The 50,164-nt window shown below is 39.8% G+C and carries 46 protein-coding genes; 25 read left to right on the top strand and 21 right to left on the bottom strand.

Features of this window, described 5'->3' with window-relative positions; genetic code table 11:
* Positions 1–15: 15 nt before the first annotated feature.
* Entirely contained in the window at positions 16–396 is a 381-nt protein-coding gene (locus tag OQ267_RS12785) for a hypothetical protein (RefSeq protein ID WP_265836206.1), read from the bottom strand.
* 99 nt (positions 397–495) lie between these two features.
* Here OQ267_RS12785 and OQ267_RS12780 point away from each other — a divergent pair, with 99 nt between their 5' ends.
* Positions 496–978, top strand: coding sequence for a GNAT family N-acetyltransferase (locus tag OQ267_RS12780; protein ID WP_265836205.1), 483 nt, complete (start codon positions 496–498; stop codon positions 976–978).
* Positions 979–1,022: 44 nt separating this feature from the next.
* On the opposite strand, the gene OQ267_RS12775 is transcribed toward OQ267_RS12780, so the two are convergent.
* On the bottom strand, positions 1,023–1,877 hold the full coding sequence (locus OQ267_RS12775; RefSeq protein WP_265836204.1) for a DUF5694 domain-containing protein: 855 nt from the start codon (positions 1,875–1,877) through the stop codon (positions 1,023–1,025).
* Positions 1,878–2,077: 200 nt separating this feature from the next.
* Between OQ267_RS12775 and OQ267_RS12770 the strand changes: the two genes are divergently transcribed.
* The 9 genes from OQ267_RS12770 to OQ267_RS12730 all read left to right on the top strand — a co-directional run bounded on the left by OQ267_RS12770 (position 2,078) and on the right by OQ267_RS12730 (position 15,558).
* A complete protein-coding gene (locus OQ267_RS12770) occupies positions 2,078–3,085 on the top strand; it encodes a sensor histidine kinase (RefSeq protein ID WP_265836203.1) in 1,008 nt (335 codons plus the stop codon).
* Positions 3,086–3,128: 43 nt separating this feature from the next.
* Complete coding sequence (locus tag OQ267_RS12765) at positions 3,129–3,845, top strand: LytR/AlgR family response regulator transcription factor (RefSeq protein WP_265818786.1); 717 nt, start codon at positions 3,129–3,131, stop codon at positions 3,843–3,845.
* Between the two features lie 93 nt (positions 3,846–3,938).
* Entirely contained in the window at positions 3,939–4,406 is a 468-nt protein-coding gene (locus OQ267_RS12760) for a nucleoside triphosphate pyrophosphohydrolase family protein (protein ID WP_265836202.1), read from the top strand.
* Positions 4,407–4,873: 467 nt separating this feature from the next.
* The gene (gene rhaT / locus OQ267_RS12755; protein WP_265836201.1) at positions 4,874–5,968 is read left to right on the top strand and encodes an L-rhamnose/proton symporter RhaT; all 1,095 of its coding nucleotides are present in this window, start codon (positions 4,874–4,876) and stop codon (positions 5,966–5,968) included.
* A 24-nt stretch (positions 5,969–5,992) separates the two neighbouring features.
* Positions 5,993–8,113 carry a bifunctional aldolase/short-chain dehydrogenase gene (locus OQ267_RS12750; protein ID WP_265836200.1) on the top strand — a complete coding sequence of 707 codons (2,121 nt, stop codon included), beginning with the start codon at positions 5,993–5,995 and terminating at the stop codon, positions 8,111–8,113.
* A gap of 227 nt (positions 8,114–8,340) precedes the next feature.
* Positions 8,341–9,621: a sugar isomerase gene (locus OQ267_RS12745; RefSeq protein ID WP_265836199.1), complete on the top strand. Its 1,281-nt coding sequence runs from the start codon at positions 8,341–8,343 to the stop codon at positions 9,619–9,621.
* Between the two features lie 17 nt (positions 9,622–9,638).
* Positions 9,639–11,018, top strand: coding sequence for an FGGY-family carbohydrate kinase (locus OQ267_RS12740; protein ID WP_265836198.1), 1,380 nt, complete (start codon positions 9,639–9,641; stop codon positions 11,016–11,018).
* Between the two features lie 60 nt (positions 11,019–11,078).
* Positions 11,079–12,110: a GntR family transcriptional regulator gene (locus OQ267_RS12735; RefSeq protein WP_088300371.1), complete on the top strand. Its 1,032-nt coding sequence runs from the start codon at positions 11,079–11,081 to the stop codon at positions 12,108–12,110.
* A 67-nt stretch (positions 12,111–12,177) separates the two neighbouring features.
* Positions 12,178–15,558, top strand: a complete 3,381-nt coding sequence (locus OQ267_RS12730; protein ID WP_265836197.1) for a DEAD/DEAH box helicase — start codon at positions 12,178–12,180, stop codon at positions 15,556–15,558.
* Between the two features lie 160 nt (positions 15,559–15,718).
* Here OQ267_RS12730 and OQ267_RS12725 read toward each other — a convergent pair whose 3' ends face one another.
* From OQ267_RS12725 to OQ267_RS12710, 4 genes are all read right to left on the bottom strand, one after another.
* Positions 15,719–16,540 (bottom strand): SDR family oxidoreductase, encoded by an 822-nt coding sequence (locus OQ267_RS12725; protein WP_265836196.1) that lies wholly within the window; start codon positions 16,538–16,540, stop codon positions 15,719–15,721.
* Between the two features lie 39 nt (positions 16,541–16,579).
* On the bottom strand, positions 16,580–17,515 hold the full coding sequence (locus OQ267_RS12720; protein WP_265836195.1) for an NAD-dependent epimerase/dehydratase family protein: 936 nt from the start codon (positions 17,513–17,515) through the stop codon (positions 16,580–16,582).
* 88 nt (positions 17,516–17,603) lie between these two features.
* Entirely contained in the window at positions 17,604–18,209 is a 606-nt protein-coding gene (locus OQ267_RS12715) for a Crp/Fnr family transcriptional regulator (RefSeq protein ID WP_088299990.1), read from the bottom strand.
* Positions 18,210–18,255: 46 nt separating this feature from the next.
* Positions 18,256–18,837, bottom strand: coding sequence for a thymidine kinase (locus OQ267_RS12710; RefSeq protein WP_088299989.1), 582 nt, complete (start codon positions 18,835–18,837; stop codon positions 18,256–18,258).
* A gap of 123 nt (positions 18,838–18,960) precedes the next feature.
* Here OQ267_RS12710 and OQ267_RS12705 point away from each other — a divergent pair, with 123 nt between their 5' ends.
* Positions 18,961–20,160: a hypothetical protein gene (locus OQ267_RS12705; RefSeq protein ID WP_088299988.1), complete on the top strand. Its 1,200-nt coding sequence runs from the start codon at positions 18,961–18,963 to the stop codon at positions 20,158–20,160.
* A gap of 196 nt (positions 20,161–20,356) precedes the next feature.
* Here OQ267_RS12705 and rodA read toward each other — a convergent pair whose 3' ends face one another.
* From rodA to purH, 6 genes are all read right to left on the bottom strand, one after another.
* On the bottom strand, positions 20,357–21,619 hold the full coding sequence (rodA, locus tag OQ267_RS12700) for a rod shape-determining protein RodA (protein WP_088299987.1): 1,263 nt from the start codon (positions 21,617–21,619) through the stop codon (positions 20,357–20,359).
* A 1-nt stretch (position 21,620) separates the two neighbouring features.
* Positions 21,621–23,627, bottom strand: coding sequence for a penicillin-binding protein 2 (gene mrdA / locus OQ267_RS12695; protein ID WP_088299986.1), 2,007 nt, complete (start codon positions 23,625–23,627; stop codon positions 21,621–21,623).
* On the bottom strand, positions 23,628–24,143 hold the full coding sequence (locus tag OQ267_RS12690; protein ID WP_088299985.1) for a rod shape-determining protein MreD: 516 nt from the start codon (positions 24,141–24,143) through the stop codon (positions 23,628–23,630).
* Complete coding sequence (gene mreC, locus OQ267_RS12685; RefSeq protein ID WP_088299984.1) at positions 24,136–24,975, bottom strand: rod shape-determining protein MreC; 840 nt, start codon at positions 24,973–24,975, stop codon at positions 24,136–24,138. Before mreC ends, OQ267_RS12690 begins: the two co-directional genes overlap by 8 nt.
* 73 nt (positions 24,976–25,048) lie before the next feature.
* Positions 25,049–26,071, bottom strand: a complete 1,023-nt coding sequence (locus OQ267_RS12680; protein ID WP_010601761.1) for a rod shape-determining protein — start codon at positions 26,069–26,071, stop codon at positions 25,049–25,051.
* A 185-nt stretch (positions 26,072–26,256) separates the two neighbouring features.
* A complete protein-coding gene (gene purH / locus OQ267_RS12675; RefSeq protein WP_265836194.1) occupies positions 26,257–27,783 on the bottom strand; it encodes a bifunctional phosphoribosylaminoimidazolecarboxamide formyltransferase/IMP cyclohydrolase in 1,527 nt (508 codons plus the stop codon).
* A 475-nt stretch (positions 27,784–28,258) separates the two neighbouring features.
* On the opposite strand from purH, the gene OQ267_RS12670 reads away from it, so the two are divergent.
* From OQ267_RS12670 to OQ267_RS12660, 3 genes are all read left to right on the top strand, one after another.
* Positions 28,259–29,113, top strand: coding sequence for a hypothetical protein (locus tag OQ267_RS12670; RefSeq protein ID WP_265836193.1), 855 nt, complete (start codon positions 28,259–28,261; stop codon positions 29,111–29,113).
* A gap of 60 nt (positions 29,114–29,173) precedes the next feature.
* Positions 29,174–29,641 carry a hypothetical protein gene (locus OQ267_RS12665; protein ID WP_265836192.1) on the top strand — a complete coding sequence of 156 codons (468 nt, stop codon included), beginning with the start codon at positions 29,174–29,176 and terminating at the stop codon, positions 29,639–29,641.
* 164 nt (positions 29,642–29,805) lie between these two features.
* Positions 29,806–30,765: an HNH endonuclease gene (locus OQ267_RS12660; protein ID WP_265836191.1), complete on the top strand. Its 960-nt coding sequence runs from the start codon at positions 29,806–29,808 to the stop codon at positions 30,763–30,765.
* A gap of 445 nt (positions 30,766–31,210) precedes the next feature.
* On the opposite strand, the gene OQ267_RS12655 is transcribed toward OQ267_RS12660, so the two are convergent.
* Together OQ267_RS12655 and OQ267_RS12650 are read right to left on the bottom strand one after the other, a co-directional pair.
* On the bottom strand, positions 31,211–31,486 hold the full coding sequence (locus OQ267_RS12655; protein ID WP_265836190.1) for a hypothetical protein: 276 nt from the start codon (positions 31,484–31,486) through the stop codon (positions 31,211–31,213).
* 300 nt (positions 31,487–31,786) lie between these two features.
* Positions 31,787–32,116 carry a helix-turn-helix domain-containing protein gene (locus OQ267_RS12650; protein ID WP_265836189.1) on the bottom strand — a complete coding sequence of 110 codons (330 nt, stop codon included), beginning with the start codon at positions 32,114–32,116 and terminating at the stop codon, positions 31,787–31,789.
* Between the two features lie 128 nt (positions 32,117–32,244).
* On the opposite strand from OQ267_RS12650, the gene OQ267_RS12645 reads away from it, so the two are divergent.
* On the top strand, positions 32,245–32,388 hold the full coding sequence (locus tag OQ267_RS12645) for a hypothetical protein (RefSeq protein ID WP_265836188.1): 144 nt from the start codon (positions 32,245–32,247) through the stop codon (positions 32,386–32,388).
* Here OQ267_RS12645 and OQ267_RS12640 read toward each other — a convergent pair.
* Positions 32,385–33,065 (bottom strand): rhomboid family intramembrane serine protease, encoded by a 681-nt coding sequence (locus OQ267_RS12640; RefSeq protein ID WP_265836187.1) that lies wholly within the window; start codon positions 33,063–33,065, stop codon positions 32,385–32,387. The two genes, OQ267_RS12645 and OQ267_RS12640, sit on opposite strands and share 4 nt — an antisense overlap.
* 222 nt (positions 33,066–33,287) lie before the next feature.
* On the opposite strand from OQ267_RS12640, the gene OQ267_RS12635 reads away from it, so the two are divergent.
* Positions 33,288–35,453: a peptidase domain-containing ABC transporter gene (locus tag OQ267_RS12635; protein ID WP_265836186.1), complete on the top strand. Its 2,166-nt coding sequence runs from the start codon at positions 33,288–33,290 to the stop codon at positions 35,451–35,453.
* A 429-nt stretch (positions 35,454–35,882) separates the two neighbouring features.
* Here OQ267_RS12635 and OQ267_RS12630 read toward each other — a convergent pair whose 3' ends face one another.
* The 5 genes from OQ267_RS12630 to OQ267_RS12610 all read right to left on the bottom strand — a co-directional run bounded on the left by OQ267_RS12630 (position 35,883) and on the right by OQ267_RS12610 (position 41,270).
* Positions 35,883–36,758: a DoxX family protein gene (locus OQ267_RS12630; RefSeq protein WP_265836185.1), complete on the bottom strand. Its 876-nt coding sequence runs from the start codon at positions 36,756–36,758 to the stop codon at positions 35,883–35,885.
* Positions 36,755–37,969, bottom strand: coding sequence for a carboxypeptidase-like regulatory domain-containing protein (locus OQ267_RS12625; RefSeq protein ID WP_265836184.1), 1,215 nt, complete (start codon positions 37,967–37,969; stop codon positions 36,755–36,757). The genes OQ267_RS12630 and OQ267_RS12625 overlap by 4 nt, the downstream gene beginning before the upstream one ends.
* Before the next feature lie 51 nt (positions 37,970–38,020).
* The gene (locus OQ267_RS12620) at positions 38,021–38,188 is read right to left on the bottom strand and encodes a hypothetical protein (protein WP_265818770.1); all 168 of its coding nucleotides are present in this window, start codon (positions 38,186–38,188) and stop codon (positions 38,021–38,023) included.
* A 77-nt stretch (positions 38,189–38,265) separates the two neighbouring features.
* Positions 38,266–39,453 (bottom strand): hypothetical protein, encoded by a 1,188-nt coding sequence (locus OQ267_RS12615; RefSeq protein ID WP_265836183.1) that lies wholly within the window; start codon positions 39,451–39,453, stop codon positions 38,266–38,268.
* The gene (locus OQ267_RS12610) at positions 39,453–41,270 is read right to left on the bottom strand and encodes a prenyltransferase/squalene oxidase repeat-containing protein (RefSeq protein ID WP_265836182.1); all 1,818 of its coding nucleotides are present in this window, start codon (positions 41,268–41,270) and stop codon (positions 39,453–39,455) included. Before OQ267_RS12610 ends, OQ267_RS12615 begins: the two co-directional genes overlap by 1 nt.
* 537 nt (positions 41,271–41,807) lie before the next feature.
* Between OQ267_RS12610 and OQ267_RS12605 the strand changes: the two genes are divergently transcribed.
* Together OQ267_RS12605 and OQ267_RS12600 are read left to right on the top strand one after the other, a co-directional pair.
* Positions 41,808–42,779 carry an aldo/keto reductase gene (locus OQ267_RS12605; RefSeq protein ID WP_265836181.1) on the top strand — a complete coding sequence of 324 codons (972 nt, stop codon included), beginning with the start codon at positions 41,808–41,810 and terminating at the stop codon, positions 42,777–42,779.
* On the top strand, positions 42,780–43,607 hold the full coding sequence (locus OQ267_RS12600; protein WP_265836180.1) for a helix-turn-helix domain-containing protein: 828 nt from the start codon (positions 42,780–42,782) through the stop codon (positions 43,605–43,607).
* 397 nt (positions 43,608–44,004) lie between these two features.
* Here the strand turns inward: OQ267_RS12600 and purN are convergent, their stop codons facing one another.
* Positions 44,005–44,583 carry a phosphoribosylglycinamide formyltransferase gene (gene purN / locus OQ267_RS12595; RefSeq protein ID WP_088299977.1) on the bottom strand — a complete coding sequence of 193 codons (579 nt, stop codon included), beginning with the start codon at positions 44,581–44,583 and terminating at the stop codon, positions 44,005–44,007.
* 241 nt (positions 44,584–44,824) lie between these two features.
* Here purN and rpsT point away from each other — a divergent pair, with 241 nt between their 5' ends.
* The 7 genes from rpsT (at position 44,825) to OQ267_RS12560 (ending at position 49,473) form a co-directional block, all read left to right on the top strand.
* Entirely contained in the window at positions 44,825–45,079 is a 255-nt protein-coding gene (rpsT, locus tag OQ267_RS12590; protein WP_010603296.1) for a 30S ribosomal protein S20, read from the top strand.
* 71 nt (positions 45,080–45,150) lie between these two features.
* Positions 45,151–45,849, top strand: a complete 699-nt coding sequence (radC, locus tag OQ267_RS12585; protein WP_088299976.1) for a RadC family protein — start codon at positions 45,151–45,153, stop codon at positions 45,847–45,849.
* 236 nt (positions 45,850–46,085) lie between these two features.
* A complete protein-coding gene (locus tag OQ267_RS12580; RefSeq protein ID WP_265836179.1) occupies positions 46,086–46,922 on the top strand; it encodes an endonuclease/exonuclease/phosphatase family protein in 837 nt (278 codons plus the stop codon).
* 5 nt (positions 46,923–46,927) lie between these two features.
* Positions 46,928–47,686, top strand: a complete 759-nt coding sequence (locus tag OQ267_RS12575; protein ID WP_088299974.1) for a prolipoprotein diacylglyceryl transferase — start codon at positions 46,928–46,930, stop codon at positions 47,684–47,686.
* 6 nt (positions 47,687–47,692) lie between these two features.
* Complete coding sequence (locus OQ267_RS12570; RefSeq protein ID WP_088299973.1) at positions 47,693–49,087, top strand: radical SAM protein; 1,395 nt, start codon at positions 47,693–47,695, stop codon at positions 49,085–49,087.
* A gap of 1 nt (position 49,088) precedes the next feature.
* Positions 49,089–49,277: a hypothetical protein gene (locus OQ267_RS12565; RefSeq protein ID WP_265818764.1), complete on the top strand. Its 189-nt coding sequence runs from the start codon at positions 49,089–49,091 to the stop codon at positions 49,275–49,277.
* Between the two features lies 1 nt (position 49,278).
* A complete protein-coding gene (locus tag OQ267_RS12560; RefSeq protein ID WP_088299971.1) occupies positions 49,279–49,473 on the top strand; it encodes a hypothetical protein in 195 nt (64 codons plus the stop codon).
* Positions 49,474–50,164 lie beyond the last annotated feature (691 nt).

Here is a 50,164-nt window from a genome sequence, read left to right as displayed (position 1 = left end):
AATTAGCATAGTGTGCTATGGTGTTACGGTTTCAATTCCATTATGTTCATGGTCTGAATCCTTATTGTCATCTTCACCAGCGTTTGCTGCATCATTTGTTTCCTCTTCTTCAGGCGTGTTTTCTTCCGGAGATGACGCTTCGTCTGTTCCAGATTGATCCGTAGCTGTAGCTGCTTTTTCGGCACCTTCTTCGCCTTCTGTTACTTTATTTCCTTCTCCCTTAGTTGGCTCGTCTGTCTGTTGGTCTTCTTTAATATCAACGGGAGTTTCAGATTTGCCAGGTGTAACTTCCGCCTGATGCGCAGATGGAACAACGGTTTCGATTTCTTTCTGAATCTCATCAGTCGGTTTTGGATGCGCGTTTTTGTTTTCGTTCGTTATTTTATCGTTTTCCATGGTATTATCTTTTCTTTAATAAAGGGATTCAACCCTGATTTTGTTTGAATTTTCTTCAATGCTACGGGTGCAATTTTTAACTTTGAAGAAAAATGCGGCATGGCCATCACTTACAGAGAAATAAACGAAGGGGATAATCAAGAACTCGCTGAATTAATCAGGACTGTGTTAAGAGAGTTTAAAGTCGATAAACCTGGAACCGTTTACACAGATCCCACTACTGATCATTTATCCGAAGTATTTAAAGCGGAACAATCTGCTTATTGGATTGCTGAGGAAGAAGGCAAAATTATCGGTGGTTGCGGAATCTATCCCACATCAGGCTTGCCGGAAGGTTGCGCAGAGCTTGTAAAGCTTTATACCTCAGCGGCTGCCAGAGGGAGGGGCATAGGCAAAATGCTGATGCAGAAAAGTATCTCCTCTGCACAGCAATTTGGTTATCATCAAATTTACCTGGAGTCATTCCCTGAATTATCTACCGCTGTTGGAATGTATGAAAAAGCAGGCTTTAAAAAACTTTCAGCACCTTTAGGTCAGTCAGGCCATTTTGCCTGCAACGTTTGGATGCTGCTCATTTTGTAATGAACAAAATATCCAAAGGGTAGGTCATACAGCAGAATCGTGCATCAAAGAATGTCTTTCAATTCTACAATTTTGAACCTGTTTTCCAGTGCAATAAACTGTTTAATTAAGGAGATGTGGCCAGCGCCCAGAAGAATGACAATCCTTTTATCAGCAGGCTGTGTGATCTTTTGAACCAAAGCATACATGTAAAGGTTACGGCGATACCATTCTGATACCGAATAGGCACCTGCAAAATTTTCTCTGCTTCCTGCACGGTTGATGCTTTGCAAGTAGAAACCGGCATTTTGATTTCTGGAGGCTTCCGTATTTAAATCCAGGATGAGATCGGTAAGGCCCATGGTTTTTCTTTTATGATTGGTTGCGGCACCATTGGTTTGGATGACACTATCAATTTCATTTTTTAGTTGCGTTTGTTTTGCGCTTTGAATGGCATTCATCACCGTATCAAAAGGCATATCTATGTTGTAATCAATGCCGTATATGGTTTTTAGGTTTGCTTTTTTTCCTGCACGAAAGGCTAGCTGAAAGGTTTCATCTTCCTTGAAGGATGCAAATTGTTTGGTGTGCTGGTATTTTGTATTGATATACTGGTTGTAGGTGCCTGCTTTGTACATCTGGTAAAGGGAATCTAATCCGGCTTGTTTGTTTTCAGGCCATTCTACAAAAATCTGGTCAGGATTAAAGGCTTTAATTTTTTCGGAGATGTTTTCCAGTTCCTGCTGGGGCTTAGCGGCTAAGACATCAAATCTTTCGGTTTTAATCGCGTCCAGATTTGGATTGGCGAAATGAAATGTTCCAATAAGCAATATTTCCTGCTTTTGGGCACTGGCTGTAAATTGAAAGAGGGATACACATAAAATGGTCAAAAGAATTGTGGTCGTAGTTTTCATCATCATTGTTATTTGTTTGATGTTCCAAAATTGCAGATGATGCGGTGGGTTCTAAATTAAATGATCCCAAACCACCGGATTATTATCCCAAACCAGTAAAGCCGTTTAACAGGTGTTTGTCTGCCGAAAACGGGTGTTGGGATAAAATTTTTGAGGGTTGGAATAACAAGATTGATCTATTGAAAAGCTTTATCTAGCTTTATGGCATGAAGCAATTTAAAGTAATCGCTATCCATGTGTTTTGTTGGGTATTAATCCTGACTTATCAATATCTGGGATATTTTGTCGAATCGGTGAGTTTTCCCCTCATTGCATTTGGTATTTCCTTATCTTTTATCCGGATAGCAGAGTTTTATATTTGTTATTCCTGGCTTTATCCCCATTATTTAAAACGGGGTAAAATTCCCCAGCTGGTGTTAGGCATCCTATTTACACTGATATTTTTTATTAGCCTGCGTTATCTGATTGAAGAAGTGATTTACCTGAAGGTATTTGGTTTTCATAATTATAATGATCAGACAACCACCTTTAGTTACATACTTGACAATATTTACTATGGAATTTCATATATTATTATACCTGCAGCAGTATACGGTGTGCAGCAAAATTTTAAAAATGAGCTGGCCAACAGGAAGTTAAAGGACGAGGTAGTAAAGTCTGAACTGGCTTTTCTAAAATCACAGATCAATCCTCACTTCTTGTATAATACCCTGAATTATATTTATGCACTGGCCATTCCGGTTTCTGATCAGCTGGCAAATGCTGTTTTGAAACTATCTGATTTAATGCGATATACCCTGAATGAAAGTCCAGATGGTAAAGTGTCGCTTTCAAAGGAGGTAGCCTATCTGGAGAGTTATATTGCCCTTTTTAAGATGCGCTTCGAACCCAACTTTTATGTGGATTTTAATACCGAAGGCATTACCACTCAAAAAATTGCAGCCTTGGTACTAATCCCCTTTGTAGAGAATGCCTTTAAGCATGGAGTGGTGAATGATGAAAAACACCCGGTGAGGATAAAACTTAAAGTAAACGGAAAGCGCCTGAGTTTTGAAGTCAGCAATAAAATCAGCCATGCGCAAAAAGATCATTCCAGTGGTGTAGGTTTGGTTAATATTCACCGGCGACTGGATTTAATTTATCCTGACCAGCATGAACTCCTGGTTTCGAATAATGGTAATACCTATAAAACCACATTGGTGATCCATATGTAGTACCGGAGAATCTTTATATCTTTATCACTTTTAACTTCCAATTATGATCCGTTGTTTAGCTGTTGATGATGAAGCCTACGCATCAGACATCATTGCTGCCTTTATCAATAAAACGCCATTTCTGGAATTGGTGGGTACAACTACTAATCCCTTTGAAGCTTTAAACCAGGTGCAGGCAGGAATGGTAGACCTGGTTTTTCTGGATATTCAGATGCCCGAGCTTACCGGCATTCAATTTCTGAAAATATTAGGGGGCAAATGTAAAGTGATTTTAACTACAGCCTATCCTGAATATGCGCTTGAAGGCTTTGATCTGGATGTGGTTGATTATTTGTTAAAACCGATTCCATATGAACGATTTTACCAGGCTGCTGTTAAAGCACAGCAGATGATTCATCCGGCGCAGCAGGAAATTGTTATGCCCCTATCAACAGCCATCCCTGACTTCATTTTTATCAAGGGTGATACAAAAAATAAATTCATTAAGGTTAACTATACTGATATTCTCTACATTGAGGGATTGAAAAATTATGTATCTGTTTACACCTCTGCTCAAAGGATTGTAACTTACCAGGCCTTAAGAGAACTGGAAAATGATTTACCGAAGCCACCTTTTTACCGTATACATAAATCGTACATCATTTCGCTGGATAAAATTAAAATGGTTGACGGAAATACCGTTTATATCAATGATCAGTTGTTGCCAGTAGGTGATACTTACAAGGAAGATTTTTTCAGAATAATCAGGGAACGCCATTGAGGATATTGCCCCTTTCGTGTCAATGTTTAAATTATGTTTAGATAAGTACAGGTGTTTTTTTACTTTTGCTGGCGTAAGTTAAACCAAACCACCATGCAGGAAACAAATTCACTTAATCAGGTTGCAGAATTTCATCACACATTTAAACATCCCATTTTAGATTCGCCTGTTATTCCATCAAAACAAAGGGCAAACTTAAGAATTGCACTTCTGGCTGAAGAATTAAAGGAATTGCAGGAAGCAGTTGAAAAGGATGATCTGATTGAAGTAGCTGATGCGCTGTGTGATTTGCAATATGTGTTGGCTGGTGCAATACACGAATTTGGTTTGGGGCGCAAATTTAAAACACTTTTTGATGAGGTGCACCGCTCTAACATGAGTAAGGCCTGCAAAACAGTAGAAGAAGCAGAATTAACCATCAAACATTATTTCGACAAAGATCAGACAGCAGCATATTATAAGGAAGTGGATGGATTGTTTCTGGTTTTCAGAAAGGCAGATGATAAGACATTAAAGTCAGTAAATTATTCTTCGGCTGATTTAAAATCCCACCTGCTTTAATTTTTTTAATAAAGTGATTTGATAGCTGCAGATTTGCCGGCTTTTTTTATTCACTTCATGATTTTATCGTCTTCTAACTCGAGTGATCGTCTTTGCGAGATGGCTTTTTTCAGCCGACGAAGCAGTCTATTGAGCGGATTAGATTGCTTCATTATTTCTCCTCGCCAGGACGATTTATCTATTATTTAGCCCTTCCTTGTGAATATTTTATTTCCCGCAGATTCCGGGGATCCCGCAGATTTAAGGAGAGTTATATGTGATTGGCTTTTCCTGGCAGAGCATTAAGGGGTGTACCTTCCTTTCGACTATCTATTAATAAGATCTACGGTAATCCCTGTAATCTGCGGGAGAACTTTACAAAAATTAAATCACTTCGGTAGTAAATGAAATTTATCGGCATAACAGTGCATGACAGTTAAATATGCCTTAATTTCTATTTTGGACCAACCAAATATCCAATATAGCGCATGCAGGCAATTTTAGGCGTAATTTTTCATTTCTTCGGTGGTTTCGCATCAGGAAGTTTTTATATCCCATTTAAAAAAGTTAAAGGTTGGGCCTGGGAAAGCTACTGGATTGTTGGTGGAATTTTTTCCTGGCTTATTGTACCACCATTGGCCGCTTATTTAACCATCCCGAATTTCAGTGATATTATTGCTACTACCAATGGTCATATTTTAATCCTCACTTATTTTTTCGGTGTACTTTGGGGGATTGGTGGCTTAACCTATGGACTGGGTGTTCGTTATCTGGGGGTATCACTGGGCAGTAGCATTATTCTGGGACTATCAATGGTGATCGGGTCCGTTTTACCTTCAATTTATTTCGACATTTTTCCACAGGAAGGAAAAGATACTTTCACCATGTTTATGCAAACCGATTGGGGCCGAATGGTCATGCTTGGGCTTTTTGTTTGTGTCATTGGCATCATCATCTGTGGTAAGGCAGGGGTAATGAAAGAAAGAGAAATCAATTCAGATATTACTGATCCACATGGACTGGAAGTTAAAACAGAATTCAAATTTGGCCTGGGCTTATTTGTAGGGATCGTTTCAGGAGTGTTAAGTGCATGTTTTAATTTTGGCTTAGAGGCCGGAAAACCCATGGCCGATGCGGCCAACCAGATCTGGAAAGTTACCCACCCATCTGAAGCGGGTAACTTTCTATTCCAAAACAATGTCACTTATGTGGTAGTACTTTGGGGCGGATTAACCACTAATTTTATTTGGTGTATGATTTTGAATGCCCGCAATAAAACCTTTGGCGATTACACGAAAAAATCAACCCCCTTATTAAAGAACTACATTTTTTCTGCACTTGCCGGAACCACGTGGTTTCTACAGTTCTTTTTTTACGGAATGGGAGAAAGCAAAATGGGTAATGGCGCCAGTTCGTGGATTCTGCATATGGCCTTTATCATCCTGATTGCCAACGTGTGGGGTTTGATTTTGAAAGAATGGAAAGGTGTATCAAGAAAAACATTAACTACCATTATAGCGGGCATATTAACCATTATCATATCAGTACTGATTGTAGGTTATGGCAATTCAATTAAATCATAAATAGAAAAGTAATCATTAATATACATGTCTGTTAAAGAAACAAATTATAAGTACGTCAGCTACTTATGGGATGAAGAAGAGGCCACAAAACTGGCTGGAGATGAAGTTGCACTGCTCATTTATCGCTCTAATTTGTTAGGTGCTGATTTGCGCCTGACCAATTATGGTGGCGGTAATACCTCATGCAAGTTAATGGAAAAGGATCCGCTTACAGGTAATGAAACTGAAGTGATGTGGGTAAAGGGATCTGGTGGTGATTTAGGCACATTAAAGAAGAGTGGTTTAGCGGCACTTTATGTAGATCGCCTGCGCAGTTTAAAAAATATTTACCGCGGTGTAGCTTACGAAGATGAAATGGTGGAACTTTTTAACCACTGCATTTTTGATTTGAGTTCTAAAGCCCCATCCATTGATACGCCATTACATGGTTTTCTACCCTTTGCACATATTGATCACCTGCATCCGGATGCGGCTATTGCCATCGCTGCGGCTGCTGATGGCAAAAAGATTACGGAAGAGCTGTTCGGCGGAACCATTGGCTGGGTAGAATGGAAGAAACCGGGTTTCGAATTAGGTTTACAGTTAAAACAATGTTTGGATGAGAATCCGGGTATTCGAGGCATCATGCTGGGCGCTCACGGCTTATTTACCTGGGGTGATACCGCTTACGAAAGTTATCTGAATACTTTAGGTGTGATTGAAATCTGTTCCGATTACCTGGCGCAAAACTACGGTAGAAAAGGACCGGTTTTCGGCGGCCAAAAAATGGAAAGTGCAAATGAGGCCAGCCGTAAAAAGCAAGCAGCAACTTTAGCACCATTACTTCGGGGTTTATGTTCTTCAAAACAACACATGATCGGACATTTTACCGATGATGCCAGGGTATTGGAATTTACAAACTCCAATGATCTCGCTCGCCTGGCACCCATGGGAACCAGTTGTCCGGATCACTTTTTAAGAACCAAGATCAGTCCGCTGGTTTTAGATTTGGCGGCTGATGAAGACCTGTCTGACACCAAAGCGTTAAAAGAAAAACTGTTGCCTGCGTTTGAAGCATACAGGGCCATGTATACAGATTATTATGAAACTTGCAAACATCCTAATAGCCCAGCCATTCGCGATACCAATCCGGTGGTGATTTTATATCCGGGTGTAGGGATGTTTACTTTCTCAAAGGATAAACAAACGGCAAGAGTGGCGGCAGAATTTTACATCAATGCCATTAATGTGATGAAAGGTGCAGAAGCCATTTCATCCTATACATCTTTACCTCATCAGGAAGCTTTTAATATTGAATATTGGCTACTTGAGGAAGCAAAGTTGCAGCGTATGCCTAAGCCAAAGCCACTTACCGGTAAAATTGCTTTAATTACGGGCAGTGCCGGCGGTATTGGTAAAGCCATTGCAAAGAAATTCGTTGCAGAAGGCGGCGTGGTTATTTTAAATGATATGAATGCAGCACGTTTGGAAGAAGCCGGAGCTGAATTTGCCAAACAATTTGGTAAAGATGCTTACAGTACAACACTTTTAAATGTCACCAGTCAGGAGGATATTGATGGTGCTTTTCATGCTGCGGCGCTGGCTTTTGGCGGAATTGATATTGTTGTCAATAATGCAGGCTTATCCATTTCTAAAACCATTGGCGATCACTCGGAAAAAGATTGGGATTTGTTGTATGATGTTTTGGTAAAAGGCCAGTTCTTTATCACCCAGGCTGCAACAAAGATGATGCAAAAGCAAGATGTTGGTGGTGATATCATTAATATTGTAAGTAAGAATGCATTGGTAAGCGGACCAAATAATGCTGGTTATGGAAGTGCAAAGGCTGCTCAACTTCATTTAAGCCGATTAAATGCAGCTGAGTTGGGTGCAGATCATATCCGTGTTAACGTAGTTAATCCGGATGCAGTGATCAGCGACAGCAACATCTGGGCCGGTGGATGGGCTGAAGGCAGGGCAAAAGCATATGGTGTTACCGTTGCTGAATTGCCGGCTTATTATGCCAAACGCACCTTGTTAAACCAGATTATTTTACCTGATGATATCGCCAATGCATGTTTTGTTTTCGTTGGTGGATTATTGCAAAAGTCTACAGGTAACGTGCTAAATGTAGATGGTGGTGTGGCCATGGCCTTTGTCAGATAAATATAGTGAAGCATTTAATTTTATGATCGGTTCTATATCGGTCATAAAATTTTGAAATATAAATAAATGTAGTTTAGCAGGTTGTTTTCCTGGTCTGTGATGTCCACAGGCTGAAAATGACCTTAATGTGCGAAGATTATAGTTAAAATCATGCCCCTTTATAAACGAGGATGGTATGAAAGGCGATTAATCGCCATAATCATCAGCCTAAATAACCAAGTATAACCATGAATATCGAACAGAACCAGATCGAAAAACATAACGATTCCCTTTTTAGCTCACATCAGCGCAAGATTGACTTTTTAAAAGCAGACTGGTCGCATGTTGATTTGGAAAGTATCATCCGGAAGTTGGTAGATTTTCAGATTGCCATTCCAAGTTGGGCCTTAGGCACAGGTGGAACACGTTTCGGCCGTTTTGCCATTACGGGCGGTGAACCCAGAACCATTGAAGAGAAAATTGAAGATGTGGGTTTATTACACGGCCTGAATGGCGCCAGTGGTGCCATATCCTTACATATTCCCTGGGATATCCCTCAACACGCAGAAAGCTTAAAAAGCATGGCTTCCAGCTACGGACTAAAGTTCGATGCCATGAACTCCAATACTTTTCAGGATCAGGCAGGTGCTCCGCATAGTTATAAATTTGGCTCCCTTCAGCATGTAAATAAAGCCATTCGGAAGCAGGCCATCGAACACAATATCGAGGTAATTAAACATGGTATTGCCTTAGGATCTGATACTTTAACGGTTTGGTTGGCCGATGGATCGTGTTTCCCGGGTCAGTTGAATTTTCGCCAGGCCTTTGAAAATACCTTAGAAAGTTTGCAGGAAATTTATGCGGCATTGCCGGAAAACTGGAAAATGTTTGTAGAATATAAAGCTTTCGAGCCTAATTTCTATTCTACAACAGTTGGCGACTGGGGGCAATCTTTATTATATGCCAGTAAATTGGGTAAGAAAGCCTATACGCTGGTCGATTTAGGTCACCATTTGCCCAATGCCAATATCGAGCAGATTGTTGCTTTATTATTGATGGAAGGTAAGCTGGGCGGTTTCCATTTTAACGATTCCAAATATGGCGATGACGACTTAACTGCCGGAAGTATAAAGCCTTATCAATTGTTCTTAATTTTTAATGAACTGGTGGAAGGCATGGACGCAAAAGGCATGAACCATGCCAAGGATTTAGGCTGGATGATTGATGCATCGCACAATGTAAAAGACCCTCTAGAAGATTTACTGCAATCAGTAGAAGCGATTATGATTGCTTATGCGCAAGCTTTATTAGTAGATAGAAATGCTTTAAAGGCTGCTCAGGATAACAACGATGTGGTTAAAGCGCAGGAGATTTTGCAAAATACCTTTCGGAGTGATCTAAGGCCTCTGGTAGCCGAGGCAAGGTTAAGGGCTGGTGCAGCATTATCACCAATTGCTTTATACCGGGATTTAGATGTTAGAAGTCAATTGGTTAGCCACCGTGGAAATACGGTAGCTACAGGTTTATAATCGAAAGGGAAATAAAAATGCCTAAACCTGTTATCGCCATATTTGATGTTGGAAAAACGAATAAGAAACTGTTTTTAATTGATGAAAATTATAGCATTGTTTATGAAAGGTCGGCACGTTTTGTAGAAACTATGGATGAGGATGGCGAAATCTGCGAGAACCTCGAAAGCTTAACCTCTTCTGTATATGATTCGTTAAACCAGGTGATGCAGTTAAAAGAGTTCAATATTAAAGCCATCAATTTTTCTACTTATGGTGCCAGTTTCGTTTATCTTGATGAAAAAGGAACGCCCTTAACACCGCTTTACAATTATTTAAAGGCCTATCCCGAAGCGCTTAAGGCAGCATTTTATGCTCAATACGGAGGGGAAGAAAAAATTTCCCTCGAAACGGCATCTCCTGTTCTGGGTAGCTTAAATTCTGGTATGCAGCTCTACCGCCTGAAATGTGAAAGGCCTGAATTGTTTAATCGCATCAGGTATGCTTTACATTTACCGCAATACCTCAGTTATTTACTTACCGGAAAAGCCGTGGCAGATATTACCAGTATTGGTTGCCATACCCAGCTTTGGGATTTTAATAAGAATGAATACCACCATTGGGTTAAAGCAGAAGAGATAGATCAAAAATTTGGTGAATTTACAGCTGCAGATACCGCTGTAAAAAGCAGCTTTCAGGGTAAGGAAGTAAGTGTAGGTGTGGGCCTGCATGATAGCTCTGCAGCTTTAATTCCTTATCTGGCCAATTTTAACTCGCCTTTTGTACTTATTTCTACCGGAACCTGGTGCATCAGCCTTAATCCTTTTAATCAGGAGCCACTTCAGGCAGATGAATTAAAGAAAGATTGCCTGTGCTACATGCATTTTAAAGGTAAGGCCGTAAAGGCTTCCCGAATTTTTGCAGGTCATGAACATGAAGTGCAGCTTAAACGAATTGCCTTACATTTTGATCGCGCAGCCTATCTTTTTAAACATTTAAAGTTTAATCCTGCTTTGGTTTTAAAGCTGGTTAATAAAGTGCCCGGAAATCAGCAGGTACAAACCGAATTTTCATTAACCTCTGCTTTTCCGGAACGGGATTTAAACATCTTCCAAACGGCAGAAGAAGCGTATCATCAGTTAGTTATCGATTTAATTAAGCAGCAGGTTTACTCGCTTAAACTCATTCTGAATGATGGCATAAGGCGAGTTTTCGTCGATGGGGGCTTTGGAAAAAATGCCATCTATATGCACCTGCTGGCCAGTGCCGTACCCGATATTGAAGTTTATGCCTCTTCTGTAGCTCAGGCCACTGCCATTGGAACTGCACTCGCCATTAATGATGTATGGAATGAAAATCCCGCACCAGCGGATATGATTAACTTAAAGTATTATTCCGCCATTCAGCGAACCTTATAAAGCAAAACCCAATTTCATAGCAGATTTTTTTATATATTGGAAACCCTAGCAAAAAAGCATTTGAAGCCAGAAGATATCCTTAGTTATATTCAAATTGATGAATACTCCTCCACTCCAAAATATAAGCAGTTAACCAATGCGATTTTGAATGGAATTGATATGGGTAAGCTGCAAAAGGGAAGTTTGCTTCCTTCAATCAATGAGCTTAGTTTTAGTCTGGAAATGTCAAGAGATACTGCAGAAAAGGGCTATCGTAATCTCCGTAAACTCGGTGTGGTAGATTCTGTTCCTGGAAAAGGATATTTCATCATTAATACCGATTTTACCCGAAAACTAAAGGTTTGTTTGCTGTTTAATAAACTCAGTACCCACAAAAAAATTATTTACGATTCCTTTACCAAAGCCATTGGAGAACATGCGGCCATTGATTTTTACATCTACAACAATGATTATGTTTTCTTCAAGAAAATGATCATCAGTAAAAAAGATGATTATACGCACTTTGTCATTATTCCACATTTTTTAGAAGGAGGGGAAAATGCCCATGAAATCATCAACACCATTCCGAAAGAGAAACTGATTATTTTAGATAAGCTTTTGCCTGGCGTAACCGGAGAGTATGCTGCGGCCTATGAAAATTTTGCACAAGATATTTACGCGGCATTGGAGCAAGCCCTCAACCGGCTCTCCCATTATACTACATTGAAAATCATCTTCCCTAAAAACAGCTATTTCCCGCATGAAATTTTAAGTGGTTTTTATCGATTTTGTCAGCAGTATGCATTCACGCACAAGGTGATCCATAATATTAAAGAAGAGGAAATTCAACCCGGCGAGGTTTATATCAATTTAATGGAGGATGATTTAGTGACCTTAATTGAGCGGCTGATTGTTTTAAATCTCAAAATAGGAAAAGACGTAGGCGTAATTTCTTATAATGAAACACCCCTAAAAAAGCTTATTTTGGATGGAATTACCACCATATCGACAGATTTTAGCCGTTTGGGTACCCAGGCTGCTGAGTTTGTGCTGAACGGAAAAACAGAAAAGCTTGCCGTTCCATTTTATCTCAATCTGAGAAATTCGCTTTAATCATTAGTGCTGATCATTTTAAACCTGCAAGGTTTATGCTATTTTTACACTTTACAAATTTGTTTAAATGAGCGAAGAAAAGGCAGGAACATCATCAGTATTCAACAATCCGTACGATTATGTATTGCCTGATTTCAACCTGAAAGATTTAAACGGCATCTTCATTCTTAAACACCTCAGCCAGGAAGTTCACACACATGGCAAAGGCTTTTTTAGTCTTCATCCCGAACAGATTGAAATTGATTTTGCCGCCTTTAGTCATCCGGAATCTGATGCGGTATTTCCAATTGTTCAGGTACAGCAAACGGCAAATGCGGTAAAATTATCCTGCCGGTGTACGGCACCAAAAAATAAATTATGTGTACACCAGGCGCAGGTATTGTATAATATTCTAAACCGGGAAGATCTCGCTATCTTTTTTGATGAGCGTTTACGCCGGCAAAAGCTGCATGCCATTGCGCTGGATTATGGATTGGAGAAGGAGCAAAATCTGGATGCTGTTTTTGTATTGAGCCATCAGGATGGAAAGTTGCAAATTAATCCTAAAATGAAAGCGCTGCAGCCTTTTGATAAAGAGGCCAGTAAACAAATGGCCAATATTTTATTGCCCCGGCAAAAGCCCAAGATTGGAAAACCTGTAATTGATTTGAGTAAAACCATTTTGGTATTTGGCCAGCATCGGTATTACAGTAACCTATCCATTGAACTATACAAGGCAGATCAAACAAAAGCCGGGAAGATTAAAAATCCGCTGCAACGGATTAACCTGAACAGTTTGTTATTTCAAACGGATGATAGTGATGAACTGAAATTCTTCAGTGGCATTGCTACTTTTCAGGCCAATTACAATAATGATCAAACGGGGGAAGAAATTGAGGCGTTAAAAGCCATTGTGAAGAATCCGCAAAAGATTCCTTTCTATCTTCAAAATCCGAAGGAAACCACTATTCAGGCATCTGCCGTTATTCCTGTAAATGTTCATTTTCTTGATCTTGATTTAAGATTATCGGTAAACCAGCTGAATGATTTTTATGAAATTACCGGGCGGTTAATTATTGAAGGTAAATCCTACGCGCTGGATCAGCTGTTGCTGGTTCATCAATATTTCGTTAAACTGAAAGACCAGCTTTATTTAATCACCAAACCTGATTTTTTGCGGGTGATAGGCTTTTTCCAGAAGCAAAGTAACCGTTTAATTTTACACAAAACCAAGTATCCGGCGTTTCAAAAGCTTATCTTAATTCCGTTAGAGGGCAGTATTCAGGTTGATTATACTTATCTGAAACCTGCTACGGCAGATCAACTGGAAGAAAAGGGCTTTGATCTTGAAAATGAAAAGTTAATTTATTTATCAGAATCTGAAGATTTTATTTTAATCACACCTGTGATGCGTTATGGAAACCTGGAGATTCCGGTACTTTCCAAGCGGCAGATTCAGGCACAGGATAAACTCGGTAATGTTTTTACCCTGCACCGTGATGAGGAAGCTGAACTGCAGTTTATTGCCAGCATTTTAAGGCAACATCCCTATTTCTATGATCAGGAAACCAATGATTCGTTCTATTTACACCGCAAACGTTTTTTAGAAGAAGGATGGTTTTTAGAAGCCTTTGAAGTGTGGCGCAATAAGGGCATTCAGCTATTAGGTTTCAACCAACTTAAAAATAACAAGCTCAATCCACACCAGGCGCAGATTAATATCGAAGTCTTAAGTGGTACCGATTGGTTTGAAACCAAGGTGAAAGTGAAGTTCGGTAAACAACAGGTGGCTTTAAAGCATTTGCATAAATCCATCCGGAATAAAAGTAAATTCATTACCCTGGATGATGGGACGCAAGGCATTTTACCACATGAATGGATTCAGAAATTCACTGATTATTTTAATGCCGGAGAGGTAACCGACGAAGCCATCCTAACTCCAAAAATCAAGTTTGCCACGCTAAATGACCTTTACGAAGATGCACTTCTTGACGGAGAGGTGAAAAATGAGTTAAAACGCTACCGCCAAAAGTTTGAGGGTACAGAAGCCATACAGGAAGTTGAGGTTCCTGAAGATTTGAAAGCTACCTTACGTCCTTATCAGAAAGACGGATTAAACTGGTTAAACTTTCTGGACGATTTTAATTTCGGGGCCTGTTTGGCAGATGACATGGGACTGGGTAAAACCATCCAGATTCTGGCCTTTATTTTGTCGCAACGTAGGAAAGTGGGCCACAATACTAACCTCGTCGTGGTTCCTGCGTCATTGATTTTCAACTGGAAAGCAGAAATTGAAAGGTTTGCACCATCCATTAAAGTTAAAACCATTTACGGTACGGAGCGGACTAAAACGACAGATCGTTTTGATGGTTTTGAGGTAGTCATTACTTCTTATGGCACCCTGCTTTCTGACATTCGCTACCTGAAGGATTATCGCTTTAATTATATTTTTCTGGATGAATCTCAACACATTAAAAATCCGGAATCACAACGGTATAAAGCGGTGAGGATGTTAAAATCGAGGAATAAAGTAGTGATGACCGGTACACCGATAGAGAACAATACTTTCGATCTTTACGGGCAACTGTCTTTTGCTTGTCCGGGTTTATTTGGGAGTAAACAGCAATTTGCCGATTTGTATTCTACGCCGATAGATCAGTTTAAGGACAAGAAAAGGGCTGAGGAACTTCAAAGGAAAATCAGTCCTTTTATGATGCGGCGTACCAAGGAGCAAGTGGCTAAAGAACTTCCGGATAAAACGGAGATTGTACTTTATTGTGAGATGGGTACGGCACAACGGGAGGTTTACGAAGCCAACAAAAAGGAAATACAGGATTATATTTTGGGTAAAACGGAAGATGAACTGTCCAAAAGTGCCATGCATGTGCTAAAAAGCATCACCATGCTGCGGCAGATTTGTAATTCAGCAGCACTGCTGGCTGACGGGAAATCATATCTCCAGGCTTCATCAAAAATCGAGGTATTAATGGAGCAGATTGAAGGCAAGTCGCAGCATCATAAGATTTTGGTGTTTTCACAATTCGTGAGTATGCTCGAGCTGATTAAAAAGGAGCTGGAGCGAAAAAATATCAGATATGAATACCTGACAGGTCAAACCCGAAACAGGGAAGAGGTGGTCAGGTCTTTTCAGGAAAGTGAGGATATTCCTGTTTTTTTAATCAGTTTGAAGGCCGGAGGAACCGGATTGAACTTAACTTCAGCTGATTATGTTTACCTGGTTGATCCATGGTGGAATCCTGCAGTAGAAAATCAGGCCATTGACCGGGCCTACCGCATCGGGCAGCATAAAAATGTAATGGCCGTTCGATTGATTTGTCCGGATACGATTGAAGAAAAGATCATGAAACTGCAGGCTTCAAAAAAAGATCTGGTGAAAAACCTCATCCAAACCGATGGTGGATTTTTTAAAGGTTTAAGTAAAAAAGAATTGTTGAGTTTGTTGGGGTAATGATTCATAAATCGTCATTGCGAACTGAAGAGCAGGGCATGGTACTGGCATGAAGCCATCTATCTTTGCTAAGCATACACGGCAAGAAAGATGGCTTCAGCTGATGAAGAACCAGCTTCGCAATGACGGCGAGAGGTATCATGCGCGCAAAGCGGAATGCTTACACTATTTCAACCTGAAATTCATAATCCAGGTATTTTGGAACGTTTACACTTTCTACGATCTTCCAGGTTTGTTTCTCCGAAATAAATCCAGGGACTACCAAACCTGTATTTTTAGCGGCAGCGCTATAAAATTCTTTTCTGTTGGGATGATCAGGAGCGCAGGCATTATAGATTCTGCCAAAAGCCTGTTTTTCTATGATGGCCATTGCAATCCCTACAGCATCCGTTTGGTGAATCAGGTTCACCGGTGCCAAACCGTTAGGAATATCCATTTTGCCGGCAAAAAATCTTCCGGGATTCCGTTCAGGTCCCATTAATCCTGCAAAACGGATAATCGTAAATCCCCCTGGCATTGCCAGTGCTAACGCTTTTTCAGCAGCCAATACCACCTTACCCGAGTCGGTATCCGGATTGGTTTCACTCAATTCGTTTACAATTTGATTTTCATCGCCGTAAACACTGGTAGAGCTAATCAAAATAATGTTTTCTACTTTCCCCTTTGCAGCGTTAATGATCGATGCTATCTTCTGCGCATAATCATTTAACTCAGGAGAATTTCGCTTCGGTGGAATACAGATAAACAAAATAGCTGCGTCAAAAAATTCCAGATCTGCTACCATCTGATCTGCACTGAAATGAACACGAAAGGGCTGTATGCCTTCCTCAGCAAGTATAGAGAGTTTTTCAGGAGTAGTGGTAGAACCTTTAACCTGATAACCCTGCTCAATAAGTTTTTTGGCAAAAGCAAGACCAAACCAGCCACAGCCTAAAATGGAAACTTTTTTTTCTGGCGCAAATTTCTGATTTTTCAACATCATCAAAGATAGTCCATCTGCATTTAACGGACGGGCGAATGGCTAAATATTTTGCTTTTTATACATCGTTTCCGAAATGTTTGTAATCCCATCCACATAGTTGGTTGGTTTAACATTAAAGTATTGCTCAAATTTTGAGGAATCAAACTGATAGTCGTGATCATATTGGTAATACATTTCTACCGTACCGGCCACCACTTTTTTAAAAAGCCCGAATAAGCGGAGCATCAGTTTGTTGATGGTCGTATATTTTGGCTGAACCTGATAGATTTCTGCAGCCAAACGCATAAATTCAATACCTGTAATGGGTTTGGCGGTAGGGAGATGCCAGATTTGATTGTCTGATTTTGGTTCCTGCCCCAGCATATACAAGCCTTTGCCCACATCGGGTATGTACGAAAAGTTATGCAGCATCTTTGGATTGCCAACCCATTGTGCACTTTGGTTTTTTGAGTATTTATCAAGTACCATCATATCAATAAAACTATTCATGGAACTGGCACCATAAAAATCAGCCGCCCTTGCTATGCTGGCCTGGATATTTCCGGTAGACACTTCATCCATTAAGCTGTTGGCTACCCTGGCACGAATTTCACCTTTAACACTGCAGGGATGATAGGGCGTTTGCTCGGTAACCGGACCATTTACCAGTCCATACATGTAAATGTTATCCAGGAAAATCAGTCGTGCGCCAACACTTTTCACTGCATTGATCACATTATTTATGATTAACGGCCATTGTTGCTGCCAGATTTTAGCATCATAAATGATACCTGCGCAAAGGTAAACCACAGTTGCACCTTTAGCCGCTTCGCATACCTGTGCTTCATTTAATAAATCTGCCTGAACCCAGCTCAGGTTTGGATTGGAAACTGCAATGGGTTTCCTGCTTACCAGTCGAACGGTTTTTTGATGGGCTAATAATTCTGCTGTAAGCGCATGGGCACTTGGTCCGCCGGCTCCTAATATCACGTACATATTTTTGTGTTTTAATGACCATCAAAAATAGGCAGGTATGCAGGCTTAAAACGTTAACAAAAGATAAGGTTTTGATTTAATGCTGAATTCAGGCATGCACCTTTAGTGTTCTCTTTCTGATTCTGGAAAGCGATACAGGGGTAATGCCCAAAAAATTAGCCACATAATGCTGAGGGATGCGCAGAAATATTTCACCGGCATTCTTTTGCATATCCAGATAACGTTCTTCCGGACTTTGAATGATAAAGCTGGCTACTCTATCCTCGTAACAACAGATGTAATATTCTGCAATCCGGCGGCCAAACTGTTCAATTTTAAAGGCAATGGCCGGATTGTTTTCCATAAGCTCAAAGTTCTTTTTAGCAATCAGGATCAGGGTGGTTTTCTCTATTGCCTGGATATAATTGGTGTTGGGCAGTCGGGTTAAAAAACTTTTGTAAGCACTTACCAACTCATTTTCAAAGCTGAAATATCCGGTAATTTCTACACCTTCCCGCACATGGAAATACCGCATGGCACCATGTAAAATAAATCCCATATGATCACAAACCTTGCCCGGAACAGCAAAAAATTCTTTTTTGTCGTAGTGCCTGAATTCGAGGTATTGCTTAAAAATTTCCCATTCTGCATCACTGAAGGAAACAAATTTTTTTAATTCACAGCGTAAGTGATTCAGGTGTATGGTATTATCCATGATGGAAGTTTAAGGCTTTATTTCTATACTCCAAGATAGGAAATTTCTATCCATTATCCAGGTGATAACAAGCCCGGCAACGTGGTTCATAACTTTCTTTTTCGCCCAATAAAACGGTCGAATCATTGGCTACTGTTCTGTAACTGAAAAGTGCCGGATTACCACAGCATACGCAAACGGCATTTACCTTGGTTACATGTTCTGCAATGGCCATTAAGGCCGGCATCGGACCAAAAGGTTTGCCGGTGAAATCCATGTCCAGGCCAGCCACAATTACCCGTATTCCCCTCAGCGCAAGTTTATTACAAACATCCGGAAGCTCATTGTCGAAAAATTGTGCCTCGTCAATGCCTACCACCTGGGTATTGGTGCCCAGTAATAAAATGGCCGAAGCACTGTCAACAGGTGTCGAGTTAATGGAATTTAAATCATGAGAAACCACTGCCGTTTCATGGTAGCGCGTATCAGTTCTTGGTTTAAAAATCTCGACATTTAATTTAGCAATCTGGGCACGCTTCAATCTTCTGATCAGTTCTTCCGTTTTGCCGGAAAACATGGAACCACAAACCACTTCAATACTTCCTGAAAATTCACCTCTTCTTCTAAAATTTTGTTCGCTAAATAACATGTCCGATCTGTTGTGCCCTGATGTGTTCTCTATTAATTTTAAACCGAACAAATATGAGAATTATGTGTTATTTTTGGGTACTTAGTTACCAACATAAATCAGCACAAAATCCGTTTTAAGTTTATGATGAACCAACAGAATATCTTCAAGAAAGTCGGCAGTATTTTAACAGAATTAAATGAGCAATATGAATTTCTTGCTCAAAATCCACAACAGCTGAATCACCTGGAGCTGGAGTTGTTTTTAGCCAATGCAGATTTTCTTGCAGATCATGTACGGATTGTTCAGAAATTGAATGTGGTGAATGAAAAGCCATCAGCCATTATTCATCAGCCGCTGCTGGAAGAACAGAATACGATTATTCTGCCTGAAACGCCGCAAAGTTATTTGGCGGATGACCAGGCTTTTGAACCTCAGGAACTGGAAGAAGTAATCACCGCAGAAGAGCAGGAGGAGCGGATTGATGTAAAACCGGAACAAGAACTGCAGGATGACGAAGAAATCAAAAATGATACTGCTGAAAAAGTACTGGAGCGCGATTTTTTTAAACCAGACCAGGATGACCACAGTTTTGAGTTTGTTTTAGGGAACCACAGTGCTGATGAACAGTTTGATTACGAAGCAAAATCGGTAGCAGAAATTTTCGACCGGCCTTTAAGTGAGGCAGAAGAGGAGATTCTGGCACAGAAAAAGAAAATACACGAAAAGGAAGAAGCACCTTTGGCACCGGAGGATGAAACGGTCCCCAATGAAGAAGATGAAATTGGTCCGGAACCTTTCTTAATTGCAAAAGATGAGGCCCCTGAACCGGAGAATCCGGAAGCCATTAAACCAGATGTTTCAACTGAAGCACCTGTAACTGAAGAAAGGGTTGTTCCGCCATCAGCACCAATACCTTCATTGCGGGATGTGGAAATGGATGAACCCATCATTTCACCACCGGTATATGAAAAACCGATTTTTACTCCTGAAGCCATTCCGGTTAAGCCGGCAGAGCAGCCTATTGCTGCAGCTAAACCTACCCAAAGTTTAAATGATTTGCTGGCTAAAACCAATGCACAGGGCGACGAACCGGTAAAGGCACCAATTGCCGATTTGAAACAGGCCATTAACCTGAATGAGAAAATGCTTTTTATTAAAGATCTGTTTAAAGGGTATAACCTGGCTTATTCAGAGGCAATCGATATCGTTAACAAAATGAACAATTTTGAAACCGCCAATAACTTTTTACAAAGCAATTATGCCATGAAGTATGATTGGGCAAGTAAACAAGCTACAGTAGATCAGTTTTATGAATTGTTGAACAGGAGGTTTAGTAAATAAGGTGTAGATCTTTGTGTGGTACCAGTTGCGGCTTACCAGTGATAAGTCCTGGCGCATCGTGTGGAACATGATCTTGCGGTAAGCACACAACATGCAATACATGATGAGGTTTTATTGAACTACAATAGTTTTGTTTAGCAATATATGTTCTTTGCTCTTTGTTCTTTTTATCTTTGTTCCTTGCTCTTTCTATCTCTTAAAAAAAGCCCATTCTGTTTGAATCCAGTTTCAGGAAGATAAATAACAATATGGTGAAACTCCATAATGAGGAACCACCGTAGCTAATCAGCGGCAAAGGAATTCCAATTACGGGAATGATGCCAATCGTCATGCCGATGTTGATAAATACGTGGAAGAAAAGAATACAGGCTACACTGTAACCATAAACCCGTGAAAAGGTAGATCTTTGCCTTTCAGCGAGATTGATTAACCTTAATAACAGAAAAATATATAAGGCAATCACCACTGAACAACCCAGAAAACCCCATTCTTCACCAATGGTAGAGAAAATAAAATCGGTACTTTGCTCTGGTACATAGCCATATTTGGTTTGTGTACCTTCTAAGAAACCACGTCCTGTTACCTGTCCGGAGCCAATGGCGATTTGCGATTGAATCACATTGTAACCAGCACCCCGGTTATCTGTTTTAAGGCCTAACATCAACTCAATCCGGCTTCTCTGGTGCGGAGCCAATACCTTTTCATAAGCTACCTTGATCAGAAATAAATAACCGATGGCCAGTACAGTAACCAGAACAGTGGAGAATATTATTTTCTGTTTCCTGCGGTTATTGTAGATAAACAGGCCGGCAACTGCGGTAATGATGATGATAAGAATATATGTTGGTACGAGGAAATCAGCAATAAACAAAACAATCATGCCCAGGAAGATCAATAAAAAGTAGCCTGATAAACCTTCGCGGTATAAGGGGAACATAAAGGCTAAAAAAACCAGTGCAGAACCCGTATCGGGCTGCAGCATAATCAATACCAAAGGTGCGCCAACAATTAATGCGGCGATGGCGATGGATTTTAAATCCCTGAATTTTGGATTAAAGCTCCCCACATACCTGGCTAAAAGCAATGCCGTGCCAAATTTGGCAAACTCTGCCGGTTGTAGCTTAAAGGAACCTATGGCAATCCAGGCCTGATTCCCGGCTACTTTATTTCCAATGACTAAAACGGCCAGTAAAAGCAGTAAAGTACCGCCATAAATAAAAGGAGAAAACACGTTAAATATTCTCCCATCGAAAAGTAATATCGACAGGCCAAGCACCAACCCTGTTAGCACGTAAATTAATTGCTTGCCGTATAGGGTATTGAAGCTAAATATAGAAGACTTTTCAGGAGGAACGGAAGCAAAAATATTAATAAAACCAACTGCACAGAGGGCGATGTAAATTAAAACTGTAATCCAGTCTACATTAAAAAAGAAACGATTTCCCTGTTGTTGCTGCATATTATTTTTGGATGACAGGTTTATCCTTTAACACTGTGGTTAACCCTTTTGGCCTGGTTGCAACAGTTTTTGTTGCTGCAGATTTCAGTTTAAGGCTGTCTTTTAATCTTTTGATGGAATCAAGCTTTTTAATTGAAATACTATCTGCCTTTACCGGTTTTGGTTTTTTCGTTTTATCAATGATGGCTGGCAATAGATTGGTTTCTGCAAAGGCTTTAACCGTATAACCATTTGCCTTTGGTTTGATGGAATCTGTTAAATATTTTTCTACTATAAAACTGGATATAGGTGCTGCATACGAGCCCCCGAAACCACCATTTTCTACAATCACAGCTATGGCAATTTTTGGGTTATCCATGGGCGCGAAGCCTATAAACACCGAGTGGTTTTTACCATGCGGATTTTGTACCGTACCCGTCTTTCCACACATCAGGATATTTGGAATTCTGGATTCCTTTGCTGTTCCCCATGAACTATTTACCGCATCTCTCATGCCTTCAATCACCGGCTGAAAGTATTTTTCATCTATACCTACATAGTTTTTCTCAAGGTATTCTTTTTTGACTACCTTTTTATCGCCAATCCCCTTAATTAAATGAGGTTTGAGGTAATAACCGCGATTGGCGATTGCTGCCATAACATTTGCCATCTGTAAGGGCGTAGAGGTAATTTCTCCCTGGCCAATGGCCTGAGAGATCACCGTGGTATATCCCCAGCGTTTGCCATAAATTTTATCGTAATGATCTGCCGTATAAAATATGCCTTTCTTTTCGAAAGGCATGTCGATGCCCAGTTTTTGGCCAAAACCCCATTTCGAAATCTGATCATGCCAGTGCGCGTAAGTCTGACGTTGATTTTTCATCCCGTTTTTGGTGATGATATTCTGAAAAACGTGACAGAAATAGGTATTACAGCTTCTGGCAATTCCGCGCTGCATGTTAATCGTGCCATCAATGTGTTCGCATTTTACCCTATGGTTTCCGGCCTGGTAATAACCCGGGCAAGTGAAGGTGGTATTCGGATCGATAGCACCATCTTGCAGGGCCACTAAAGCATCTACCGGTTTAAATGATGATCCGGGTGAATATTGACCGGCAATAGGGCGCACAATTTGCGGACGATAAGGATTGGCCAGTAAACCCATATAGTTTTTACCCCAGTCTTTTCCAACAAGCTGATTCGGATCATAACCCGGACTGCTTACAAAAGCAAGGATTTCACCTGTTGAAGGCTCTATCGCTACAATAGCACCCACCTTATTTTTCATGAGTTCTTCACCAAGCTTTTGAATTCTAATATCCAAAGAAGAGATTAAGCGATCACCGGAAACTGCATTTATATCGTATTTACCTGCCGAATAGCTTCCTTGTGCAATGTTTTTAGCATCGTAAAGCATATTGATTACACCTTTTTCCCCACGCAGAAAATCTTCATAAGAGCGCTCCAGTCCACTTTTGCCAATAAAATCACCTGGTTTATAATAGCCTTCCGATTTTTCAATATCATCCGGACTTACCTCTTTAACATAACCAAAAAGCTGTCCGGCAATGCTGTCCGGATAGTGCCTGATGGTTCTGTCCTGCGTTCTGAAACCTGGAAAACGGTACATAATTTCCTGAAGACGGGCATAGGATTGTACAGAAATCTGACGGTCAAAAAAAGTAGCCTGATAAGCAGATTGCGCTTTGGCCTTTTTTAATTTCTTACGTACATCAGCCACTGAAATTTCCAGTGCCTGTGCCAGTGCGAGGGTATCAAAGGGTTTAACCTCGCTTGGGGTTACCATCAAATCATATACCGGCTCATTTTGAACGATCACTTTCATGTTCCGGTCCAGAATGGCACCCCGGGCAGGGTATTTATAAAGCTTGCGTAAAACGTTACTCTCCGCAGAAAGAAAATATTTATCACTCACCACCTGGATATAGAATAACTTCCCCAGCAAAATCAGGGCAATAACAATAAATAATCCCTGAATGATATATTTTCGGTTAAATAACTGATCCATTTAGCGCGATGTTCTTTTATAGAATATAAACTCTACCAATAAAATAATAAGCAGTGTAAAGATACAACTTATGCCGCATCTCATTAAGGTGTAACCAATTTCTGTTAACCTGAATGTTTCTAAAAAAAACAGTACCAAATGATGTGCAATCACACAAAGAAAAGCATAAAGCGAAAACCACTGGAAGCCCATATAGCTTAACGAAGGTTCAGGGTCATCAATGGCGTCGCGGTTTAAACTAATGGAAATAAAAGAAATCCTGACAAATGCCAGTACCACACAGGCGGTAGCATGTACGCCCATGGTGTCGTAAAAAGCATCTAATGTTAAGCCTGTTCCGAAAGCCAGCAGGTAAAGCAAAATATTTGGCATGCCGAATGGCAGGAGCAATAAAAAAAGAATATAAATAAATGGCGTAGACAGGTCATAAAAGCCCATGTTCTTCAGCAGAAAAATCTGCACAAAAAGCAATACAAACCACCTGATTATATTTACGATTATAATTCTGCTATTCATTTGGTTTAACTAAACTTTCTAAAGCTTTCTGTTCTTCTGCTTTTTTATCTTTTATTACGTAAACATATTGTAACGTACTAAAATCAGTCACCAGATTCAGTTCTCCCGACAGGAAATTATCATTGGTGGCTACATTGGGCTTGATGATTTTTCCTACAAAAATGCCGGCAGGGAAGGAGCCATATCCTGATGTGATCACCGAATCACCCACATACATTTTGATGTGGTTGGGCACTTCTTTAATAAAAGCTTTTCTGATATCAAAATTACCATCTCCCCAAACCAAAGAGCCCAGGGCATGATTTTTCTTTAAACTTACACTAATCCGGGTATCCTTATGCAGCAAAGACTGGATGGTGGCCAGGTGTTCAGAAACATCCCTGATCAGCCCCACTACCCCACGCTGAGGTGCAATTACGGCCATCCCGTTTTTAATTCCATCTACACTTCCCTTATTGATAGTCATGATGTTATTGCGCAATGTCACTGAATTTTTAACCACTTTGGCCGCCAGATAAGTGTATTGCTGATCAGTTAAGGTATCCACTACTTTAACATCTTTAGCGGTATCTATGGTATGTAAAGCGAGTAATTCACTTTTAAGTTTAGCATTTTCAGCGGCTAAACTGTCATTCACCATTCCGAGGTTTAAATATCTTTTAAAAACATTCAGCCTTTCATAAGCCGTTCCGATCACCTCATTCGAGGAGTTGAGCGTAACACTCCTTTGGTAGGCGTTATTTTTTACAGTGAGGTAAATCCCGATCAGGAAAAAAATAATAAACAGGAAAAATGCGTTATATCTGCTGACAAAAATCCAAAGGTTACGCATTCGGGTTGTAAGTTATGAGTTATAGGTTATAAGTCTGGGCCTTTAAACCGTAACCTATAACCCGTAACTGTAATTATTGCATTAAGAATTTATATCCGCCAATGTTTTTCAACGCAATACCTGTTCCACGAACTACGGCACGAAGCGGATCTTCGGCAACGTGTACCGGTAATTTTGTTTTTGCTGCTACACGTTTATCTAAACCTCTTAATAACGCACCTCCGCCTGTTAAATAAATACCCGTCTGGTAAATATCTGCAGAAAGTTCCGGAGGGGTAATCTCTAATGCCTTAAGAATCGCTTCTTCTATTTTGGAGATTGATTTATCTAAACAATGGGCAATTTCGGTATAGGATACGGTGATTTGTTTTGGAACACCCGTCATTAAATCACGACCCTGAACAGCGAAATCAGCAGGAGCATCCTGTAACTCTGGTAATGCTGCACCCACCTCAATTTTAATTTTCTCGGCAGTACGATCGCCAATCATGATGTTATGCTGGCGACGGATATAATTCACAATATCTGAATCGAAGTTATCACCCGCCACGCGGATGGACTGGTCGCACACAATACCGGATAAGGCAATCACCGCAATTTCAGTAGTACCACCACCGATATCGATGATCATGTTACCCATAGGTTCTTCCACGTCGATCCCGATACCTACGGCAGCAGCCATGGGTTCGTGGATGAGGTAAACCTCTTTTGCGCCTGCAATTTCAGCGGAGTCACGTACCGCACGTTTTTCCACTTCAGTGATCCCGGAAGGAATACAAATAACCATTCTTAAAGAGGGAAACATCCAGCCTTTACCACCGTTCAACATGCGGATCATGCCTTTTATCATCGCTTCAGCAGCGTTGAAATCAGCAATTACACCATCTTTTAATGGGCGAACAGTCTTGATATTATCATGGGTTTTACCCTCCATTTGCATCGCCTGACGGCCGATGGCAATGACCTTGTTTGTCGTACGATCAAAAGCTACGATAGATGGTTCGTCTACCACAACTTTATCATTATGTATAATCAGGGTATTCGCAGTACCTAAATCGATGGCCACTTCCTGCGTAAACCAATTGAATAATCCCATGTATGAGTTTTATTTTCTTTAATTGTTAAATCTATACTATTCCTAATGTAAAAATAGCTTTTTTATTGTTTAGTTCGTTGGTTTTTTAGTTTGATGGTATTTAGTTGCTCAGTCTTGCCTGTTTAACCCATGTAGATTTTAAATTTTTAAGTCTTCAATCTCAACCAACCAGCCAACCAAACCACCTAGTGCTTAAAGTGTCTTACACCGGTAGTGACCATTGCAATGCCTTTTTCATTTGCTTTTGCCACAGAATCTGCATCTTTAATGGATCCGCCCGGTTGCAAAACAGCAGTGATTCCGGCATCGGCAGCAATCTCCACACAATCAGGAAAAGGGAAAAAGGCGTCTGATGCCATGGCACAACCTGCTACACTGAAACCGAATGAAGCGGCCTTGTCGATGGCTTGTCTTAAGGCATCCACACGTGAAGTCTGGCCCACACCACTGGCAATCAATACATCATTCTTAACCAGAACAATGGTGTTTGATTTAGTATGTTTCACAATTTTATTGGCGAAGTACAGGTCTTTTAATTCTTGCGCAGTAGGAGCCTTTTCGGTAACGGTAGTCATTTGCTCCGGACCTTCGATAATTAAATCTTTATCCTGCTCAATCACGCCGTTTAATAAGGTTTTAAATTGTTTTTTGCTTAATTCAACATCGTTGCGCTGTAAAATCACTCGGTTTTTCTTTTTGCTGAATAACTCCACCGCTTCCGGCTGATAGGAAGGTGCAATCAGGACCTCAAAAAACAGGTTGTTAATCTCTTCTGCGGTTGCTAAATCTACTGCTACATTGGTAATTAAAACGCCGCCAAAAGCCGAAACCGGATCACATGCCAAAGCATCAATCCAGGCCTGTTTTACGGTAGGGCGGGAAGCAATACCACAGGCATTGGTGTGTTTTAAGATGGCAAAAGTGGGGTCTTCAAATTCATCGATCAGTGCCACAGCAGCATCCACATCTACCAGGTTATTATAGGAAAGTTCTTTTCCGTTCAGTTTGGTAAACATGGCATCCAGGTCTCCATAAAATACGGCTCCCTGGTGCGGGTTTTCACCATAACGCAAGGTTTTAGCTTCCGTTACGCTTTGTTTAAAAACGTCTAATGGTTCTTCCTGATTAAAATAATTAAAAATGGCCGTATCGTAATGTGATGAAGTATGAAAAGCTGTTTTAGCAAATGATTTACGTTGTGCCAATGTGGTTTCGCCATTTTGTGCTTCCAGTTGCGCCTGTAAAGTAGGATAGTCGTGCTTAGAGGCAATGATCACCACATCATTAAAGTTTTTCGCAGCAGCACGGATGAGTGAAATACCACCGATGTCAATTTTTTCAATAATTTCTGCTGCTGTTCCGCCGGCTTTTACCGTTTCTTCAAAAGGATATAAATCGACAATAACCAAGTCAATTTCAGGGATTTCATATTCAGCGATTTGCTCCTGGTCGCCGGATAAACCCCTGCGATTTAAAATTCCGCCAAAAACTTTTGGATGCAGTGTTTTCACACGCCCGCCTAAAATAGAGGGGTAACCTGTTAAATCTTCCACTGCGGTAACCGGTAAATTTAAATCTTTAATAAATTGCTCTGTTCCACCGGTAGAGAATAACTGAACGCCCTGAGCGGCCAATAACTTTACCAATGGCTCCAAACCATCTTTATAATATACTGAAATTAAAGCGTTTTTAATTTTAATGGACTGACTCATTCTACTGTAAATTTTGAGCCGCAAAGGTAGTAAAAGCGGATGGTTTTTTTGTTATGTTGGAAAGGTAAAAATAGAATAACCCGATGCACAAAAAATCTTGAGGTATCCTGTTGGTCTGAATGGCGGATAAAACCTATTTACTGCCAGGGCCAGGTAAACAGGAGTTTAGTTGCCAGTTTACCAGTTGTTTTGTTCCGCTTTAGCTTTTCCAGTCTATATCAGGCACTCTCCATTCGTCACCTAGTCTACAGATCCTCGCTTTTTTCTCTTGCCGGGGACAAGATCGTAAACGCAGACTCGAAGCAGGGTCGAAGCAGGCTCAGGGCAAGTGTAATGCAAGCCCGGGCAAAAGGTGGACTAGTGGTAGACTAAAGGCAGACTTATGGTGGACTTTACCGGAAGTTTGATTGGTATGGGAAGCAGAAATTTGCTATTTTAGAAGTATAATCTTCAGACTACGCTAATATACAACATTATGGCCACATTAAACGGGATGATGCGATTTTCCGGGCAACTCGGAGAACTTGTTTTTTATAGAAGAGGTAAGACAGATGTGGTGCGGCAAAAGGCGGCAGCATACACACTTTCTGAAAACAGCCGGAAAAGTGCTGCAGATTTTGGGGCGGCCAGCAGAAATGGTGCTTACATCAGAAAGGCTTTTGCACCGATGGTGAAGCGTTACGGCTATGGTGACCTGCATAACCGACTCAATAAAAAACTTGTTGACGTGTTTAAAACCATACCTGCTGCCTGTGCCGGCCAAAAGAAACTGCAAGACGGCAATATCAGCCTGTTGCAGGATTTTGAATTTAATGCAGCCACACGGCTTGACCACCTTTTGCTGCAAAAGCCTCAGTTTAGCTTAGCAGGCCCTGATACGATGGTGTTGCAATTGCCCAAAACCGATATCCTGCAGCTGGTTAAACGCATTCCGAAAGCGGATGCCTGCATATTGCAGGTGATGTTGTTCAATTTTGATGTGGACAGCGGTCAGTATGAAATTATCAGCATTAACGATCTTTGCCTTTCTTTTGAACAAGCGGATTTTCCCGGTGCTCAACTGCAGGTGCCTTTTGCGCATCAGGGCGACCGCCTGGTGCTGGTGGCTATGGGCATCTCTTATCTGCACCGGGAAGTGCAGAAGGCCGACCGCCGCTATTTTGCCTGCCAGCTGGCCTATTGCCGCCACTTAAAGGATGGGGTTGAAGTAGCGTTTATTCCGCCAGCTGCCCAGGTGAGTGCTCCTATTCAGGAGGCGGAAGCGGGGATCAGCTGGATCTTAGCCGCTCCGTCGGGGCTTTCTGACAGCCTGGAGCAATCTCCCTCTTAAAATTTAAGGCCTGATCATGTTGACCCAAGCCTGGAGGCATTAAATCAATCACTTATTGGAATGGAACTCAAATTTAAATCTTTACTACTGATCTCGGTATTGACCACATTTACCGCTTTAATCGCTTCCTTTGTGGCATTGCCAGATCAATCAGGATATGCAGGGCTGTTTTTTATAGGCCTGAGTCCGGTATTTATTGGTGTTTTTATCATCTGGACCCTTATTTTATCCCCTGTCGTTCACCGTAAAGAGGGTTTTAACCAATTAATGGTCATCCTTTTAAGCACCATCGTGTTTGAATATGTGGTGGTGATCTTCGCCATGTGGTTCATGAGCAGCGATCAGCCTGGTTATCACCTGAATACTTTTCTGTCAGATTGTGCCGACCTTTTCCGTGACATCGCCATATTGGTTTGCATGGTCGTGACCGCTGCCACTTATTCTTTATTATGGACATATCTATTGAAGACCCATAAAAAGCTACCTGAGCTAAAACCTCATGAACATAAGCCGGGTGATTCTAAATGATTTGAATCTGGTGAATGTCACATCATTTGATTTATTATTTCGGGTTGTGCTGGCTGTATAGCCCGAAGTATTTTATCGCCTATGGCATAAAAGAGATCAGTTTATGCAGGATTAAATTTCCAAAACCCCCATCATTTGATTAGCTTCGGAAATATTTTGCCCTCTTGAATTCATCCCTTCAAAAATACCTCAAAGCTTTTAGCCGCCTTAAACAAGGTGTAACGCAATATGGCCCAGCTCCGCATAAGCCTATATTATTGCTGAGCCTGATCGAGCTCATTGAAAAAGGTTTGGTCATTAATAACCAGTTTGAAGTTAATGCCGATTTAGTGGCTACTTTTAAAGAGAACTGGCTTTTGCTTGTATCCACTTTGCACCAACCTGATTTTACCCAGCCTTTTTATTATCTGCAAAGCGAAAAAACAGAAGGGCAGCCATATTGGATGTTGCAACCCAATTTGGGCATGCAAATCAACGCACATATCAAATCGGTAACCCGATTAAGCGAAACCTGTGCCTTCGGCTATTTTGATCCACAGTTATTTCTATTATTAAGTGATGCCAACAACAGGTCAGTGGCTACTGCAGTATTGCTTGATACTTATTTTGCCGAAGGCAAGGCCGGTTTTATTGCAGCCAAAAAACATGGCGATGGTTACCTGCATGATCAGGAGGATTTTGTATTAAATGAACCCGAAGCTAAATATAAGCGCATCTCTATCAATACAGAAGAGGATGTTTTCGTTAGAAACGGATTGTTCAAAAAACTAGTGCCGAAAATTTATGGTAACCAATGCAGTTTTACGGGCATGCAATTGAGCAGTACCTTCGGGCATAGCTTTGTTGATGCCTGCCACATTGTGCCTTTTAGCCAAACACATGATGATCAGGTCACCAATGGCATAGCTTTATGCCCTAATTTACACAGGGCTTTTGACCGTGGACTTGTCAGTATTTCTGCTGACTACACCATTCTTGTTTCTGATCATGTGATTGAAAAGGAAACCCATGCATATACCTTGAAAGGATTGGCAGGAAGAAAAATTTTATTGCCAAATAAAAGAATTCATTTTCCAGGGGCGGAAGCAGTGGAGTGGCATCGGGAGAATATATTTAAGCGTTAAACGAGAAATGCCTTGCAAAACAATTGATGGAAACACTAGAAATATTTTAGTATCTGATCAACCGACAACCTGCCCAACGTGCGGCAATAGAATGTGGCTACTTTTAGGGGAATCCCAGAAATACTGTTTACAAATGATTAATTTAGAGTATGGAAAGTTCATATAATTAAATTTTTGAAATGACTGGCAGGGAAATTCACGATAAGCGTTGCTAATACTGAATGAGGCTCGTAAGATGGCTTGGAACATGGAATGCCAATTTACTGAGAAAATGAATGATGTACTGAAGATGATTTAATTATATATGCGTACGAAGGAGATAAGACAGAGCTTGTTTCTATCGGTGCAATTAATAGGAAAAGAACGGTTGTAAAGGAGTTGACATCATCAAGCGGAGAGAAATTAGTGAACTGCGAACGTGTACTGTAGGTGTCAACTTCAAACACTACTGTTTTTTTAAATATTTTACCCGAATGAAATCAAATCCCCAAATGATGATCACTAACACGAGCATATCTAATAGAAAATTGCTGGTATTAAAGCCGATATGGGCCAATGCAATATCAGCGGGATCTATTTTGCCATAGGTGTATTTGTTAAACGTTAAAGGAAATCCGATTGAAGTAAAACCGTCTGATTCTGCTTCAAATGTTGCGTAAATAAGCGTGGTTACGATAAAAACCGCAATGGCTAATAAAGTGGGTTTCGTATGGATATTCATCAACCTAAATTTAATCTGCCAAATTTGTAATTTTCAATCATGATGTTCATCTGTTCAGGGGTAATTGTGGTGGAGGTAGCATAATCGGCTATTTGGAGCCTAATGCTAAGCATTATTGGTTAAAAGACTGGGTTTGGCATTTATAACCTGGATTTTTTGCCCGGAAATAAACCCATAAATTTTTGTGGCCTATTAAAGGCCTATTAGCAAACCCGCCATACAGCGTTATATCAATTATGGAGGATAAATGCATGGTTGGTGCTTATTTATAACCTCATAGGTTCCTTGCAAATAGGTAAATTACATGTTTAGGATCTCATTTTTGACTTTTCTATATCTCATTTTCGCTTTATACCAATACCATAAACCCTTAACTTTGCTTACGATCGGAGCCAGGAGATACTCGTGAGTCCCGAACATGCTGCTAGCGAGTGATGGAGGTAAAAGATCATAAATAGAGGTATCCAAAACTTTTGCAATCATATAAAGATGGCTGGCTTTCATTTCTGTTTCTCCTCTTTCGATTTTAGAATAAGCAGCCTGTGAAATCCCTATAGTGTATGCAACTGCATACTGTGATATTTTTTTCGCTTCCCGGATGTTCCTTATGTTTTCTCCTATCTGTTTCATAATCTACTTGCAAAATAAATAACTTAAATAATAACCACAAGTTATAGGGTATAACTTGTCGTTGTTGCCATGCGCTTAGTCAGTTTCCATTTTTGTGTATTAACATTCACAACCTTAATTACTAAAAAATGGAAAACTTAAGTTACGATGAAATGATCGAAATCAAAGCTGGTTCTAAAGAAAAAGAAAGAAGCACATTTGATTCAGCGGTAAATGCAATAGGGGGAGCAATTTTAGGAACCGTAGGACTCATTGCCAGTTGGTTTGATTAATTATAAAAATGCCTCCAAAGTTCTTTTACTAATTCAGGCCTAATCACCATAGCTACCAATAGTCCAATCATAAATCCCAAAATATGAACCCAATGGTTGGTCTTCGATTTTTTGAATACGATGGGCATTAGGATCAGTATTAAAAGAAGCACCCACGCAAACTCATAACTATAATATAAAAACGGCAAAACTTTATAGGGCTTTTCAGGATGATCTAATGGCAAGTAAAGTAATGAAAATCCAAGAAATCCGAAAACTGCTCCGGAAAACCCTAATGTAGTATAAGCTAGTTCCGTTTTTTTAACAGCACTGATAATCAGGTTAGGCAATATGATTGATACAAGTAATAACAAAGCATAAATTAATACGATCATTTTATATGGAAACCGCTCTTCCAAAATGATATACTCAACATCTCTTGCAGCACCATAAAATATGTAAATGTTTACTAAGAGATGAACCCAGCCGCGATGAATAAAGGCAGAAGTAAAAAGGGTATAGTACTTTTTTTTTGCAAAGACTTCAAAGGGATGTAACAACAGCACCTGCCGAACCTTTTTAAAATAGAAACCGGCAACACTTGTCAGCAATATTGTCAGGCACAAGGTATAAGTGAGTGGCAACTCATTAATTTTAGGGAACATAGACATAGATATTTGCAATATAACCAAAATCACTATTTTTTAGTCTAACCTCCCTTTTTAAAAGCCTTTAGTGCATTTAACTATATCTCTTACTGAAGGATGCTTCTCCATAAAGGTATAGCAATTTTGCTAAGTAAGTTCCGAACAGAAAAAGGATCAAAGTGGTGGTAAGAAAGCTATGCCTTGCACCTTGCTTGGATTCTATTAACCAGCAACACAAATTTCACTTATATATTACAACAAACCGATACTTAATTGCAGAGATACAATAAAAACATAAAACAACATGATACAACAGATTGTGGGGCCGCATGTTTAGCTTCAGTTGTAGCACATTATGGTTTGAAGGTGCCTGTAGCAAGGATTAGACAGCTAGCTTCAACAGATGATAGCGGAACAAATATATTTGGAATGGTGGAGGCAGCAGCAGCATTAGGATTCAAGGCAAAAGGAGTAAGGACTAATCTGGAAAACCTCGGCAACATACCTCTTCCTGCAGTAGCCTGTATAAAAAAGCCAAATGGCGATAATCATTTTATTGTGTTAGATAAAGTCGGGCACTCCTCCGTTACCATTATGGATCCTGCCGATGGAAAGAGTCATCGTTATAGTGATGAAAAATTCGGGACCCAATGGAATGGCATATTAATCTTGTTTAGTGTAAGTGAAAAATTTGTGCCTGGCACATTCACTCGCTCAGTATTTTCACGCTTTTGGACACTGATTTCCGCTCAAAAAGTAATGTTATTTCAGGCTTCGTTGTGCGCATTAATTTATACCGTTTTAGCTTTATCATCTTTTCTCTTCATTAAAAGAATTACTGATAGCATCATAATCGCGGGAGACTATGGATCATTAAATTTAGTTGTCATGGGCATGTTGGTTGTGCTTGTCTTTCAGGTGATTATCGGTGCATTGAAAGGGGTACTCTTACTTAAAACAGGAAAAAATATCGATTCCTCGCTTATTCTGGGGTATTACAAGCACTTGATGGGCCTGCCCCAAAAGTTCTTTGATGCTATGCGTGTTGGGGAGATCATTTCGCGTATAAATGATGCAGTAAAAATACGGTCTTTCATCAATGAAGTAAGTGTAAATTTGATGGTAAGCCTCTTTATCGTAGTTCTCTCATTGATATTCTTGGTCTTTTATCATTGGAAATTAGGCCTGACTTTATTTTTATTGTTACCACTTTACCTCATTATTTACCTTATTACGGATAGGGTGAATAGCGGTTCACAGCGCAGAATCATGGAAAACTCAGCTCAATTGGAATCTCAATTAGTAGAAAGCCTAACTTCTGTTAGTACATTAAAGCGGTTCAATCTCCAATACTTTTCGAATGATCAAATTCAAGAAAGAATACATGTTTTGCTAAAATCTGTATTCGTTTCTGGAATAAACTCAATAATATCAGGCATTTCGACAGAATTTATTTCTCGCCTGATTGCAATATTACTTTTATGGATCGGCTCCAAGGCTGTTTTTCAAGGAGAGGTTACGCCCGGGACTTTACTCTCTTCTTATATTCTTATAGGCTACTTTACCGGGCCATTGACTGCATTGGTCAGCGCAAACAGATCTATCCAGGATGCAATTATTGCCTCTGACAGGCTCTTCGAAATTATGGATCTTGAAACGGAAGATAAAGGGGGAAACGTAATTTTCTCAAAATCTAATATGGGAGATATACGGTTTAATAAGGTAAGTTTTAGATATGGCAGCAATCGAAATGTTTTGAATGAACTAAACTTTACGATCGATAAGGGATCACTCACGGCAATTGTTGGCGAAAGTGGATGTGGTAAATCTACATTAACTTCCCTTCTTCAGCATCTGTATACACCTACCTCAGGGGAAATATTAATAGGAGATCATCTGATTTCTGATTTTGAGGTATCAACTTTGCGTAGATTGATTGCGATTGTCCCGCAGGAGGTTGATATTTTTTCTGGTAACGTAATTGATAATATCGCACTTGGAGAACAGAATCCTGATATGCAGCACATCATCAGTATATGCCTTAATTTAGGTATACTTTCTTTTATAGAGAATTTGCAGGACGGATTTTACACCAGGATTGGAAAAAATGGAATAATTTTATCAGCTGGTCAAAAACAGAGGCTTGCGATTGCAAGGGCCTTGTACTTTGATCCGGAAATATTAGTCTTAGATGAGGCTACTTCTGCGCTTGACTCAATTTCAGAGCAATTTGTTCAACAAATAATTACCAATTTGCGTTCTAAAGGAAGAACTGTTATTGTTATTGCCCATCGGCTAACCACCATTCAACATGCCGATAGGATAATAGTTCTGAAAAATGGAATAATTCAGGAAGATGGTTGCCACTCAGCTCTTATGAGTTACAAAGGAACTTATTATGATTTGTGGACGCAGCAATTTGGTAATTTCGTTCACTGAAGTAGCTAGTTAATTTAGGTTTCTATACCTGGGCTTAAAAATAACCGGGAAAAAAAATCAAGAAGATCATAGTCTAGACCTCAGTTTTCTCAGTTATTTTCATTTTAAATAGTTTATAATATGAGTCCGATTGCACTCATGATCCAAGCACCGTTAATAGAGGAAATCTGGATTTATTTTAGACATGCTTATCATATTGCAAATGCTAAGCGTTATACTTCGGCTTGATTTGAAATACTTTAGCAGTTCTTAACCAGATTAATTAGGGAAATTGTGCTTTCATGTAAAAATTTATCATTTTTCAACTATGCTAATTGATCTTCCTTTAGCCAGTTATATGGATTTTATTTATATTAAATGTAAATCGGCTGATTCACTATTTTGATAAATGAATGGAAAACACATCTGGATTTTGTTTCGCTTACTCAATCAATGCTGAGTTAAAGTATATCCACTGGGTACTGTCGGACCCAACACATCTGCTAGGAGCAGATTTTTGACAATTAATACTCTTGGCAACTTCTCAAAGTTTTCGGAGAATACCTTTTCATTTACATAATGGAAATCAAAGCCTGTATTAAATTTTCGCTGATATACTGAAGCAACATCTTTTCTCCACTCATCCGATGTCAAAGCAATAACCTCATCAACATATCCTGATTGTTTTAAACTCATTACATTTGCTGTTGCATCCCAACAATGCGCGCACTTTGGACTAAAAATAAACAAGGCATATGTATGGCTGCTATTAAGCTTTAACGGTTTTGAAATTTCTACTGGTAAAGGTTTCCCAACGAAAAAATCTATTTTTTCAGGATTGTAAAAAGGGCTAACCAGTGATATTCCCGAAGCGGTAAAAACCAGTACGGATAAGGGTACGATAAGTGCAATCTGCCATGTACGATGGGCGTTATCATTCACGTTATAGATTATAAATCCTCCAATGATAATGATTAAGTTGCGGAAATAAATAGACCAGGCAGGCATATTCAGTTTTAATACCGATCCAAAACATCCACAATCATCTACTTTACCAAAAAAGCTTCCATAAATAAAGAACATCGTAAAGACCAGGGTTACCAGGCTTGTGATGAGCCCGCTGATTCCCGTTCGATATCCAATAATTAGTGCCAGGCCTAAAAGTATCTCCACAGGAGGAATGAGCACAGAAAGGTACGCCATTATACCAATTCCATACTGTACTGCTATATTGAAAAAATCCTGAACATTAACTAATTTACTGAAGCCAGATAGTAAAAATAGGCTGCCTATTACAATACGTAATATGAGACTTAAAATTTTCATGGCGTATTTTTATTAAAATAATTTCCGATCATTTTCTTCTTTTCAAAATCTTCAATTATTTTATCTTCTAATGGGGTTCTCTTTATCACAGGATTATCCTTCCAGAAATTGGGATCATAGGTTACCTCCTTTAATATATCAACATCTTTTGACGCCGCATTCAGCCCATTGTAATTTATTTTTGAGAGATCCGCTTGCTCAGCGAGAATAAATACCTGAGAGGTATATCTTAATTTCCCTCCGCCCAGCAGTCCTGCATATTTAATTTTTGCATTAACATTTAAATTGGCATATTTCAGAATGTACTGGCTGTCATTATCGGATTTAGTGTAAATGGCTTCCATCGGACTATCTTCTATTTCCAGTTTAACCGGACCACCGCTATTAAGCTTAAAATTTCGTACAAAGCCTGTTATCTTTGATACGTTATAGCTATCTGTATTGATGAAATATCGTCCTTCGAAATACATGATGGTAGGCTGGCTCTTTTTGTCTTTAATGCTACATTCAATAATAGCTATATCATCCTCCCCGTCTTTGATATATCCTTGTACCTTGAAATTATAGATTTCTGAAGCATTTTTTGCTAACGGCGTAGCGAAGACAGAAGTTGAGAGATATCCCACTGATGCAAAACTGATAAAATTAAAATTCGAGAGAGATATATTTTTTTCAGACTTTGAAGATCTGGTTTGTGTAGGATTCCATCCTAAAATTGCAAAATTGCTGTATTGGGCATCAAAAAAGCTTTCACTTATTCCCGTATAATTATCGTTTAAGGAGGACAACTGCCTGATAAAGGCTTTGGCATAGTGGCGCTTACCAGCATTTAAGTATGCCTTTTTAAATGCAGAATCCATAAGGGATTTAGCGGGATTGCTGGTAATTTTAACCTCGTCGAGATTGATCTGAATGGCTTTCAATTTAACAACCAAAGGTTGATCCGTTGACAAATCAGATATTTCTATAGCCTGATAGCCCATAAAAGACACCATAAGTTTCGAACCTTTATTGGCTTTAAGCGTGAACATCCCTTCTGAGTTGGTAACGGTAGATTCTTTTCCATCTACATTTACAGTCGCATAAGCAAGCGGCAGTCCACTCTCCGCGTCTTCAACTTTTCCTGACACCAATGTCTGTGCCAGGCTATTGCTTACCAGGAAGACCATTGTTAGAAGTAATAATGAGAATACTTTGTTTATATTTTTCATGAATTTAAAATTACGGCTTTTGTCTGAACAAAAGCCGTATAATAAGATGGACTAGTTATGTGTTGGAATTGTGCATTCTACACTAATAGTGCCGCTTCCACAGTCTACTTCCACGCCAACTTTTACCTCATCAATCCAAGGCTTGAATTCTAATCTTTCTTCTAATTCTTCAACATTGAAATGGTTAGCCATTCTTTCTAAGTCTTGATTTGTTTTCATAAAAATAATTTAAGTTTAAATAATAGAGCTGTGGTTCTTGATTCCGTCAGATGCAGCTCATTAACACCTGACGAATTCTATTTTAGGTATTCCTTTGCTCTTCTGAAAATTGGCATGAAGAGGTAGTTCAAAGAATATTGCACCAGCAGATAATAAAAAAGCAGTACCATTAGATATGTCCATTTAAAGTCATTCAAACTGAGGTCAAAGTGTGATACTCGTTGGGCTAGTGATACTAAAGTATCTGGAAAGCTTAAAATAGCCTGCTTGTAAGTGGACCATATTATTATCATATACATTAGCATCACTGAATAGTTCATTATGCCATAAGCGATGAGAAATGTATTTTTTGAGGAAAGATTTTTAGTCCCGGCAGACTTATCATCCTGATTTGTTTTGAATGCTAGTATTAATGCCTCCCTTGCTTTAGAAAGTAGGTTTGGAGTTGATGTGAGATCTGATAATACCCAATACCCGTCAAGCCTTACAAACGGATTGAGTTCCAGGATGGTTTTGGAGGCTATAATCACATGAGCAAGTAAGAATGTTGGATTACCCGTTATACTGTATATTAAGAGCAATGCAAAAGCATATAAGTATTCGCAAAAAATCCCTCCGAGGTTGGCCATTATCCGTTTACTTCGGGAAGCTTGCCAAATGTTACTGATGTCTGCGAATGCTACCGGTATTACAGCATATATTCCAAATCCTATCGCTCCATGTCGGATGTTATATCTCCTGCAAGCTGCAATATGTCCCAGCTCATGTACTAACATGGTCATACAGATTAATAAACTTAACAGGCTAAAGTTTGGCATGATTACTTTCAAATGCTCCACAAAAAAGTATTTGATTGTAAAAACACTAAATACCAACATCAAAGATAATAGCGTGTAGAAAAGTATAGGTCTAAAAAAATAAGTGAAAGGAACAGAAAGTTTTCCAGCAATGTTAGGCGATATAATGTTGATTCTAGCCTTTAGATAACTTTTTCCAGATGATTTTTTTACAATTGCGTCTTCATTTAATAATATGCCATATCCACCCAAATTCTGTTGGAGCAAGTTTGTGAATTCATGTAAGTCAAGGGAGATATTCAGATTTTTATTAAAACTTTTACAAGCTTCTTCAATGGAACTTTCATGACGTAGAATATCCAACAATTCAATAGTATTGCCATCTACGAGGAGGTTCCGGCCACCAGTGGTATTGACCACAAAACGATGGTCGTCATAATTACTGATATTGATCGCTGATATTAACATTAGATTACGGCGGCCAAAAGGTTCAAAACTGTTGCAGTTGTAAATATGCTATTATGGTCATCTACTATTACTCCCGTACCAAAGGATCCATGTTTCCAAGCCTTCACTTCCTCAGGATTAATCACATCTGGATCTGGAATCCTCAATATAAAATCTGAGGCCCAACTTCCATCCTCAAACTGTACACTTAAAAGCCAATTGATGCCAGATGATATTTCATTATTGTAATTATCTTTCAATTCTACAAGTGACCTTAATGCTAATGCAGTATAAAACGCACTTGGTTTGCCAGTGGCAGGATTAGCCCAGAAATGCTTTCCAGTTTCTTTTTTTGACATTATCCAATTGCACCCCGCTGTTTTCTGCATAAAGTCATTACTGTGAAGTGCACGTACGGCATAGGAAGTTGCGTAGATATCACTTGACCACCAGTATGATTTCCAGCTTCCATCAGGTTGTTGAGTACCTTTTAAATGATTTGCTGTTCTGATATATGCCTCATTTAAATGGTTCATTGATTTTAAAGCATAACCTGCAGCAGCAGAGACACAGTTTTTTTCTTTAATCCAGCCATAAACATTATGGAGTTGGGAAAGGTGAAGAAGTTTTCTGAGTCCGTTTTCATCTGTATATGTTCTCCAACTACCATCACGCTCAAAACTCAGCCAATTTGATTGGTTGTAAGGAATATTGGCCAAAACTGAATACAGGGATAAAAAATTGGCACTGTCGCCATCCATAAATATATTCTCGTTGAATGAGGCGTGCTCATGATTAATGAAATATTCAGATAATGCGTTCGTGATATCTTCCCCTAAGCCCTTTTCTGCAAGCATGCAGCCTACATAAGCACTAACCCAGATGGTACCAAATCCAGCGGTTGTCAGAAAATCAGATAAAAGACCATTTGAGTCTTGCTGGCTTTTTAGATAAGTTAATGATAAACGAATAGCCTCAGGAACAGTATTTCCTGACCCCGCAATCTTTTCACTTTTGTCAGCTTTAGCCTGTGTTTTAATGAGAAGATAATTGATTTCGATTAACCGGTCTTTACACCGAAGTTGTTCTTTTAAAAGATACTGGGAGAGCGAATCAAGATTTAAGGTAGTTGCGATTTCTATAGCATTTTGATAATGATTAATGGCATTTTTTATGCTGATCTGAGCCAACTCCGTCAAAAATAAATACTTATAGGCCAATGGTGAATGTAAAGAAATGCTAATTTTTCTTTCGTTTAAAATTCGCTCCAATTCACTGATGATATATGTTCTTTGTCCGCTATCATAATCGGCTTTAAAATCATCAAGATCATCCAGGTACTGAAACGCTATATGGATTTCATTTATCAGTGTCTTCAAATGAACGTCATACTTATCATTATCTCCTAAAGAGGATAATGCATCTACTATACTTAAAGCCATAGCAGACTTTCCTTTAGCTAAAGAATGAAAAGTGTGTTGATCTATTAAAATACTATTTTCAGATATTTTTTTCTCAAATGCATACGATGCTAAATAGGAGTGCTTGTGCGAGGCAAAAGAAGTCCAGAATTTATCTTGCCTTTCAAATAGATAAGCCAAACCTTTTATACTTTCTTCAAATGAGGAAAGGCGAACAAAGAAACTTCTAAAATCTAAATCTCCCCCGTCAGCTATCGAATCCAAAGAGAGTAGGAACTTGAAGTATCCATATGAAGTAGCCTTAAGTGCTATAAGCTGTTCTTCATTTACTTTGGGATATAACGGAACTAAATACTCAGCAACATTAATGTAAAATTCATGATTTTTCTTTATTTCTTTGGTAGTTTGTTCAATCATAAAATGAAAGATGAGAGCGTTAATCAGTAATGCAAATTAGATCATTAAAAAAGGTGTGGCAACAACCTGAGGTTATAATTTAAAAAAGTTGAGTTATTCCAAAGTTCAGAAACTGCTAATATTAATTTGAGATTATCCACACAATTTTCGGTTTGGTCATCATACTTCAAATCACAGAAATGAAAGGATTTGATATTTTTAAAACCTGTTCAACGTATTCGTAGCTTATAGGAACCTGCAGCTGGTCTGTTTCTTCACCTCTCTTCTTGTTTTTTGAAGGATAATAAAAAAAATGGTGTGAAGAGTAAGACTATCTAAAGTGAAATTTCTGGAAAGAGGCTACACCAATTGTTTTCATAAAAAGAGATGGTCGGAATGGACTAACTTTAAGAATCTATATCCTGCATAACTTGATTTTTTTGAATGTGCTCATTTATCGTAGCTCATATGAATCAAAACCATTAAAAGAGCCGTATAAGCAAATTAATTGAGCTGTGCAGGCAATTTAACTGTTCTTCGGAAACGGATATTTGTAGGATGAAAAACATCAAACAAATTCAGTTAGGCCATGATGGCCCTTTAGTATCCAGTCTTGGGCTGGGTTGCATGCGGATGTCTTCTATCTGGGGCGGGCCAACGCCTGATGAATCAGAAAGTATGGCAACGATCAACCAGGCTTTGGATTTTGGCATCAATTTTTTGAACACCGGCGATTTTTACGGTGCCGGACACAATGAAATGCTGATCGGAAAAGCCATCAGGGGAAGGCGAGATGATGCTTTTATCAGCGTTAAGTTTGGCGCCATCTTTCATAATGGTCAATGGATCGGGTTGGACCTCAGACCGAATTCCATTAAGAATTTTATCAATTACTCCCTTACCCGTCTTGGCATTGACACGATTGATCTCTATCAGCCGAGCCGAATGGACAATAGCGTTCCTGTGGAAGAGATCATCGGAACGGTGGCCGATTTGGTGAAAGAAGGCAAAGTCCGTCACATTGGTGTGTCTGAAATTACCGCTGAGCAGCTTCAAAAAGCCCATGCCGTTTACCCTATAAGTGCATTAGAAATCGGCTATTCACTGGCAGATAGACAAATAGAAGACCAATTGCTACCTGCAGCCAGGGCGTTGGGGATTGCCGTTGTCGCTTTCGCCAATACCGCTGAAGGTTTACTGACCGGGGAAATGACCGCACCACTTAGCGACAATGACTACCGGAACCATTTCTCCCGTTTTCAACATGAAAATTTAGTCCATAATCTTGAAAAAGTGGCGCTTTTAAAGCAGCTGGCATCAGAGAAGGGTTGTACACCCACACAGCTCGCCATTGCCTGGGTAAAACAGCAGGGAGATCAAATCATGCCTTTAGTGAGCATGAGCAAGAGATCACGTCTGCCCGAAAATATCGCAGCGATAGAAATTGAGTTTACCGCAGCAGAAATGAGCGCATTAAATACTACTTTTGCCATAGGCGCCATTAAAGGTGGTACCTACTTAGCACGATAAATGGAAAGTCCGGCAGAAATTCTTCCTGGTGTCATCTTTTATTCCTACCTGTCTACCGAAAGGAAACAGAAAGCATGCTTCTGGAACCACCATACCCTGGTGCTGCAGGTTTCAGGTCAATTTACCCTGGAAACCTCTGCTCAAGCGATTTCGATGGGTGCAGGGGAAATGCTGCTGATTGGTAAAAATCAGCTGGGTATGCTGACTAAAACACCTGGTGCCGGGGGCAGCTATGAAACCATTGTAATTTCACTCCAGGAAGATTTGATGCGTAAAATTGCATTGGAGGAAAAGCTTGAATCCGGGATGAAGTATATCGGCTTGCCCAACCTGCTGATTCCATCCAATGAATTTTTGCAGGGCTATTTTCAGTCTATCGTTCCGTATGCCAGAAGTTCAGGCGCAACCATGACAGATGAAATGGGCATTCTGAAAGTAAAAGAGGGCGTTAAACTATTACTTCTTGCACTTCCGGCATTGGAAAGCTTTTTGTTCGACTATTCAGAACCCCATAAAATTGATTTGAGAAAATTCATGCTCAATAACTTTCATTTTAATGTTCCGGTTGAAAAATTTGCGCAACTCACCGGCCGCAGTCTGGCAGGATTTAAACGCGATTTTCAAAAAACTTTCCACCTCCCACCTCGCCAATGGTTGCTCTCGCAACGGCTGGATGCTGCAAAGTTTTTAATTGAAAACAAGCATCAAAAGCCTTCCGCCATTTATTTAGATTTAGGTTTCGAGAGTTTGTCGCATTTCTCTCATTCTTTTAAAAAGAAATTTGGCCTGGTTCCAAGAGCACTTAATCCGCTCCGATTGTCTAAATAAAATTTCAGGTCGTGGAGATATGGAAATCATGATTAATCTCGCCTGCAATGCGCAGCATGGTTTTTGCAAGCAGGGATTGTGGAGGTTTTCTCTATGGGAAGCTGAGGAAGCGCTTTCATGATATGGCTCTTCCCATATTACGATGCGGCCAGGAATGGTTTCGGGTTTTTACGCTAGATTGGTTTTGATTTTTTCAGCAGAGCACCCACTTCATGGATGATGTTGATGGCATAGAAACAAATTTTATCATGTAACGCGCTATTTTCTGCCGTTTAATAAAAAATAAAGCCGGAACAAATGTTTCGTCATCATGCCGATGTAAGTAAACGCGACAAATCCACATTCATGCTGCCAGGCCCTGCAACAGGGCATTTAAATGGATGAGCCAGGCAGATTCCTATTTCTTAATTTTCTTAACCAGGCTTTCTACAATCCTGGGGTAATGCTGGTGTTCAAGCTGCTGGCCTTTAAATTTAATCATTTCGAGGTGATCATCCTTTTCAATTTTATATTTCGCCTGGTAAATGTATTCCCCTTCATCATAATGCTCATCCACATAATGGATGGTGATGCCGCCTTCATTTTCTCCGGCAGCCATTACGGCATGGTGCACATGGTCGCCGTACATGCCTTTGCCGCCGAATTTGGGTAAAATGGCTGGGTGGATGTTTACGATCCGGCCGGGATAGGCCGCAATTAAATTTTGAGGAATAAGCCAGAGAAAACCGGCCAGTACTATAAAATCGATGTCGAGGTTTTTAAGCAGGTCAATCACCTCATCCGTTTTATAGAATTCATTTTTATCGAAAATGTGACTGGGGATTTCAAAATTATCCGCTCTTTGCAGCACATAAGCATCGGCATTGTTGGTCAGCACCAGCGAAATTTCAATGTCGTTACTGCGTTTAAAATGCTCCATTAGTTTTTGGGCATTGGAGCCAGAACCGGATGCAAAGATGGCTATTCGTTTTTTCACTCAGAATGTATTTCCCCAAAAATAGTATTTTTACGTATGTTTTCTGTATGGAAGTTAAATTTTATTCTTTGCCGTTAACGTGTTGTTAATGAATAAATTTATCGTATTTTCGCAGTTCGGAAGCGATAGCAGATGTGAGTGAATAAAAATTTAAAATTCTTTTGTATTATAAAAAGATAAACTCTATATTTGCAACCCGAATTAAAGGAAACGATTAAGAAAAATAAAAGGCTAAATAGAAATGGCAAATCATAAATCTTCATTAAAGAGAATTAGAGCAAACGCAACAAAACGTTTACGTAACAGATATCAGGCAAAAACCACACGTACTTTTATTAAAAGATTACGTGCTGCAGAAGATAAAAAATCTGCTTCAGATTTATTGCCTAAAGTAATCTCTATGTTAGATCGTTTAGCTAAAAAGAACATCATCCACAAAAATAAAGCGGCTAATAATAAATCAAAATTAACGAAATTCGTTAACGGTTTAGCATAATCCATTTTTTTTACGATATTAGTACCAGGCATCCCAACCAAACGTTGGGATGCTTTTTTTTTGTCGAAAAAATGGAAAATTACGATCAGAAATTGGGTATTAAACGTTGGGCGGAAGAAGACCGCCCGAGGGAAAAATTACTGCAGCATGGCCGCAGGCATTTAACAGATGCCGAATTGATTGCCATCCTTATCGGCTCTGGCAACAGGAATGAAACGGCTGTGGATTTAAGTAAAAGGATTTTATCTTTCTACGGACATAACTTATCTAACATCGGAAAAGCATCCATTCAGGAGCTTTCCAAGTTTAAGGGCATTGGTCAGGCAAAAGCCATCACCATCATTGCCGCTTTAGAACTCGGGCTGCGCAGAAAGGAAACACAGGACGAACAGGTATTGCAGGTTACCGCTTCCAGTGATGTTCACAATTATCTTTACAACACTTTTGCAGACCTCAATCATGAAGAGTTCTGGATCTTACTGCTCAACCGCTCCAATCACATTATTGGCCGGCACCTCATCAGTAAAGGCGGGCAGGCCGGTACAGTGGCTGATCCGAAGATTATTTTTAAAATTGCGCTTGAACACAATGCCGCCAATATCGTGCTGGCACATAACCATCCTTCAGGGAATCTGAAACCCAGTGAAAGTGATAACAAACTGACCAGGGATTTAGTCGCCTCCGGACTTATGTTGGGATTGTACGTGGTGGATCATTTAATTTTTGCCCGGAACCATTATTTCAGTTATAAAGACGAAGACATGATTTAAAGCCGGATGTGCAGGATGCAGGTTTGTAGTGTAGCCTTCTTAAGTTTGATAGCATTTACGGGTAATGCAATTCAATCTGTAATCGCTTATAAAGTGAGTATATGAGAGCAGTGTAAGTAGTTTGCAGGTTTTTCATGAATCTGCTTCTATTGGGATTGTGTTGTATAACAACTTTAATACTTAAAATTCATTTAACATGAAATGAGTAATATTGACAAATTGAAAATTATTATTCCATGAAAACTGTTAAGCTTATTTTTTCCTTATTGCTGCTCTCTACCTTAGCCTTTGCCCAGTCGAAGGGAAGCCCTATCAATATTATCACTTACAATATCCGGTATAACAATCCGGATGACGGGGTAAATGCATGGCCAAACCGGGCGCAAAATGTAAAAGCCCTGGTGAAATTTCATGATGCCGATTTGCTTTGTGTACAGGAGGCATTGCCTGAACAATTTGATGCCTTATTAAAAAATTCCAATTTCGATGTAGTAGGGGTAGGTCGTGAAGACGGGAAGCGGAAAGGTGAATTCGCGGCCATTTATTTTGATAAAGACCGCTTTACTAAAAAAGATGGCGGAACTTTCTGGCTTTCCGAAACACCTGATGTTCCGTCGAAAGGCTGGGATGCTGCGCTCAACAGGGTGTGTAGCTGGGTAAGGTTATATGATCAGCTGAATAAAAAGGAATTTTTGGTGTTTAATACACATTATGATCATAAAGGTGTTAAAGCCAGAATCGAATCTGCGAAATTAATTAAACAAAAAATACAGCAGATTGCACCAGCATTGCCGGTGGTTTTTACAGGCGACTTAAATGTGACGCCCGAAACCGAGGCCATTAGCACCATCAAATCATTCCTGACAGATGCGAAAGAAATCAGCCAGGAAACTCCTTACGGACCAAATGGGACCTTTAATGATTTCGATTTTAACAGCGATCTTCCAAACAGGATCGATTATATTTTTGTCAATAAAGGTTTTAAGGTGCAAAAATTTGCGGTACTCACCGATAGTAAAGATAAAAGGTATTTTTCTGATCACCTGCCGGTTTTCGCCAGGCTTTGGTTTTAATATCGATGATCACGAAATCGGATAGTCCGTTTCCGTTTCAGTTTGAACTTTTTGGTAACTTATATCATTACCATTATATTTTTGAAACGCTTGCTTTTATTATGGGTGTGCGGGTTTACTATTACTTGAAGAAAGGCATTGCCGATCCCATTTCTGATGAACACCGTTTGTGGATTATGCTGGGGGCCATGCTTGGTGCACTTATTGGCTCGCGTGTGGTTGCCGTACTGGAAACACCTGAGGTATTGCATCATTTGAGTTTTTCGGTGCTTTATCAAAGTAAAACCATTATAGGTGGTTTGTTGGGAGGCTTGTTCGGCGTGGAAATCATTAAAAAGATCATCGGTGTTAACATTGCGTCGGGCGATATTTATGTGATTCCCATCATCATAGCTTTGTTTATCGGACGCATCGGTTGTTTTTCAATGGGGATTGATGAGCCCACCTATGGGATTCCAACTACTTTGTTTTCTGGAATGGATTTGGGCGATGGTATCTTGAGACATCCGATTATGTTATATGAAATGGTTTATCTGGTGTTGCTGTTTTGCTTTTTTATAGCGATTAAAAACAAAACACTGATCAATGGTGACCGCTTCAAGTTATTTATGGTACTGTACTTTTTGTTCCGTTTTCTGATCGAATTTATTAAACCATATCAATCCTTATTTTTAAATTTAAGCAGCATTCATTGGTCGGCAATGCTAATTTTTGCGTATTATTATACCTTCATGATCAGGTTAACAAGAACTATTTTCATTTAAAAGGATATGGCCAACACAAGAGATTACATTTACTACGATTATACAAAAAGCCTTTGTCCGGAATGCCTCCTGCTTTGCGATGCAAAAATTGTTTTTCAGGATGCAAAAGTGTTTATGTTAAAAAACTGCAGAACGCATGGCGATAGCAAAGTAATGATTGCTGATGATGTGGAGTATTATAAACAAATCCGCAATTATAATAAGCAATCAGAAATGCCACTGAAGTTTAATACCAAAGTGCATTACGGTTGCCCGTATGATTGCGGGCTTTGTACCGATCATGAACAGCATTCTTGTCTGACCGTGATTGAAGTGACTGATCGCTGTAATCTGGCCTGCCCCACCTGTTATGCCATGTCATCACCTCATTATGGTAGACACCGGACCTTAACTGAAATTGAGCGTATGATGGATGTGGTGGTTGCCAATGAAGGAGAACCTGATGTGGTTCAGCTGTCTGGTGGTGAGCCCACCGTTCATCCTGAATTTTTCAAAATACTTGATCTGGCTAAAACCAAGCCCATTAAGCATTTGATGGTGAATACGAATGGCATCAGGATGGCCAAAGACATCAACTTCGTAGAGAAACTGGCTTCGTACATGCCTGATTTTGAGATTTATCTGCAGTTCGATAGTTTTAGTCCGGAGGTATTAACCAAAATGAGGGGTGAGGATTTGACTGAAGTGAGAAAGAAAGCCATTGACCATTTAAATCAGTTTAATGTATCAACTACATTGGTAGTGACGCTGCAAAACGGTTTAAATGATCATGAAATTGGTGATATCCTCGATTATGCCTTGAAGCAACGTTGTGTTCGCGGGGTAACCTTTCAGCCAACACAGGTAGCCGGCAGAAATGATGATTACAATGACCAGCAGGGGCGGATTACCTTAACTGAGGTGAGACGCAAAATTTACGAACAATACCCAACCTTTACACCGCAGGACTTAATCCCGGTACCCTGCAATCCCGATGCACTTTGCATGGCTTACGCCTTAAAGATCGGGGAGGAGGTTATTCCGATGACACATTTGATCAATCCGGAAGATTTGCTGAATAATTCTAAAAATACCATTGTTTTTGAGCATGACGAGAAATTGAAAGAACATATGCTTAATTTATTTAGCACCGGCGTTTCTGTTGATTGTGCTGAAGATACTTTTGGTGAACTGATGTGCTGTTTGCCGAGGGTGAAATCGGATAATCTGAGTTATGATAACCTGTTTCGCATTATTATTATGAACTTTATGGATCCCCTTGATTTTGATGTTCGGGCGGTGAAGAAGTCCTGTGTTCATATTGTGAGTGATCAATATAAGATGGTGCCTTTTGAAACGATGAATATTTTTTATCGTGACCATAAAATTGATGCCATCAGGGAAAAATTAAATATGAATTAGTATGATTGTCATCTTATTTTTTCTTTACGGGCTGGCCATTGTAGGTTTATTCATTGCAGGGATCATCACCATAATCGTAAAATCATCAAATAGTCAGCCTGTGAAACTTGGTGTTCAAATGCTGATTGCTTCAGTTATCTTGGTGGTGATTGGCGGAGGTGCCTGTGCGGTTATGTTAGCAAATTCTTAAAATGGGACTTATTCTAATCTATTGGTTTGCTGTTGCCGTGCTGTTTGTTGTTGGTGTTATTCTGGTGATCGTTAAGTCGGTCAAGAATGAACCGCTAAAACCTGGTTTAATGTTGATTTTGGTTTCGGTGATTATGCTGGTGATCGGCGCGGGTGCCTGCGCGGTAATTTTATCGAATTTGAATATCAGGAATTAGCGGGTTATTTGTCCATAAAGTTATATTGTTATTATTATGCCAACATTAACTTATTCGTCATTCCGACCACAATGGAGGAATCTTTTAAAGTTGCAGTTTGCATGATTCAAAGATATCTCCACTTTGCTACGCGCCAGTCGAGAAGACGGTGGCACAATGGTGTTCACTTCGTCATCAGCATCGTCGTCATTCCGACCGCAGTGGGGGAATCTTTTCAGGTTGAAGAATGGTATGGTTCAAAGATCTCTCCATTCCGCTGCACTCCAGTCGGGAGGACGGTGGCACAATGGTGTTCACTTCGTCATCAGCATCGTCGTCATTCCGACCGCAGTGGAGGAATCTTTTCAGGTTGAAGAATGGTATGGTTCAAAGATTTCTCCATTTCGCTACGCTCCAGTCGAGAGGACGGTGTCGCAATGGTTATAGTTCCGCCATCAGCCTAGTCGTCATTCCGACCGCAGTGGAGGAATCTTTTCAGGTTGAAGAATGGTATGGTTCAAAGATCTCTCCATTTCGCTACGCTCCAGTCGGGAAGACGGTGGCACAATGGTGCTCACTTCGTCATCAGCATCGTCGTCATTCCGACCGCAGTGGAGGAATCTTTTCAGGTTGAAAAATGGTATGGTTCAAAGATCTCTCCATTTCGCTACGCTCCAGTCGGGAGGACGGTGTTGCGATGGTTGTAGTTCCG

Source organism: Pedobacter sp. MR22-3 (assembly GCF_026240075.1).
GTDB lineage: Bacteria > Bacteroidota > Bacteroidia > Sphingobacteriales > Sphingobacteriaceae > Pedobacter.
This window is presented reverse-complemented; position numbering and strand designations above follow the sequence as displayed.

What these genes read in the sequence shown, in the direction of transcription:
- OQ267_RS12785 (WP_265836206.1), bottom strand. Translation starts at nt 396, where the DNA reads ATGGAAAACGATAAAATAACGAACGAAAACAAAAACGCGCATCCAAAA.
- OQ267_RS12780 (WP_265836205.1), top strand. Translation starts at nt 496, where the DNA reads ATGGCCATCACTTACAGAGAAATAAACGAAGGGGATAATCAAGAACTC.
- OQ267_RS12775 (WP_265836204.1), bottom strand. Translation starts at nt 1,877, where the DNA reads ATGATGATGAAAACTACGACCACAATTCTTTTGACCATTTTATGTGTA.
- OQ267_RS12770 (WP_265836203.1), top strand. Translation starts at nt 2,078, where the DNA reads ATGAAGCAATTTAAAGTAATCGCTATCCATGTGTTTTGTTGGGTATTA.
- OQ267_RS12765 (WP_265818786.1), top strand. Translation starts at nt 3,129, where the DNA reads ATGATCCGTTGTTTAGCTGTTGATGATGAAGCCTACGCATCAGACATC.
- OQ267_RS12760 (WP_265836202.1), top strand. Translation starts at nt 3,939, where the DNA reads ATGCAGGAAACAAATTCACTTAATCAGGTTGCAGAATTTCATCACACA.
- rhaT (WP_265836201.1), top strand. Translation starts at nt 4,874, where the DNA reads ATGCAGGCAATTTTAGGCGTAATTTTTCATTTCTTCGGTGGTTTCGCA.
- OQ267_RS12750 (WP_265836200.1), top strand. Translation starts at nt 5,993, where the DNA reads ATGTCTGTTAAAGAAACAAATTATAAGTACGTCAGCTACTTATGGGAT.
- OQ267_RS12745 (WP_265836199.1), top strand. Translation starts at nt 8,341, where the DNA reads ATGAATATCGAACAGAACCAGATCGAAAAACATAACGATTCCCTTTTT.
- OQ267_RS12740 (WP_265836198.1), top strand. Translation starts at nt 9,639, where the DNA reads ATGCCTAAACCTGTTATCGCCATATTTGATGTTGGAAAAACGAATAAG.
- OQ267_RS12730 (WP_265836197.1), top strand. Translation starts at nt 12,178, where the DNA reads ATGAGCGAAGAAAAGGCAGGAACATCATCAGTATTCAACAATCCGTAC.
- OQ267_RS12725 (WP_265836196.1), bottom strand. Translation starts at nt 16,540, where the DNA reads ATGATGTTGAAAAATCAGAAATTTGCGCCAGAAAAAAAAGTTTCCATT.
- OQ267_RS12720 (WP_265836195.1), bottom strand. Translation starts at nt 17,515, where the DNA reads ATGTACGTGATATTAGGAGCCGGCGGACCAAGTGCCCATGCGCTTACA.
- OQ267_RS12715 (WP_088299990.1), bottom strand. Translation starts at nt 18,209, where the DNA reads ATGGATAATACCATACACCTGAATCACTTACGCTGTGAATTAAAAAAA.
- OQ267_RS12710 (WP_088299989.1), bottom strand. Translation starts at nt 18,837, where the DNA reads ATGTTATTTAGCGAACAAAATTTTAGAAGAAGAGGTGAATTTTCAGGA.
- OQ267_RS12705 (WP_088299988.1), top strand. Translation starts at nt 18,961, where the DNA reads ATGATGAACCAACAGAATATCTTCAAGAAAGTCGGCAGTATTTTAACA.
- rodA (WP_088299987.1), bottom strand. Translation starts at nt 21,619, where the DNA reads ATGCAGCAACAACAGGGAAATCGTTTCTTTTTTAATGTAGACTGGATT.
- mrdA (WP_088299986.1), bottom strand. Translation starts at nt 23,627, where the DNA reads ATGGATCAGTTATTTAACCGAAAATATATCATTCAGGGATTATTTATT.
- OQ267_RS12690 (WP_088299985.1), bottom strand. Translation starts at nt 24,143, where the DNA reads ATGAATAGCAGAATTATAATCGTAAATATAATCAGGTGGTTTGTATTG.
- mreC (WP_088299984.1), bottom strand. Translation starts at nt 24,975, where the DNA reads ATGCGTAACCTTTGGATTTTTGTCAGCAGATATAACGCATTTTTCCTG.
- OQ267_RS12680 (WP_010601761.1), bottom strand. Translation starts at nt 26,071, where the DNA reads ATGGGATTATTCAATTGGTTTACGCAGGAAGTGGCCATCGATTTAGGT.
- purH (WP_265836194.1), bottom strand. Translation starts at nt 27,783, where the DNA reads ATGAGTCAGTCCATTAAAATTAAAAACGCTTTAATTTCAGTATATTAT.
- OQ267_RS12670 (WP_265836193.1), top strand. Translation starts at nt 28,259, where the DNA reads ATGGCCACATTAAACGGGATGATGCGATTTTCCGGGCAACTCGGAGAA.
- OQ267_RS12665 (WP_265836192.1), top strand. Translation starts at nt 29,174, where the DNA reads ATGGAACTCAAATTTAAATCTTTACTACTGATCTCGGTATTGACCACA.
- OQ267_RS12655 (WP_265836190.1), bottom strand. Translation starts at nt 31,486, where the DNA reads ATGAATATCCATACGAAACCCACTTTATTAGCCATTGCGGTTTTTATC.
- OQ267_RS12650 (WP_265836189.1), bottom strand. Translation starts at nt 32,116, where the DNA reads ATGAAACAGATAGGAGAAAACATAAGGAACATCCGGGAAGCGAAAAAA.
- OQ267_RS12645 (WP_265836188.1), top strand. Translation starts at nt 32,245, where the DNA reads ATGGAAAACTTAAGTTACGATGAAATGATCGAAATCAAAGCTGGTTCT.
- OQ267_RS12630 (WP_265836185.1), bottom strand. Translation starts at nt 36,758, where the DNA reads ATGAAAATTTTAAGTCTCATATTACGTATTGTAATAGGCAGCCTATTT.
- OQ267_RS12625 (WP_265836184.1), bottom strand. Translation starts at nt 37,969, where the DNA reads ATGAAAAATATAAACAAAGTATTCTCATTATTACTTCTAACAATGGTC.
- OQ267_RS12620 (WP_265818770.1), bottom strand. Translation starts at nt 38,188, where the DNA reads ATGAAAACAAATCAAGACTTAGAAAGAATGGCTAACCATTTCAATGTT.
- OQ267_RS12615 (WP_265836183.1), bottom strand. Translation starts at nt 39,453, where the DNA reads ATGTTAATATCAGCGATCAATATCAGTAATTATGACGACCATCGTTTT.
- OQ267_RS12610 (WP_265836182.1), bottom strand. Translation starts at nt 41,270, where the DNA reads ATGATTGAACAAACTACCAAAGAAATAAAGAAAAATCATGAATTTTAC.
- OQ267_RS12605 (WP_265836181.1), top strand. Translation starts at nt 41,808, where the DNA reads ATGAAAAACATCAAACAAATTCAGTTAGGCCATGATGGCCCTTTAGTA.
- OQ267_RS12600 (WP_265836180.1), top strand. Translation starts at nt 42,780, where the DNA reads ATGGAAAGTCCGGCAGAAATTCTTCCTGGTGTCATCTTTTATTCCTAC.
- rpsT (WP_010603296.1), top strand. Translation starts at nt 44,825, where the DNA reads ATGGCAAATCATAAATCTTCATTAAAGAGAATTAGAGCAAACGCAACA.
- radC (WP_088299976.1), top strand. Translation starts at nt 45,151, where the DNA reads ATGGAAAATTACGATCAGAAATTGGGTATTAAACGTTGGGCGGAAGAA.
- OQ267_RS12580 (WP_265836179.1), top strand. Translation starts at nt 46,086, where the DNA reads ATGAAAACTGTTAAGCTTATTTTTTCCTTATTGCTGCTCTCTACCTTA.
- OQ267_RS12575 (WP_088299974.1), top strand. Translation starts at nt 46,928, where the DNA reads ATGATCACGAAATCGGATAGTCCGTTTCCGTTTCAGTTTGAACTTTTT.
- OQ267_RS12570 (WP_088299973.1), top strand. Translation starts at nt 47,693, where the DNA reads ATGGCCAACACAAGAGATTACATTTACTACGATTATACAAAAAGCCTT.
- OQ267_RS12565 (WP_265818764.1), top strand. Translation starts at nt 49,089, where the DNA reads ATGATTGTCATCTTATTTTTTCTTTACGGGCTGGCCATTGTAGGTTTA.
- OQ267_RS12560 (WP_088299971.1), top strand. Translation starts at nt 49,279, where the DNA reads ATGGGACTTATTCTAATCTATTGGTTTGCTGTTGCCGTGCTGTTTGTT.